The following is a 57,671-nucleotide window of genomic DNA, read 5'->3' on the forward strand; positions in this document are numbered from 1 at the left end:
AGATTTTTGGTCCAACAATTGGGGTGCAGTACAATCTATATTTTTAGACAGCCTCTTCTCATACATTTTATACCATGATAAAATGAATAATCTACTAATCTTCAATGTATATATTCACTTTACTAATGACACTCTATCACGTTTACAGCATCCAAACACTGCTCTATAATATTCTTATCACTTATACCTATTGCTGTTACTTTACTAGCTCCATTTAATATACTCTTATCACTTTTATTTGAAACTAAATCCACAGGAACATTTTTTGCAAGTGGTGATGCAACTAAAGCATAAACTAAATCATCTCCACTTGTTACATAGAACTCTTTTGCTCCATTATAGAACTTTTCAATAACATTTTTATTAGTTTGATATCTATCAGCACCACCAATTCTAGTTGCTCTATATCTACTCACTATGTAATTACTTAATGTAGACTCTCCTCCAATAGCATATACTGGAACAGGAGAAACTCCAAACCATGGGTCTAAATCCGTATCTTCTTCTGCTGAGGCTATGTCTTTTGTCAATATAATAGGAGCTCCATCTCTATACGCAACAGATGCAACACTTACTGCATCAGCTTCATCTTTAAATCCATTTACTAAAAACATTTTATCACTGCTTTTAATTTTTTCTATTTCAGCTGCAATTTTATAACTTGTATCTACTCTATCTACTCCATCAATTCTTATAACTTGCATTCTTCTCATAAGCAACATTTTTTCTACGTCTTTACTTATAGAATTTTCTCCGCCTATTACATATATCTTAGTAACCCTATTAAGTCTTTGAAGTGTTGCTTCTGGTATATCATCCTTATTAGTTAATAAAATAGCTGCGTTGTTTACTCCTGCAAGACCACTAGCAGCAATACCATCTACCATTGTAGAATCAGAGTTGATAAGAACTGCTGTTGTAAAATCTTGCTTGTCTGAAATAAGCCCAGCTGTCTCATATTTATCTACCCCTTGAATATTTTCAATCTTATCTAGTGCGTTTATTGATGTTGGAAAACTAATACTTAACAATAGTGCTGAAATACCTAATGCTAATATCTTTTTACTAAGCCTCATGATTACCTCCCTAAAAACAAATATATTTATTACTAGTATAATATAAAATCACTTAAAAATAGTATAAAAATAGTTACACTTTTTATATTTTAAATAATTCTAAATTAAGCATAATTCATCGATTAAAATAACTTCATTCATTCTATATGCTAGCCCATCCCACGTTTTTTTTGACATATCTATAGACGTCTTCTTCTTTGATTTATTCAGTAAAGATTGTATTTTAGAATCTATTGAATTATACAAATTGTTTTCAAAAACATATAACTCTTCATCTTTTGGAATACCTTCTTTCTCCATAAAAGGTAGAGGAACATACTCTATCTTCCCAGAATCATTAATCTCACTACCAATCCATTCTTTAACACCAAGAATATCAGTACTAATTACATCTGTACCACAAGATAAAGCTTCTAAAACCACAACTGGTAATCCCTCATATAATGATGGTAACACAAATATTTGTGACCTGTTGAATAATTCAGCTAATTCTCTCTGTTCTAATTTACCTAGAAAATTCATCTTAAATGGAGATTTACTTGCTAGTTTGAATATCTCATTATATGATTCAATATCACTTCCAGTACCTGCAAAATTGACTTCTATTAAATCTTTACGATACTTTAATTTAGATATCGCTTTTATAAATGGAATAAGTCCCTTTGATTTGCATATCTTACCTGCAAATACTATTTTTATTTTATCATCTTTTACTTTGTAATTTTTATTATAAAAAATATCATCATTATAACCACTACCAATTACAACTACTTTATTTTCACTGACTCCAAAAGTCTTTATAATATCATATTTTTGATTTTCATGAAGGGCAAATATTAAATCCAACTTTCTTATATTTGATATTATGTATTCTTTCTCTAAATCAATAGTATTTAATTGTCTTAAACAAGTTCCATGACATATAGACATGACCTTTATATCTTTTACAATCTCTCTAACAAATGCAGTTAAAAGATATAAATGATGACATATTATAAGTTCTGGTTTAAAGTCATTCATAGCCTTATCTATATTTACTTTAAATTGATGTTTTAATCTATTTATCATGTCTATATTTAAATCTTTATATCTTGTACTTTCATATGGCATAGAATCACTCATGCCTACAACAGGAAAATTTAACTCTCCATAATTATACTTTACTGGATAAAAACTTACATCACTTGGAAAACAATTTACATCATCATTCACATCTATTCCTGCAATTACAGCTTGCTTATGACCTATCTTTTCAAACCCTTTTATCATGCCAGACAAGTATATACCACTACCTGTACTATTTGGTTTTTGTGTTATTATATGAAGAATTTTCACTTTTCGCTTACCTCCCTTCTAAAATTAAATAGTTTTATAAAGTCTAATCATTATATATATCTAAATATAAACAAGATGAATCATCTTTTACTTTAAATCTTGGTACTTTAATTGCTTTATAGTCATTATCTTCAAAATCTCTTACTTTGTTGTGTATATATCCTATACCAAATTTTTCTGCTATACGTATCAATTCTTCCTCTTTTATTAGATTATATCTATCGCATGCACTTGTAAAACCATCGCTCGTTAGCATCAATTGAAAATCTTTTTTTATTTCAATGTATCCATATATAGAATTTTCCACAGCTTCCTCATCAAAATCCAATATCCAATATCCATCTTTCGTATTTTTCTTCAACCTATTGCTTACTATTGTATCCATAACACTAGCTCTAATCTCATCAAATGTCATTTCTTCTAAGTTAGAAAGTTTGCTCATTTCATCAAATACAATATCATCAAATTTACAAATACTTCTATCTTTTATAACTTTAGAATCTCCATTTTTAATAAACAAAGCACAATCTCCTAATAAAAAATACTCTACTTTATTTTCATGAAATTTTACAACAGCTATAGAACTCGATGGTAAATCTAACTTTTTAACCTTAATCCCATTTAATCTTAATTCATACTCTTTTTTTACTTCTATTATTCCAGTATTAATAATACTCTTTAATGATTCTTCTTTATTTATATTTTTATATAGATACCTACTCCACCACTGAACATACCACCTTGCATCACTTTCATTTGATACTAAATTTTTTCCATTAAGTCCTGTAGCACCATCTAAAACCCATGCGCCAAATGGATTTATACCGACTACATCTTCATTGAATTTAGCTGTCCCTTGATTACATAATAGGCTATAGTTTCTTATATTTAAAGCCATATCAACCTCCAAATTGAATATCTAAAAATAAAGTTCTATTTAAAATTATACAGCAAATAAAAAAATCTACAACAAAACTTGTTGTAGATTTTTATTTAATCTATAATGTCTTTATATTTTCCATATTTTAATGATAGAATAATCTATTTTTAGTAAACGCCATAACTATATTGTACTTATTACAAGTCAATATAACATTGTCATCACGAATAGAACCACCTGGTTGTGCTATAAAGCTTACTCCACTTCTTTTTGCACGTTCTATATTATCTCCAAACGGGAAAAATGCATCTGAACCAAGTGCTACTCCTGTTAAAGTTTTAAGCCATTCCCTTTTTCCTTCTCCAGTTAAAGGCTCTGGTTTTTCTTCAAATAAGTTTTGCCATATACCATCAGCAAGTACATTCATATAATCATCAGAAAGGTATACATCAATAGTATTATCTCTATCTGGACGACCTATGTCTTTTTTAAATTTTAGGTTTAATACTTTAGGATGTTGACGAAGATACCAAATATCAGCTTTGTTACCTGCAAGTCTAGTACAATGAATACGTGATTGTTGACCTGCACCTACTCCTATTACTTGTCCATCTTTAGCATAACAAACTGAATTTGATTGTGTGTATTTTAATGTAATAAGGGCTATAATTAAATCACGCTTTGCATTATCTGTAAAAATTTTATTATCAGTTGGAATGTCTTTTAATATGTCTTCATTTATTAATATTTCATTTCTACCTTGTTCAAAAGTAATTCCATAAACATCCTTTGTTTCAATAGGTTCAGGAGTATAATTTTCATCTATTTTTACAATATTATAGTTTCCGTTACGCTTTCCTTTTAATATTTCAAGAGCTTCATCTGTATATCCTGGAGCTATTATACCATCAGAAACTTCTCTTGCTATAATAGTTGCAGTCTCTTTGTCACATACATCTGAAAGTGCTATAAAGTCACCATAAGAAGACATTCTATCTACTCCTCTTGCCATTGCATAAGCACAAGCTAATGGAGAAAGCTCTAAATCATCAACAAAATATATTTGCTTTAAAGTATCTGATAAAGGTACTCCTACTGCTGCTCCTGCTGGACTTACATGTTTAAATGAAGTTGCTGCTGGAAGACCTGTAGCTTCTTTTAATTCTTTTACAAGTTGCCAACTATTAAATGCGTCTAAAAAATTTATATATCCAGGTTTCCCATTTAATACTTCTATAGGAAGTTCTCCATTTTTTATATAAATCTTTGATGGTTTTTGGTTTGGATTACAGCCATACTTTAATTCTAGTTCTTTTGCCATATACTCATCCCTCTCTATAATAAATTAATCATAAGTTTGATTAATCCTATATTAATTAAATTATTCGTACTAATAAAATTATATGGTATATTTATCCATTAATCAACTATATTTTTTAAAACTCCTATTCCTTCGACTTTACATTCAACTATATCGCCATGTTTTAAATATACTTGAGGATTCATTCCCATAGCAACACCTGCTGGAGTTCCAGTTGAAATTATATCTCCTGGCTTTAGAGTCATCCCTCTTGATAAATCACTTATTACAGTAGGTATATCAAATATAAAGTATTCTGTATTAGAATTCTGTCTTACTTCTCCATTTACCACACTACTTATATCTAATTTTAAAGGATGTTCAAATTCTTCTTTATGTACTATGCAAGGTCCCATAGATGTATGTGTATCTAAGCTTTTTCCTCTAAACCATTGAACATGTTTATCTTGAAGTGCTCTTTCACTTATATCATTTACTATTGTATATCCAAATATATATTCATAAGCATCTTCTTTTGATATATTTATACCTTCTTTACCTATGATTACTGCAAGTTCTGATTCATAGTCCAACTTCTCTACCAAATCTCCATGTAAACTTATCTTATCATATACTCCGATTATTTTGTCTGCTCTCTTAGAAAAATAAATTGGATAATCTGGCATAACTACATTTTTTATAACTCCATCTGGGATTTCATTGACATGGTCTTTATAGTTTAGACCTAAACATATAATATCTTTTTTAGGTCTTACAATTGGGGAACATAATTTAACTTCTTCTAACTTATAACACCTTGCGTTTTCAAATGAATTGTTTTTTATTTTTTCTAAATCTCCTGTAGATACATTTTCAATAAAATCATTCATATCAGTATATAATTTACTTAATCCTAAACTATTAATTTCATATATACTATTTGTTTCTGAGTTAAATACACCTATATTTTCTTCATTGCTACTACAAAAAGTCACAAATTTCATTTTTATTCCTCCATTCAATAAGTTGATTAATATTATTTAATTTTTATTAGTTTATATAAATTGTAATTCATAATATTTATATGTCAATACATATTTGCAAATAGAGTTCTAAAAAGCGCAATAATCATAAATATTAGAATTTATAAAAAATAGTAAATTTTTGTGTCATTCCTAACATGTTCTATGCAATCGCTGAAACGCCGGAAAGCCGAATGATTGCTGGGTTTGTTGGCGTTTCCGGCCCCTCATTTTGAGCGAAAATTTCTTTGAAAATCGGTGAAATGGTGCCCTAAATGGTGCCCACATTCCACGAGGCCCTATAAAAAGCAGCGGGGAGTAGTAAAGGCTTGTGTCGTTTACAGCTCTAAACCGCTACTTTTTCTCTTGGGTTCCTGTCTGCTCTTTTCTTTGCCTGGCGTGTCCTGCCGGGGCTGCTTGGGTTTGGGGTGAATGGCTGCATGGTAGGCGTCCAGCACTTCCTGTTTGCGTTCCAGCCGCACATCGACATACCGGGCCGTGACAGCCTCAAAGTTCATCGACATGCCCAGCGACGCGCCGATACCGGCGAGAGTGTGGCCCAGCACTTCGCCCACCGTGTAAAAGTCGCCAGTGAGTTGGTGCATATTTGTGGCCGCGCTATGCCTCAAATCGTGATAGCGTATATGCGGCATATCCAGCTCGGCCAGCAGCTTTCCAAATCCTGTTGAAATCCAGTTGGCCGCTTGCGGCGCTCCGTTCTCCTTTGCTACAACAAGATTGTTGTCATAGAACGGCGTGCCTGCTTTTTCGGCGGCGGCCTTTCGTGATTCCACAAGTGCCAGCTGCTTTTCAAAGTAGGGCCGGGCAACGTCCGTGATGGGGAGCCGCCACCCGTAACAAGGGCAACTTTATTTTTAAATTTCATGCAAATACCTCCAATATTTTTGATTTCATTATACACTGGGTCACTTTTGATGTATAATAGTTAAAAATGATATATTCAATCATGATAAATGATAAGGTGGGGAAAATGGAAAGTTTGGACCTTAGAATTTTTCGGGAAGTTGCCACCGAAAAATCTATTTCAAAAGCTGCTGAAAATCTTAATTATGTTCAGTCAAATGTTACTGCACATATAAAGCGTTTGGAAGAAGAATTGAATACGGTTTTGTTTATTAGGCATGGAAAAGGCGTTACAATCACTGATGATGGGAAAAAGTTATTATATTACGCCAATGCGATTTTAGATATGCTTGATAATGCTGCCGCCGAGTTTCATACAGAGAGCACCGGCCTACGGATTGGAGCTTCACAAACACTTTCTGTTTCCCGACTTCCAGCTTGGCTGTCAATGTATAAAAGCAAATATCCAAATGTCGCGCTTTCCGTAAAAACAGATAACCAAAATTCACTTTTAGACGCTTTGGAAAAGTCCGAGTTGGATTGTGTTTTTGTTCAGCCCATATATTTATCAGAGCATTACAAGACAATATTTCATTTTGAGGAAGAGTTGCGCATAGTGGCACCTTTTGGTTGCAAAGAATCTGATATAAATAAAATGCCTATTGTTGTGAACAATCTAAATACATGCCCATATAGAAAAATGTTGATGGACTGGTATTTTAAGAAATTTGTTTATCTGCCTAAAATTGTGGAGCTTGATACAGTTGAAGCAATTATTCATTCTGTGGCCTTGGGTATGGGCATATCACTACTCCCAGTTTGTGTGATTGAAAGGCTGAATTATAGAATGTAATAGGATGATGTGATATGCAAAAGGAACGAGAAACAGAAAACTTTGTGCGCCTTGGTGCTGATTTGAAAGAGGCTCGCAAGGTGTTGGGTTTGTCCCGCCGCGCCCTTGCTGAAATGGTGAACATCGACCCGCGCTATCTTGCAAACATTGAGAACAGCGGCAGCCTGCCCAGCCTCCCGGTTTTTTACCAGCTGGTGAAGATATGTAAGCTCCCAGTGGAACGATACTTTTTCCCGGCAGACAGTGAGCAGGACGGCAAGGAGAGAGAACGGGTGGCGCTCAAATTAGAGCTATGTCCTAAAGAGTATTTATCCATCATAGAAGCGGCCATAGACGGGGCAATCAACCTGAAAGAAACGAGGAAGCGTAAAGGTTAAAGCTGATAAGGAAGTATGTAAAGCAAACTTATCAAAACGGCTGACAAACAGAGTGTGAATAGAATGGGCGTATCGTCATAACAGGCGGTGCGCCCGTTTTGTTGTTCTGTCACGCAGTAGAACCGTGTTTTGGGAGGTGGGAATATAAAACCCTTACTGCTCTATTTATTTGCAAATACCGTATCCAACCAATTTACGATTAAATTTGTTGCTATTATATGATTTCCAATTTGACAATGTTGCTCACCTCCCTCTGCTTCTGTGAACAAATGGGATGTTAGGGATTTAGCAGATTGAATACGATTTCTCAGCCGATAAAACTGCTTGACCGGAATATAGTGGTCTTTTTCCCCGCCTAATAGCAAAATTTCCTGTGTGAGTTTAGGCGTAATGTCTTTCAATGTGTGCTTTGAAAGACTTTGATAAAAGTCATACACGGTCTTTGTTCCCGTAATATACATACCTTGCGATAATGCCCAATCCGCTAAAACACTTTTTTTGCGAAGCCGCTTAGCAATCGCATTGATAATGCTCCTCCAATGCTTTCGATAAGAAACCCGCAAAATCTGACAAATTGGAGCGGGAAATATGTGGGTCATGACTTCCAGCCCATTATCCATCACATCATAAGCAACCGCCGCAATAATCCTTTTCTCATATGCGGCGCTGCGAAGTGCAAAATATCCTCCCCATGAAATGCCAACCATTGCACAGCAATTTAGGTGATAAAAGTCAATAACAGCAGAAGTCGGTTTTTCAAAATCATAGCGGAAGAACAGGTTTTCACGTATGCAATCGCCTTGCCCCGGACCGTCAAATAAAATTACGGTATAGCCTTTTGAGGCTAATGGGCTAACTTGTAAAACAAATTCCTCAATGAATGAGTCGTATCCACCACAGATAAGAATTGTTCCTTTTGAGTGAGCTGCCGATATTTTTATACAATTTAGTGTTCCTTGTTCAAAGGGCACATTTTGTTTGCAATATTCCAGATGGAGTTCCTTTTCAAAGCCTTGATAAAAATTTGAAATGCACTTTTTGTATATCAAAGATTTCTGCTCATCATCTGCTTTTAGGAAAAATTCAACCATGCGGTAATAATAAGCGGCATGAAGCCAACGCTTTTCCCGTTCAGCTTTTTCAGCAAGGGTAAGCCACGCTTTGTTCCATTCCGAAAAAGTTTGAATATGAGCCATTGCTTTTATGACCTCTTGCCGATTGCACGCCAATTCTCCATAAGTTAAAACTCGGTTGATTTGAAAATTAAATTGCTGAATGGGATTGATATAATCAAATGACATAGTAAGTTTCCTTTCTGTGTTAAGCTACTTAACAGAGGTTGTAAAAAATTTACTCTCAATTTTGAGAGAGTAAGTTCCACATTTTCTGAACATCAACTGCTAATTTGGCTAATGTGTCCGTTGTTTCCGAGGGATATTTAGAAAATATATCCGACAGTTGTTTGCGCAGCCATTGGTGCTGTTGTTCATGCTCCATGCAGACAGATTTTCCGCTCTCTGTCAGCCTTAATACTACTTCATTATCTGTTTCCGGGGACGGCTCTTTTGTGATAAATCCTTTTTTTACCAACTTGCTTACCATTTGTGAAACGGCACTTTTTGAAATACCTTGCTTCTTTGCAAGAACCGTTATATTTTGGTTATCTTGCCTGTTGATTGCAATTATTGTGTGAATTTCAGACAAACGTAACTCGGAGCCAATGCCACGTAAATGTATCTGCTTTTCTAACTGATTATATTGGTTCATTGTTTGAAGAAACAAATCACAAAGCTGGTCTGTTGTAATATGGTTACTCAACTCGATGTCCTCCGTCTGTTAATCTACTTAACAGATTACACCATGTTTAACGATTAGTCAAGCACTACAAATAAATTTTCCCACCATCTTACGATATCTTTCGAGTGCCGCCGTAAATATTTTGCGACGGTTTTTGTAGTTTCTTTGGCATTTTTCTCTTTCGGATTGTTGTAGGAAATGAAAGGGGGGGAAAGCCAATGCAAAACAGAAAACGGGATATTCAAATCATTGTTCGTGTTACCGAACAGGAGTGGCAGCTTATAGCTGAGAAAATGGCGCAGATACCCACTGATAATCTTGCCGCATACGCGCGCAAAATGCTAATAGACGGTTACATTATTTTACTGGATACAGCAGAGATATATCAAAGAATTAACGCCGACTATCATCAATGAGTTTGTGAAGCGGATAATTGTCCACGCTCCCGACAAGAGCAGCGGAAAGCGTGTGCAGAAAGTGGATATCGTTTGGAACTTTATCGGTATAGTGGATTTTCCGAATGAGCCGCAAACCGAAACAACGACAAAGGAAAAGACGGCATAGCCCTTTGAGGAGCTATACCGTCTTGATTAAAATACTTCCTTATGGGTGCTTGACTAAAAACGCAACCTCCGTTTTTTCATGGAAATGTACCAGCTGGGTACGGGGCGTTTCCGCTTTCTGCCAGAAGTCGTCCCCACCCTTGACCTCGCCCTTGGTGTTGGCAATCAGCACGTTTACCAGCTTCAAAATGTCCTTTTCCGAATGGATATACGCGAACGGGTTATAGTGGAAGCTCTTTTTGAAATTGATGGTGTTGAATACCCGTATCTTGTACTTAGCCCGTTTCAGGGCATTTCCACATTCGACTAAGACGCTGCCTTTTGGGTCACCACGCAATAACTGGAATGAAGCTGTAAAAGGTTTGGTTTGAGCCAGAACCGGGTTTTGCCACTGCCGAAACCGCCCATGATAAGACAATTTTTATTTCTTGCTGTCGCCGGATTCTTGGGGCGTCCATTCATGGTAAGGCTTTCGGTGGCGGTCAGAATCACGTTGTTTTCCGGCTTGGGGTCTACAAAAGGTTTTATATCGTCCGGCGTCCCCCAACGCGCCGAACCGTATTCAATATTTTTGCGCCACTTCTTGCCGTTCTTTTTCTTGACGTACACCACCAGCCAGATAGCGGTGACCCCGGCCAGCCCACAAAGCAGGTCGCGGAGGTTGAGGCTGGGCAGCGGGTCGCGGCCCAACAGGGCAAGGCCGTTTACCGCGTCCATGAGCTTTTTCCCGATGTTGGCCCCGGTGGAGAGCCGGAACGATTGCCCCAGCTTGTCGGCCAGCCAGAAAATGAACAGATACGGGAGGTTAGGGAGGACGTATTTTTTCAGCTTATCGCTCATAACGCACGTTCCCCCTTGTCATGGTGCCGCTCCTTGCTGATGGTGCCTTTCACCAGCTCCTTAAACTTGGAGAGCCGGGCCAGAACGGACGGCCTGTTTCTGCCGGACGGCGCGCTGCTGCTCTTTCATAGCCGCCAGAGCCTTTTCAACCGCCCGCATAACTAGCCGGGCCATGAGCTTGTTTGCTTGGATAACCAGCGTTACCGTGCGGTTATTTATATCTTCCTGCATGAATCAGCCTCCTTTCTTATAGGCTGGAAAAGGGAACAAGTTCCCTCGAAAATTCAGGTTACAGTTCCGGGCCGTGCTGTTTCTGCCTGGGCTGTTTTCCCTTGGCGGTGGCCTCCTTTCCCTGCTGCCCGGCCATGTAGTCGCCCATAATGTCGTCATAGTCCAGCAGGAATGAAAAAAGGAAGTAGCTCCTTGCCTCCGGGTGTCCGGCCAGCAGTTCCACATCATCGGGGAACGCAAGGCCCAACACACCATAGAGGACGCGCAGCACTTCCAGCAGTTCGGTTTCCCGGCCATCTTGATACAGGCCGGTAAGCAGGGTATACACGCGGTCGGTGGTGTCCGTGTCGCCGCCCGTGACCGTCCAGAGCATTTGGGCGAACGGCTGGGTATGCGCCCCGGAAATCAGGTTGATTTTATCCTTGACGACCTCCCTGGACGGGCGCAGTATGCCCCTGTCAATTAGTGTTTGATTCATTGTCAGTCTCCTTTTTTCGTGGTGCTTGTGGTGCCCAAATGGTGCCCGACTGCTTTCAAACACGAAATAAAGAGAAACAACACGATTTTAGGAGATATGCGGAAAGCCTGATTCTATGCGGCTTTGTGGGGTATCTTATAAAACAAGACAAGAGCTTTTAAGCCGTTTTTTCGGTTTCAGGCAATAAAAAATAGTCTACTTAATTGTGAATAGTTCTAATAAACTTTATTTATGCAGATATACTTTTATAAAAGAAGATATAAAATTACTTACATATAAACTTTCATTACATCTTCACCAGCACGAATATTCCCTATTTTTAAAGTTTCAATTCTATCTATATCATAAGAATTTGTTATAACTACAGGAGTTATAATAGATTTAGCATTCTCTTTAATTTTTTTCAAATCAAAATTTATAAGTTTTTGCCCACAAACAACTTTGTCTCCTTTATTTGCTAATAATTCAAATCCCTCTCCATTCATATTTATAGTATCTATTCCTATATGTATTAATATTTCCAATCCATATTCATCCTTTAAACATATAGCATGTTTAGATGGTAAAAATATTTGACTTATCTCTCCATCAACAGGGGAATAAACAGCTCCTTCTTGTGGTTCTATAGCAATCCCATCACCTAATACTTTTTCAGCAAAAGCATCATCGGGAACATCGGCTATACTTAACACTTTTCCTGAAATTGGTGATTGTAATATTCCTTTTATATAATTATTTTTCACTTCTTCTTTTTTGTTTTTTGAGAATAATTTTTTTAACATCTTAAATCTCCTTATATTAATAATTTAAAATAAACATCCAATATCTATATGCTTTAGTTGATAAAGTACAGCACCTGAAATATGCTGTATATATTTATTCCAGTAATAACTATAGTCATATATGAAAACATATACTTAACTTTCCTATCATCCACCATTTTGCTGATAAAAGAACCCATAAATCCTCCCAAAACTGCTCCTATTATCATAAAAGGTAATCCAGATAAATCATATGCCCCAAATCCAGTATTTATCAAAACTGTCATTAACTTTGAAATATTAGAAAATAAAATAGTTATAATAGAATTAAAAGCAGCTTCTTTAGCTGATAATCCAAATAACAATGTGAACACAACCACATTTATAGGTCCTCCTCCTATTCCCAAAACTGAAGATATAACCCCTAAAAAAATACCAATACTAAAATAAGTAATATTAGTATTGAATTTTATATTTAAACTTTTATCTCTATATAAATAAACCATTATTAACAAAATAGTCATTATAACATTTTGAATTACTTTTATTATAGATGAGCTATTTACATATGAAATTGATAAATCTAATAAACTTTGACCTATAATACCACCTAATATCGAAGCTCCACCAATTAAAATAAGTCTCAAACTTATTTTAAAAATTTTTAACTTAATTTGTTTATATGTAGAAACAACAGCCATTGATAATACAGTAAATGATGACAATATACTGATTGTAGCCACATCAAATACTCCAATCAAGTCTAATATTGGTTTTATTATTACACCTCCACCAATACCTGTTATTGCTCCTATAGTTGTTGCAAATATAGATATTGCGAATAAAATTATATTCATTAAAAATCATCCTAACTAAATTTATTATATTTTAAATCCTTTAATCGTACATAATTTTCAATAACTTAAGCTAGAATTCTCAACACTAAAATTATTTAGGTATTTGATTTTTATATACTAACTCTGCTATTCTTTTTAAATCATTAAAGTTACACATTAGAAAATCTTTATATCCACAATAATTACTATTAGAATCAATATACATAAAATTTTTCATTCTTTTACACCCACCACCGCATATTCTATAGAAATTACAATTTATACAAATACTTTCTTTTTGTATATTTTCATGTAAAAATTTATACATTGTAGGCTTTCTCAAAATATTCAATAGAGTATTATCCTTTATATTACCTAAATTATAGTTATCTAGAACATAAAAATCACATGGATATACACTTCCATCAGCCTCTATTACAAACTGTGGTTGACATTTTCCAATTATTCCACAGATGCTTGGTATTCCTGTAATTAAGAGAGATATAATATTATCAAACAAATTAATACTTATGTAATTTCCATTATCCAGTTCATTTTTCCAAAGTTTAAATACTATTTTATAAAAATTTGCAAAATATTTAGGTTCCAAAGAGTACTCTGATTTATCCTCACAATATAAATCATCTAAACAAGGAATAAACTGAATATATTTTATATCAGTTTCTTTTATAACATTAAAAACTTTATTTGGATTACATGCAATCTGATTTGTCAAAACACATAATATGTTAAATTCTATTTTATGTTTTTCTAATAGTTTTTTTGTATTTATTACATCTTCATAGCTTCCCTTATTACTTAAATATACACGATTTTTGTCATGTATGTCTTTTAGCAAATCTAATGATAATCCTACTAAAAAATTGTTTTTCTTTAGAAATTCACACCATTCTTTATCTATAAGTGTTCCATTAGTTTGAATAGAGTAATTTACTATTATATTTTTTTTAGTTTTATTAACATATTTAATAAAATACTGATAAAATTTTACACCTGCCAAAGTAGGTTCTCCACCTTGAAAAGCAAACACAACTCTATCTCCATTATCCAAAACTTCAAATGTATTATCTATTATGTTTTTTATGGTATCTTCTTGCATAATACCATATGACTTAATTGCTCTTAAATTACTTATATTAGCATAAAAGCAATATCTACATCTTAAATTACATAATGATGATACAGGTTTAATTAAAACTGATATACTTCTCATTATAAAAACCTTCTTTTTTAATATTTTTTACTTATCAGATAGAAGTCTATAATACTCATCTCTTCCTGGATAAGCTCTACCTTCTTCTATTTCTGTTTTCCATCTACTTGAACCTACTCCTTTTATAGGACCTTTTAAAAGGGGGTCTTTTGTTTCTAACATCCAATTATCAACTTTCTTTCTCAATTCATTTGCTATATCTTGATAATCTGAATCATTTATTAGATTATTTTCTTCTAGTGGGTCTTTTCTTAAATCGTAAAGTTCTTCTTTCTCATTAGGAACATAGAATTTATCTCTTACAGCTTTACCAGATAAGCTTAAATGTGAATCAACTGTAATATATATTTTAGGTCCATCTTCAAAGTTTCTAACATAGCTATATTCATTAGTTCTTATACCTCTCATTGGTCTATACTGGTCATGCCATGTCATTTCTGTAAAAAATGAATCTCTTCCTATATCTTCACTTGTCTTTAATAACTTAACAAAACTTTCTCCATCTATATTTTTAGGGATTTCAGCTTCAATTAAATCTAGTATGGTCGGAAGTAAATCAATATTACATAATAATGCTTCTTTTTTCACGTTTTTTTGAGAGGATTCAGGTAATACAATTATAAGAGCTGTCTCTAATCCTGCTTCTTTTAACATTCCTTTAGCTCCTGGAAAAGCAACACCATGGTCTGTTGTAAAGATAACAATTGTATTTTTATCTAATCCTGTTTCTTCTAATTTATTATATATTTTGCCTATTGCATCATCCAATACTTTTGCTGAACCATTGTATAGAGCTATATCTCTCCTTACATCCTCTGTATCAGGTAAAAACTTAAATACCTCTACTTCATCTAATCCATCTGCATATGGTTCATATTCATCAAAATCTCTATGAGTCTCAAAAAATCCAACATTTAAATAAAATGGTTTTTCTTGATTTTTTTTATATGTTTCCAAAAATTTAATCACTTCTTCAGCAACTCTCGGAGCTCTATCACCTGGAACTGATATAAAGTTATCATATCCTAAGTCATAAGTTGAAGAAAATACTCTATCTTCTATTGGTGGAGCTTCATTTATAGTTTCATGACTTAATCCTATTAATGTTGTCTCATATCCATTTTTTTGTAACTCCATAGGAAGTGTTGTATGTTTAGCATCTATACAAAAACCTAGATGTGCAAGTCCAATTAATCCATTATTATGAGGATACAATCCAGTTAAGATACTACCTCTACTAGGGCTACATTGAGGTGCAACACAAAAATAGTTATCAAATTGAATTCCTTTTTTAGCTAGTTTATTTACATAAGGAGTTTCTACATTATATCCATAGCTATTAAATTTTCTTCCACTATCATGAGAAATCATAAGTAAAATATTTGGTTTCATTAATATTACCTCTTTCTATTATTGTCTATTTATTTACTGTAAAATGATACTGTTTCATAAGGTTTTAATCTTAACTTAGGTTCTAAATCTCTCTTTGTATAATTTCCTATTAAATATGTAAATGGTTTTTGTAAAAATTCTTCACTAATATCTACTTCAACTTCATAATCATAGAAATTATTAAATACTATTAACTGTTCATTTTCTAAGCTTCTTAAATAAGCATAAACCTTATCATTATCTAACAAAATCCCTTTGTAACTACCTTCAGATATAATGTCCAATTCTTTTCTTAAAGATATTAGACTTTTATAGAAGTTAAAAATTGACCCTTCTTTAAGCTCCCTTTCAACATTTATCTCTTTATAATTTTCAGCTATTTTAATCCATGGTATCCCATTTGTAAATCCAGCATTTAACTTACTTGACCATTGCATAGGCGTACGACTATTATCCCTAGACTTAAATTTTACAATATTCATTATTTCTTCTTTCTCAACTTCATTTCTCAACAGCTCATTGTATGCGTTATGAGTTTCAACATCCAAATAGTCATTGATTTCTTCAAAGCTTGGATTTATCATACCGATTTCTTCACCTTGATATATATGGTGTTCCTCTTAGTAAATGTATTGTTGCAGCTAACATTTTTGATGCTTCTACCCTATATTCTTCCTTGCAAAATAGACTAATTGCTCTTGGTTGGTCATGATTATTCCAAAATAAGGCACTCCATCCGCCACCTTTTTCGATTTGTTCTTGCCATTCATTTAAAATCTTTTTTAACAGTATAAAATCAAAGGGTCTGTTACTCCACTTTTCTCCATTTTCATAATCTACTTTTAAATGATGAAAATTAAATGTCATTGAAAGCTCTTTTTCTTTAGGATTGGAATATAATATACAATTTTTAATAGTTGTTGAAGACATTTCTCCAACAGTCGTTATACTTTCAAGCTTTCCAAAAGTTTCTTTGTTCATTTCTTTGATAAACTCATGAACAATAGGCTTGTCTGTATACATTTCTTTGCCTACATTATTTGTAGAATCCTTCAAATCTTCGTCTTTACCAATTACGTTTATTACATCAAATCTAAACCCTTTAACCCCTTTATCCAACCAAAAATTTATAACTTTATATAGTTCTTTTCTGACTTCAGGATTAGGCCAATTTAGGTCAGCTTGTGTAATATCATATAAGTGTAAGTAATATTTATCTGTATCTCCAAACTTAGCCCAAGCACTTCCCCCAAATTTAGATTTCCAACTTGTTGGTGGTCTATTATCTTTTTTTCCATCTCTGATAAAATAGAAATCTTGATATTTTTTATATATAATCAGCAATATCATATCCATTATCTTTTTGTGGTGACACAAAAAATGGGTTAATCCAAATTATATCCACCCCTAATTTATATAAATAAGGTAATTTATCTATAATTCCTTTTAAATCTCCTATTCCATCATCATTAGAATCATTAAATGACTTTGGATATATCTGATAAATAGCTTTTTTTTGAAATCCATGTATAAAACTTCCTTTCTTTTTGTCTAGACAAATTTTATATATTTATGATAAACCTTTTCGTTATCAAAATCAATATTTAATCTAAATAAAAAATATAATCTCAATCTTTTTTTATTAATCACATAGTATTCCTGTTTTTCCAAAGCTATACAATATATTTTATGACAATCAATATAAAAAACAACTAGGATAACGTTGACATAGGAAATTGTCTATGGTATATTAATTTCAAGATTTGTCTATACAACATTACATTTTAGGGGGAGGTAATTTTATGAGTATACAAAAAGAAAATGCGCACCATAAAGAACAGGTTGAACAAATTCTTGAAGCAATTGGTGGAATAGACAATATAATATCTGCAACACACTGTATTACTAGATTAAGATTTGCTCTACATTCAGAAAATAAAGTTAATGTAAAACAGTTAGAGCAAATAAATATAGTAAAGGGAAGTTTTACTTCAAATGGTCAATTTCAAGTTATTATAGGTCCAGGACTTGTAAACAAAGTTTATTCTATATTGTTAGAAATTACTGGACTCAAAGAAGCGACAAAGGCTGAGGTTAAGGAGATTTCTACTAAAAAATTAAACCCACTTCAAAGAGCTATAAAGGTGCTAGCAGATATATTTATTCCTATACTACCTGCTATAGTTGCCTCTGGTTTATTAATGGGTATAAACAATCTACTTGCAAATCCAGGAATTTTCTATGAACAACCTTTTTTAGAGGTTCATAGCAACTGGGCTGGCATATCTAATATGATTAATCTTATTGCAAATACTTCATTTGCATTCTTACCAGCACTAATAGGTTGGTCAGCTGTCAAGAAGTTTGGAGGAAATCCTGTACTTGGTATTGTATTAGGTCTTATTTTAATTAATCCAGATTTAATGCCTGGTGCACAATACTCTAAAACACCTGAAGCTGTTACTTATTGGAATATATTTGGGTTTAATATTGCTAAAATAGGTTATCAAGGCCAAGTAATTCCTGTTCTATGTTCTTCTTATCTTTTAGCAACAATCGAAAAGTTTCTGACTAAAAAAATCCCTGAGATGGTTCAACTTATTTTTGTTGCTCCTCTTACATTATTAATAACAGGTTTTCTAACTTTTTCTGTTATAGGACCTGTAACAATGTCATTTGCTAACTTAATCACAAATGGAATCCTTGGATTATTTGAAATTAATGCAATACTTGCAGGTGCATTGTTTGGATTTATATTATCTCCATTAGTTATAACAGGAATGCATCACTTATTCTTAGGTATAAACTTACAAATGATAGGTACTTTAGGATTTGCAACATTATGGCCAATACAAGTTATGGCTAGTCTTGGGCAAGGTGCAGCAGCTTTAACTATGTTTTTCATATTAAAAAACAAGAAAATCAAAGGAGTTGCATTAACAGCTGCAATTTCAGCTTGGCTAGGTATTACTGAACCAGCAATATTTGGTATAAACTTACGTTATCGTTTTCCTTTTATGGCCTCTATGATAGGTGCAGGTATCGCTGGAGGAGTTGTATCTTACTTTAATGTTAAAGCGGGTTCTATAGGAATATCCGGTATTCCAGCATTCTTATCTATATTTACAGAACAATGGGGTGTTTATTTCTTGGCAATGGGTCTTTCTATAACGATTACTTGTATACTTACATACCTATTCTCAAAGAGTAAATATTTTAATAAAGAATTTATAGAAAATTAAAGAAACACATAAATCAACTGTACTGCACTCCAATTTTTGAACCAAAAATCTAACGATTGGAATGCAGTACATTAGACGCTCTTTTTTAGTACTAAAGATTTCTTCGTCTTGCAAAATCCACAAATCTAAATGTGTCAACTCTATGTCTGGATTCATGATACTGAAATAACCTTGTATCTTCTAAATATACTTCACTTCTTATCACTACAACATGTGTATCTGTTCTAATATCTAGCAACAGCTTATCCTCTTCTGTAACAGGATTTACTGTTACCTCTCTATTTGCATAACCTATTTTTAATTCTAGATTTTTCTCTATATAATTAAATATTGAACTTTGAACTGCCCTTAATGGTATTTCTGGTATTATTTCAAATATAAAATAATCTTTATCTAAAATAACAGCTTCTCCATTAATTTTTCTAAGTCTTTCAACTGATATGACCTTAGTTTTTGTATCTATATCTAACTTCTTACAAATTTCTAAAGGCATAATCTCTTTTTTATTTTTGAGTACATTTATTTCCGTATCTAAGTTTTTATTTCTTTGTAACTCGTCGAAACTAATTAGCCCTGCTCCTTCTATCTCAAACTTATTTATATCTAAAACAATAGCACCTTTACCCTGTTTTTTTTGTATAAAGCCCTTCTCTAATAAAAGAGCCTGTGCTTTTCTAATAGTTTCTCTTGATACTTGATATTTTTGAGCAAGCTTTACTTCCGTTGGCAGAAGTTCTCCTATTTCATACACATTATTTCTTATGTCTTTTTCTAAATCTAAATATATTTCATAAAATTTTTTCAAGTAAATCACTCTCATTCATAATTAATATTCATACTTATCCCATTTTATATAAATATCATATTATAGACTAAACTGTCAAATATTATTAAATTTAAAAAAATCACTTCAACAATATAATTAATTATTTACTATGCAATACCTCCAAACAGCTAACAATTATTGTTGGTCTCCATACAACAAATGAAGAAGAGTACCTAACAGAGATTTAGATACCTCTATTGAATATTCTTAAATGATTTTGCTTTTTTGAATGTCCATATTCCCAGTAATAACAAAGCAATACTAGGTAATATAAATGGGAAATCCAAGTTAATACTACTTAATGGTGCGAATATCATCATCCCTAATGGCGTTGCTAATGTGCTAAATAAATCAACATAAGAAAACATTCTCCCTATATAAGTAGGGTCACTATATTCTTGTACCATGGTAATAATTGGTGTGTAATACAATGGACTTCCAATCCCCATAATGAGCATAAATAATGCGAATAACCAAATTGAGTTTGCATAAATTAGTAACCCCATTGATAACCCAAAAATACAAATGGAATAGCCCACGAGTTTCATATGTGAAATGGTTATTTTTTTATACCCTAAATAAAGACTTCCTAGCAAGGCTCCAATTGAAAATGCCATTTCGACACACGTCAAAACCCAGACATCATCATCCAAGCGAGTAGAAGCTAATAATGGTGTTAATTGTGACGCTGGAACAACAAGGATATTGAATAGTGTATAAAGGCTTATGATAGTTCTAAGTTTAGTTGATTTTGTTAAGTATTGAACCCCTTGTTTAAGCTCTAACCATCCATTTTCAGAAGAGTGTCTTTCTTTGTTTTTGATTGGGATAATTAGTAGCAGTAAAATACCAATAACAGCAGTGATAACATCTATCATTAAAACAACGCTAAGAGAGAAAAAACTCAATGCAATACCAGCAAATGCAGGTGAAATAAGTTGAATAATACTCCAAGTGGTTGTTGAGTAACTATTTGCCCTCATTAATTCTTCTTGTGGAATAAATGAGGGCAAGATGCTTTTTGTTGCTGGCATTTGGATACCACTTCCAATAGAACGCAGACTATTAAAAACATATATCCATAGAATAGAGTTGTTTCCACTTGCATAAATAACAGCTAAACACAATGTAGAAAGAGCAATGAAGCTATCAGAAAGCATAATAATCTTCTTCAAAGGGAAGCGGTCAGCAATTACTCCACCCACAAGCATAATAAGTGCCTGTGGTAGAAAAGTCGTAATTGTAATACCCGTAATTGCTATACCTGAATTTGTTTGTAGAGTTACATACCAGATTAGCGATAAAGAGACAATAGAAGACCCTAGCATGGAAACAGTTTGACTAGTCATAAAAATAAGTAACTTTCTTTGCCAACTTAATTTCATAAATACCTCCCAATAATTCTTTTTAAATTTTCTTTTATTTGTATTTCATCAAAAATATTTGTATAAGTAGCTATAGAAGATTGTATAGATTTCTCGACAGATAATTATTCCACTATTTATTCCAGCCCCAAGTCCAACATCAATAATTTAATCTGCTGAAAGCCATGAATTAAATTTGAACACATGAAACAAGCTTTGGAATACCAATTGGTAAACTCGCATAATCCATAAAAAATTCTTTTGGCTCAGTAATAACACTCTGTTTCAAAAAATTAATTTCTTGCATATAAATCATCTCCTGTCATAATCATGTTAGGTCATGACACAGTGTTAGGTGCAAGAGGAAATTTTAAAATAAAACACATATAATAAAAGAACCAATAACAAAGTCTTTATTCCTTGTTATTGGCTGCTACTTTTTTAAAGAGGTACATAGTCGATGAATTATTCTATAATCTTCCAAATTGTCTTGTTTTTCCAAGATCAATTCATATTGTGAAATTTGTGTTGTTTTTATTTGCTGTTATAAATATTCCACACCAACAATTGCCGTAGTTTGATTATATTCTTGCAGATAGATTGGCTTCACTAGCTTTACAATCTGATGTCCTATACTGAATGTAATCGTTGATGTATCGTTTAGAAGCTTGTAAGAATTAATATTCTGTTGACTCAAAGCCCTGACTTTGTTTCCATAATATTCAAAGCGTAGTTTGACATTTGATAGTAGTTTGACATTTGATAATGGTTTATCAGTATCTTCATTAATCTTCTGGACTTTCACATTTCCTAATTTGATGATGTTGACTTTATAACTCGTTTGTTTAGAGCTTTCTAAGTGAAATTCCAACATAGCTTGCTCATTTAATTTTTTATAAGCAATCTAAGCACCTACTTCATTTTATGGAACTTTATGATAAGTAACATTTCCATTATTGGAGTTAGCACTTGGTGTAATCGTAATAATGTTACCCTCTTGTTTTAAATTGGCGTTTGTTAAGTTGGATTTTAACATCATATTGATTAATCAAAAAAAGACGCTCATTTTTTATGAACGCCTTCCTGTAAATTATCAGCTATATATACAAATATTTTTATTATCTACCTAATAAATATAGCAAATAAGCTCCTCAATAGTATACAAAGCCCTACATCTCTAAACCTTGATTTAACTAATCCAAGCACAATACCAAAAACAGTACCTATCATAACTTTTGAAATAATAACTTCAAAGGTGTAGCTTGAATTGTTATACAAATTTATGTAATTTCGTACAACATCTATATATCCTATATTATAAATTCCAGATAATATAGATGTTATACAGATAATTTTACTCTTTGACTTTATAAAATTACTTAGATAGTTCCATATATATTCTCTAAAAAATAACTCTTCAAATATTGGAACTATCAATACAGACAAAGTCATCATAGTTACATTAAAAAATATATATCCCTTAGTGCAATAAGTTGCAATTATTGCTAAAGATAAGACCACTATAAAAAGTATCAGCTTACACTTTTCAATAAGTATATTGTTTTTATTTTCTTCAAAAGCCTCTGTGATTTTTCTATTTCTCACCTTGTTATACAAAGAATTATCTTTTAAAAATAAAATTAATGATAAACCAACTAATGTAAAAGAAATTAAGTTTATAATATTAAAATTTTCAAGAGTAAATTCAAATTGACTTAGAAGTACATAATTCAAAATCATCCTTAATATTTGAACTATAAACATCAATAAAATAGAATCTATTATGCATTTTTTGTAACTATACTTCATCCCAATTTAAATCACCCCATGTATATGCTAATCGTAAAGTCCATTTAATACCCTACTTACAGTTGCTTTGCTCCAACTTGTTTGATTTGAAATTTCTTTATAGCTTAAGCCATCTCTTCTTAAACTCTTTATATTATTTATATCATCATCAGTAATTTGTTTTTCTTTTGGCTTAAGGCTATTTTTATAGCTTCTTAGTCTATCCAATTCTGATTTCAAACTATCTACCTCAAACTGTTTTTTTTGAAGTTTACTCTCATAAGAATCTCTCATCTCATTAAACTCTTTAATGTAGTTTACTTTCCAGTCCTCATCCATTTTTGTTTTAAATATACCCATATTTTAACCTCCTTAAATTTTGTTACTCAAGTTATGTATCGATTATAAACATTAATTTCTATATTTATCTTTAAAATCCTTGTACATAACCCCTAGATAAGTTAGTAAAATTCAGATATATTTTTACAATTTTAAGTATATATTAACAATATCAAAAAATATAATGTCTTAATACAACATATTATATATTAAAAGCTATTAAAGTGAACCTTTTCATAGTCCAAATCAGAGTCACAGTATGCTCTCTTCTCTTCATCAGGATATCCTATAGAAATTATACACTCCACACTGTACTTATCAGGTATTTTTAACTCATCTCTAACATATTTATCAGCTTCTATATTATCATCATGTATCCTATTTCTTACTTGTATCCAACAAGAACCTAATCCTAGTTCATGAGCTTGAAGTTGTATATATGAAGCAGCTATACTTGCATCCTCTACCCAAACATCATTTTTTTCCTTATCTGCAATAATTACAATAGCTAAAGGTGCATTTTTTAAGAAAAATCCACCACCTTTAACTCTACATTGAGATAAATTAATTAACTTTTCTTTGTCATCTACCACTATAAATTCCCATGTTCTAAGCCCCTTTGATGATGGAGCTAAAAGAGCAGCTTTTAATATTTTATCTAATTTTTCTTTTTCTACTTCAATATCCTTGTATTTTCTAATACTTCTTCTTTTCTTTAGAAATTCAATCATCTAAATCATCCCTTTCATAATAGTATACACTAGGTTATATTATGCTCTTACTAATACTGAAAATCTATTATTTACCCCTTGTATTATAAATGCTTTTTATAATATTTTATCATAACAGTAGAAAGATTTCTCCTTTCCTAAAAAACTCATTTCTCCAATTTTGATAAAACCACACTTTGTAAGTAGTGAATTCATTTTTGAATTTATTGAATATGTGTCGCTCTTTAAGTAGTATACACTGTTTTCTCCAGCTAATTTTTCAGCAAAATCAACTAATTTAGATGCTATTCCTTTCTTTCTAAAATTTGGATTTACAGCCATTCTATGTATTACTATTGCTTTTATATTAGATGACCAATTTAAGCCTAAATATTCTTCTGGCTCTTCATAATTAAGACATATAAACCCTGCTACTTCTCCATCCACTTCATAAATATATAAATCTTGTTTCTTAATATCTGAAACAAAGTCTTTTTCTAATGGGTAATTTTCATCCCATTGTGTATTATTATAAGTCTTCATTTCTTCCACTGTAGATTTTATAATTTTCATAATGCTTTCTAAATCATTCATGTTCGCTTTTCTAATCATAAAAATATCTCCTTAAGTTAATGTATTTATTTACTATCTCTTTACTTTAAACCATTCATTTTCTACGTTTTTGCTCATTTTTTCTAATAATTTAGTTGCCACTTGTTTTTCTTCATCTGTAAAGTTCTCAAAACATATCTCTATACTTCTATTCTCTTCTTCAATTATCAACTCATAAACTTCCAAAGATTTATCAGTTGGAGTTAAATTATATCCTCTTTTATCAAACTTATCCTGCTTTTTATCTACATATCCTGCCTTTATTAATTTTTGTATAGCCTTGGTTGTTGTAGCCTTGTCTACCTTTAACATATTTGATAATTCCACAAGATTTATACCAGGGTTTTCACAGATTCTTGTCAAAAATGTAAATTGTCCTTTTTGTAACTTTAATTCCTTGTACTTAATATCATTTATTGAATTTACTGCTCTAGATAAAGTACCTACTTCTCTTAATATATTACTATATAAAGTCTTAATCAAACACACCTCCACTGAACCTCCCACAACTAAAGTCACAGGTTTTCTGCTTCATAGAATTTCGCATAATCAATATATTCATTTTTAGTTGAAAGTTCAACTTTATTTGAATTTTACCATATATTGGTTGAAAGTTCAATTAAAAACAATAAATTTATTTAATCTTTCTTTGTCTATTAATCAATTAATTTTAAAATTAAAATGGGTATCCCAAAATGAACTTTTTCGTTTATGAGGAACTCTCTTTTGTATAAAATAAATACATTTTTATCATTTCAACAATGAAAAAAGGCTTATCTCTATTTTGAGACAGCCTCTTTCTTTTAATCTATATTCTACTTTTTCCATAAATAAAATCTATATAATGTATTTACACACTTCATCCGCAAACTCTGTAGTTGAAGCTGAACCACCTAAATCTACAGTCAATTTACTTCCTTCAAGAAACACTTTTTCTAAAGCTGTTTCTATTTTTTGTGCATTTTCATATTCACCTAAATATCTAAGCATCATTACTGATGATTGAATGAGTGCTGTTGGGTTAGCTTTATTTTGACCAGCTATTTGTGGAGCACTTCCATGGACAGCTTCAAATATCGCACAGTCTTTACCAATATTTGCACTTGGAATTATACCTAGACCTCCAACAAGCCCAGCACCTAAATCAGATAGTATATCTCCATAAAGATTTGGCATTACCATTACATCGTAATTTTCTGGATTTAAAACTAAGTTCATAGCTGCTGCATCCACAATCAAATCATCATACTCTACACCATGCTTTGATGCTACTTCTCTAAATACATCTAAAAACAATCCATCAGACATTTTCATTATATTTGCCTTATGTATAGCTGTAACTTTTTTTCTCTTATTGTCTTTAACATAGTTACATGCGAAATCGACAATTCTCTCACTTGCACCTCTTGTTATTATCTTTATACTTTCAGCTGCATAATCACCTATTTTATGCTCTATTCCAGCATATAAATCTTCTGTATTTTCTCTTACTACTACTAAATCAACATCTTCATATCTTGATTTTATACCTTTAAAACTTTTAATAGGTCTTAAATTAACATATAAATCTAATGCCTGTCTTAGAGTTACATTTACACTTCTAAATCCTTTACCTACAGGAGTAGTAATTGGACCTTTTATAGCTATTTTATTCTTCTTTATACTATCTATAATATATTCAGGAAGTGGAGTACCATACTCTTCAATAACTGCCTCTCCTGCATTAACTTCTTCCCATTCTATTTTTACCCCCGTAGCTTCTACTACCTTTTTCATAGCTTTCGCAACTTCTGGTCCTATTCCATCGCCTGGTATAAGTGTCACTTTATACATTCAATATTCCCTCTTTTCATATTAATTAGCTTGATTTTTAGTGTAATTTAATTTTCCACCAGCTTTTAATACATCCACTTCTTTTGCTGATAATTCTACTTTAACCTTAAAAGAAGTTCCTTTAGTTGTGTTCTTAACTTCCAAAATTCCATTAGCTAAATTATCTAAAATATTTGGTATCTCCAGACTATCTAAAAGAGATAGGTTTTCATAATCTTTCTCATCACAAAACTCCATTGGAATTATACCACTATTTATCAAGTTAGCCTTGTGAATTCTTGCAAAACTCTTCACTATTACCCCTTTAACACCTAAGTATAATGGTGCTAAAGCTGCATGCTCTCTACTTGAACCTTGACCATAATTATCTCCACCAACTATAAATCCTCCACCATTGTCTTTTGCTCTTTGAGGAAACGCTGTATCTACAGTGTTAAAACAATAGTTTGCAAGATATGGTATATTACTTCTAAAAGGAAGTAACTTAGCATTTGATGGCATTATATGGTCAGTAGTTATATTATCTTCTGTCTTTAGTATAATTTTTCCATCTATAGACTGACTTAGCTCTGTATTAAGAGGGAAAGGTTTTATATTAGGTCCTCTAACTACTTCTACATCACTTCCTACATCAGCAGGTTTTATTATCATGCTATCATCTATCAAAAATTCATTTACATCTAAGTTTGTAAATTTAATATCAAATTCTCTTGGGTCTGTAAGCACTCCCTTGATTGCACTTACTGCTGCTACTTCTGGGCTCACTAAGTATACTTGTGCTGATAAAGTTCCACTTCTTCCATAGAAATTTCTATTGAAAGTTCTTAAAGACACAGAGTCAGTACCTGGAGATTGACCCATACCTATACATGGACCACAAGAATTTTCTAGTATTCTAGCTCCAGCACTTATTATATCTGCTAAAGCTCCATTTCTAGCAATCATCTCCATAACTTGTCTTGAGCCTGGTGCTATTACTAAACTCACATCCTTATGTACCTTATTTCCTTTTAGGATTTGAGCTACTTTCATTAAGTCTTCATAAGAAGAATTTGTACAACTTCCTATTGCAACTTGGTCTATTTTAATTTTTCCTATATTTTCAACTTCATCTACATTATCTGGACTATGAGGTTTTGCAGCTAATGGTTTTAATTCATCCAAGTTTATAGTAATTTCTTCATCATAAACTGCATCTGCATCTGGTTTTAACTCTATCCATGTATCTTCTCTTCCTTGACTCTTAAAGAATTCTAATGTTTTTTCATCACTTGGGAAGATTGAAGTAGTTGCTCCAAGTTCAGCTCCCATGTTTGTTATTGTAGCTCTTTGTGGAACAGATAAACTTTTAACACCTTCTCCACCATATTCATAAACTTTACCTACTCCACCTTTTACAGTTTGTTTTCTTAACACTTCTAGTATTATATCCTTTGATGATACCATATTATTTAATTTCCCAACTAGGTTGACCTTACAGACTTTTGGTGCTTTTATATAGTATGCTCCTCCTGCCATAGCTAATGCAACATCTAATCCACCAGCTCCAATAGCCATCATACCCACACCTCCAGCAGTAGGTGTGTGGCTATCAGACCCTAAAAGTGTATCTCCTGGTGTTGAAAATCTTTCTAAAAATACTTGATGGCAAATACCGTTGCCTGGCTTAGAGAAATAAACTCCATATTTATCAGCCACTGTTTGTATATACTTATGGTCATCTGCATTTTCAAATCCTTGTTGTAACATATTATGGTCTACAAATGCCACACTTCTTTTAGTCTTTACTTTATCTATTCCCATAGCTTCTAGTTGAAGATATGTCATTGTTCCAGTAGAATCTTGTGTTAAAGTCTGGTCTATTTTTATACCAATTGAGTTACCAGCAATAGCTTCTCCATCTACTATATGTTTTTTAATTATTTTATAAACTATATTATCTCCCATACTTTCCTCCTAAACAATTATATCTTAAATATATGAACCTCTAACTGCTTCTTCTTCTGTTGTACCTTTTTCATGTGCTAGTATATCACAATATAATTGAAGAATCTCTTTATCCATCAAACTTCTTTTTAATCTTATAGATGTAGCTCTTATAGCATTTAATAGTTTGGTAGCGTTTTCTGGAGAAATATACATTTCATATTCACTCAATTTGTTTATAACTGCAGCTCTTCCTGAATGTTTACCTATTACTATTTTTCTTTCAAGATTTACTTCACTTGGGTCAAATGGTTCATAGTTATGTGGGTCTTTTAAAGCTCCATCTGCATGTATACCAGATTCATGTATAAACATATTATCCCCAACTACTGCTTTCCATGTAGGAAGAATTCTTCCTGATGCCTGTGCTACATACTCACATATTCCTCTAAATTTTCTAGTATCTATATTATTTAAATCACATTTATAGACGCACTTAAGTGCCATTAAAACCTCTTCTAATGCTGCATTTCCTGCTCTTTCTCCTAATCCATTTACTGTAACACCAACATAATTTGCTCCTGCTGCTATTCCTGCAAGTGCATTTGCAGTTGCCATCCCAAAGTCATTATGTGTATGCATTTCTATGTCAAAATTAGTTCTTTCATGAAGAGTTTCTATTGCATTCTTTGTAGAAAAAGGATTCATAACTCCTACTGTATCACAGTATCTAAATCTATCTGCCCCTGCTTGTTTTCCAACATTTATAAATTCAGTTAAGAAGTCTATATCTGCTCTTGAAGCATCTTCTCCATTTACTGAAACATATAGTCCATTTTTCTTTGCAAATTCAACTGTTTTGGCCATGTTTTCTAAAACCCAACCTCTAGAAGTTCTCAATTTATTTTCTATATGAATGTCAGATACTGATATTGATATAGCTACTGCATCAACACCACAAGAAATAGATTCTTCAACATCTTTTATTACTGCTCTATTCCAAGCCATTATATCTGATTTTAAATTTCTACTACATATGTGCTTTATTACATTTTTTTCATCTCCACCCATAGTAGGTATACCAACTTCAATTTGGTCAACACCTAGGTCACTTAACATTTCAGCAATCATTATTTTTTCTCTATTTGCAAATACAACCCCAGCTGTTTGCTCTCCATCTCTTAAAGTAGTATCTACTATTTTTATTTCCTTTGCTCTATCTTTTGATATAATGCACATATTAATGCCCCCCTTAGTATACTTTTAATTTTAAAAACATTAGGTCTTATTTTTCATTGACATCTCTAACTTATGATTATTTTTTTATTTTTTATTCATTTTAATTTCATTTGCAATTTATTTTTTTGACTTTTCATATCTTGTAATCTATTATATTACTTTGTATCATTTATTGCACTATATTTTTTCTTTTTTGTGAAAACTTCTTAAAAATGAAAGTTATTATGTTTTTCTTGCATTTTAATTTAATTTTTAAATAGATTTATTTTCAAAAAACCTTTAAAAATAAACCTCTAAAATTCCTACTAAAATTTAATTTAAGCTACATTCCATTTTAAAGTATCTGCATATATTTCTAAACAATATAAATAATAATCAAAAAAATTACTAAAAATACTTACAAATATGATATTATTAATTGATTAATAAAAAAGAAAATTTTTCATGAAAGGTAAGATAATAATGGATTTTAAGAACTTAGGGATTAGTGAAAATACAATAAATATTCTAAGAAAATCAGGAATAACAACACCTACACCTATACAAAAAGAAAGTATTCAATTGATAAAAGAAGGAAAAGATATCATAGCAGAAGCTCAAACTGGAACAGGAAAAACACTTGCTTTTTTACTTCCGATATTTGAAAATATATCATTAGATATAAATGATATACAAGTACTTATACTTTCTCCTACAAGAGAGCTAGCTATACAAATAACAGAAGAAGCTATGAAACTTAAAGAATATAAAGATGTAAGTATTCTAGCAGCCTATGGAGGAAAGGATATTGGTTCTCAAATAAATAAACTAAAAGGAAATATTCATATGATTATAGCTACACCAGGTAGACTTTTAGACCATCTAAATAGAAAAACTATTGACCTTAGCAAGTTAAAAACTTTTGTTTTAGATGAAGCGGACCAAATGTTACTTATGGGATTCAAAAATGAAGTTGAGGCTATTTTAAAAGAAACTTCAAATAAAAAGCAAACACTATGTTTTTCTGCAACTATGAATTCTCAAGTAAAAAAATTGGCTTATAGATATACAAAAAATCCTGTTGTAGTTTCTATCCAAAAAGAAGAAATTACTCTTAACAATATAAAACAAGAAGTAGTGGAAACTACAGATAGAAAAAAATTGGATGCCTTATGTAAGGTTCTAGATGAAGATAATCCTTTTATGGCAATAATATTTTGTAGGACTAAAAGAAGAGTTGATAATCTCGAAGAGGCTCTTGCTATAAGAGGATACAATTGTCAAAAACTTCATAGTGATATTGCTCAATCAAAACGAGAAAGAATAATGAAATCATTTAGAAATTTAGATATACAATACTTAATAGCTACAGATGTAGCTTCTCGTGGTCTTGATATATCTGGAGTAAGTCATATATATAATTACGATTTGCCAGAAACACCAGAAGACTATATCCATCGTATTGGTAGAACTGGTAGGGCTGGTGAAGAAGGCTATACATGTGCTTTTATTGACCCTAAAAATGAACGAATGTTGAGTGAAATAGAGACAGCTATAGAATCTAAAATTACTAGAAGAATTATAGAATTGTAATCTATAAACTAATTAAAATGCCAATAGTATATAAACACTATAATATACAGAAAGCAGGTATCAACTTTTTCTTTATTATAATACTATTTTATATTGCATAAAAAAGCTGTAACCTTTATGATTACAGCTTTTGCTATTTCATCTACTTCTGCTTCACATTCCCATTTAGTTGGATTTTCAGCGATTATCTTAACAAATAGAACTATAGGTTCAAGGTTTTTATCTACAAACAGTGGCAAAAGACATGAAATTATCCAATATTTCCAATCATCATCTTCTTCTGCAAGAACATCTATTATTAATGGAGTAATTAACTCTTGATGTAGAGCTAAAACAGGTAAAATTTCTTTTGCAACAGGCCAGTTATAATCTTGCATCCATTCCAATAATCTATAACAAATCGGCCTTATATCTTCATCAGATAATAATTTTAATTTTTCGATATTACTATTATAAATTTTCAATATTTTCGTTTAATTCGGCTGGCCATTTAACTTCTGGATGTTCCTTTGCGAACTTCTTATTCTTATAATGACCTAATGTAAGGAAAGGAATTACTATAGTGAATAGACCCAAATAACCACAATATCCATATCCGTATTTAACTATATTACTTAATCCTGTAAGAGATATAAGCATTGACACTACCATTATTGCACAAGCTGTAAATACCCTTCTTTTCATTTTTGAAGAAAGGAAAGAAAGTGCTTTATGGTCTTCAAATCTATTTACAAGACCAAATATAGTAGTTACTCCTGTAGACATTAAGCAAAGGAATAACGCAACATTATAAATTATGTATATAGTATGATTTCCAGATTGACCTGCAACATACATAGTAGGAAGTGTTGTTTGCCCAGCAGCAATAATTTCTCTATACCATCCCATTAACATAGTTACAGCAAGCCCTAGTGCAATTGCATTCATAACAAATGAAAGTACCATTGCCTTAGTAGCTTCTTTTGAATTCTTAAGAAGTGGTCTTGAACATCCTGCAAGTGTAGGTATAACAACCGATTGAAAACCTGCATAAATGAAGGTATTAAGTATTGGCTTGATATAGCCAGGTGTGAAACTCGTTCTATTTGATAATATTTCAGTTATTTCTGGTACTTTAGCTTTTATACCAACTATAAAAATAGTAAGAGTACATACTAGAATAGCTATTGTCATTGCTGTAGCTGCTTTAGATACAAGCATAGCTCCAAATATAGTAAAGACAAGAAGTACAATTCCAATGATAAATACAGCTATAAAGTAATTTACCCCTATACTTTGAAACACTGCTGCTGCACCTGCTATAACAGCACTTACAGCTATTAAAACCATCAGATAATAATATATTTCCCATATTATTTCAAGTTTTGGATATGGACTCCAAAGCTCACAAAATAAATCCTTATAATTCCTACAATCATTATTATTATACATTATGATAACTTCTCTCATGGTAGCAGTAAGTATAATCATTGCTAAAATTGCCATAAGTGGTGCTGTCCATCCATACTGCACATAGTACTGAGTTTCTTGATTCCCTGTAGCAAACCCTCCTCCTGCATGTGAACTAAAAAGAACGCTTGCAACTCCAAAAATAGCTAAAATAGAGCCTGTTACTTTTGCTTTCTTTACATTTTTTTGCATGAAATCATCCTCCCTAGAAATGATATTAAAAGTTTATATTTTAACACTTTATTGATAAAACAATAACATTTTTGTTCATTAAATTCAACCATATTTTTCCAATAAATTTACATTTATATCTGATTTTCACCTATATGTTAAATATTTTTTACATATTTATTTTATTTTAATCTTGTTTTCAAATCTTTTTCGTTTTTTAATTTCATGAAATTTCTTTTTTAGTGTTAAATTTTACACAAAATATCTTTTATTATATTATAATTATTACTTAATAATAATATAATAATAATTACATTACATAAAATCTCCTATATTATCATATTCATTGGAATTATTGAGTCTGAAAAAAATAATCAATGTAATTTAAAAAAAGGGATAGATGAATATAAATAACTTTAATTTATTTACATTTATTCTATCATTATTAATACATGATAAAATTGTTTATTAATGAAAATATATTCTTATTAAAAATAAATTTTTTTACAATATTTCATATAAAAATACATAGCTTTATTTTAAAATAAATATAATAAAAAAGATACTTTCTATAGAAAATATCTTTTTAACCTTCAACTCAAACCTTTTAATATCTTTAATTTTCATAATAAAAGTGGTCTGTCTCAAAATAGAGAGATAAGCCTCTTTTTCATTGCTAAAATGATGAAAATATGTTTGACTTCATACAAAAAAGAGTATCTCATGAACTAAAAAGTTCATTTTGAGACACTCCCTTTTATGAAATATATTTCTTATTTACTTTTATAACTATCTACAAGCTAATAGTTCCAAACTTCAACCTATACATGTTGTATATTTGTATAATTTGATATTTCAGAATTAACTGTATATAAATCACCAACACTTAAATCATGTACATCTTTATGACCAGATATTCTAGCAAAAGTCTTAAGCTCTTCTAAACTTACATTTAAAAAGTTTGCCACTCTATCAGCACTATTTTCTATATGTAATCTTTTTCTCAATTCCTCATCTTGAGTAGCTACTCCTACAGGGCACTTACCAGAACCACATATACGATATTGTTGACACGCTGCTGCCATAAGAGCAGAACTTGCAATGGCAACTGCATCAGCTCCCATAGCTATTGCTTTAGCAAAATCAGTAGATATACGAAGTCCACCTGTTATAACTAAATCTATATCTAATCCATGTGTATCTATATATTTTCTAGCACGGTAAAGAGCAAATATTGTTGGGATTGAAGTTGCATCTTTAAGCAATTTTGGGCTTGCTCCAGTAGCTCCACCACGACCATCAATAGTCACAAAATCAGGTTTAGCATAAGCTATAAATTCCATATCTTTTTCAATATGACCTGCTGAAATTTTAACACCTATTGGACGCCCTTCTGAAATATCTCTAAGTTCATCTACAAGTTTCTTTAAATCTTCTTTGGATTGTATTTCTTCAAAACAAGATGGGCTTATTACATCTTGACCTACAGGCTTATTTCTTATCTTTGCTATTTCTTCAGTCACTTTTTCACCAGGAAGGTGACCTCCCATACCAGGTTTTGTACCTTGACCAATTTTTATCTCTATAGCATCAGAATTTTTAAGATTTTCTTCAGTGACACTGTACTTATTTGGCACGTATTCAAAAATATACTTGTATGAAGCTTCCTTCTCTTCTGGTAATATACCACCTTCACCACTACACATAGCTGTCTTATTTTTAGCTGCACCCTTTGCTAAAGCTATCTTTAATTCTTTAGATAAAGCTCCAAATGACATGTGAGAAATATAAACTGGATTTTCTATAATCATAGGTTTTTTTGCTTTTTTACCTATTATTGTTGTTGTATTTACTTCATCATGTTCATTTAGAGGCATTGGATTTAATTGAGCACCCATAAGCAAAATATCATCCCAAGAAATTACTGGTAGTTTAGTTCTCATAGGTTCTATTATAGATTTTCCTGTAACAGCCATTTCATGAATTATATCCATATGTTTTTCAACTTCATCATCTCTTCTTAAATATGTACTTAAGTAATTTAAATCTCCCGCTTTTTCACTATTTAATTTAGATTCATCTTCAACTATATCTTCTATTTCCTTTTCATCTTCTTCATAGTAAACAGTACTTATCTTTCCAAAATAACTACGACCTTTTGTACATACAGGACACTCCCAGTCTTCACTTAATTCGTCCCATGTTTTATCATTCTTAGATTCATCATAAATATATCCACAAACACTACATTTATAAATTGACATATTATTTTCTCCTCATGTTATATTGACATTAAATAAAATTAAAACTTGAATTTATATAAATTTATAGGAGGCTATTTGTATGAAAATACGTTTATAGCCTCCTTTTTGACTCACTTTATTCAAATATTACAGTTCAGCCTTCCATAATCCATGTAAATTACAGTAAGCATATGCAGAAATAACTTTCTCATCATCATTCAAAGCAAACTTAACTACAGGTTCTCCATCTACTGCTAGACATTTACGTTGACCACCTTGTTCAGTCATAAGATACACCCATGCTATGTGATGTTCTTTAGTCATTGGATGAGCAACACTACTTATTTTAACAGTAACATTATTTCCCTCTACTTCAATTACAGGTACATGCTTTTCAACTGCTGCATCTGTTGTATTAGGAACAAGTTCCTTCATAGGTTTTCCACAACAGAAAATAGGTACACCGCCATTTTGTATCATTCCTACAAGGTTTCCACAAGTCTCACATATAAAAAATTTTTGTTCACTACACATAAACTCACCTCATTAATTATTTTTAGAATTTGAAAACTAACCTACTTGATTACACTTTCTACAATTATTACAAATCCCTTTAAAACTTATGTTATAAGATGTTATTTTTATGTCTGTTTCCTCTGCTATTGACTCTTTTAAATTATTCAGAACTTCAGATTCTAAATCGTATACCTCTCCACATACTTCACATATGATATGATAGTGATTATCCATTCTACCATCAAATCTATCTGGATTTCCTGGAATACTAACCTTCCTTATAAAGCCATGTTCCGTTAACTGAGCTAAATTTCTATACACAGTTCCTAAGCTTAAATTTGGATTATCTTTTTTTAAGTTTTCATATAGGTAATCCGCAGTAGGATGAACCGGATTATTTAATATTTCATTTAAAATCAGTTCTCTTTGTTTAGAAAATTTCATAGTTAACATTCCTTTTAATTATAATAATTTTTAATAGTTTTCAGCTTTTATATTAAAGTATGCTTTTGGATGGTCACATACTGGGCATTTTTCTGGTGCTTCAGTACCTACATACACATGTCCACAGTTTTGGCATTGCCAAACAACTTCTTCATCTCTTTTAAATATTTTTCCTTCATTTAAGTTTTCTAAAAGTTTTAAGTATCTTTCTTCATGCTCTTTCTCTATTTTTCCAACAGCTTCAAATAAATAAGCTATTTTGTCAAATCCTTCTTCTCTAGCTTCTTTAGCAAATTTTGCATACATGTCAGTCCATTCATAGTTTTCACCTGCTGCTGCATCTTTTAAATTTTCCTCTGTTGAAGGCATACCATCATGTAAAAGTTTAAACCATAATTTAGCATGTTCCTTTTCATTGTTAGCAGTCTCTTCAAATATAGCAGCTATTTGATTATAACCTTCTTTTTTAGCTTTTGAAGCATAGTATGTATATTTATTTCTTGCTTCTGACTCTCCTGCAAATCCTGCCATTAGATTCTTTTCTGTTTTAGTTCCTTTTAAGTTCATAATTAATTCCTCCTTTTTAATAATAGTAATGATTACTATTTCTATATTTATATAATATATTAATTTCCACTTTTTGTCAACTATATATAATATTATTTTTTTTATTTAAATATTCTTATTTTCAAATATTTTATTTAAAAGCTGTATTTGACTACAAAATATTTTTAAATCTCAATACTTAATCATCTTCTCATACAAATTATTTCAGAAATTTTGTTAGATATATTTTATAAACTATTTATTTTATATATTTTTATATAAAAATTAAGAGATAGTGACTAGTCACTATCTCTTAAAGTAATTCTTTTATTCAACTTTACTGAATTGCTTCTTATTTTTTATAATATTACTAACATATTGAGATACTCTAACTATTTTCATCTAATTCTCCTAAAATCTTATGAATATGAATCATCAAATATAACTCTTCTTGTCTTGGTAATTCTCTAGAGTATTCCTTATATATATAAGCCCTTACCTTTTTCACACATTCATATTCTTCCTTACAATTTTTTTGAACTTGCTCATATATAAAATCTATCTTTTCTTTTGATGATTTGTTAGCCAGAAATCTTTGTGAAAAGGCCTTTAGATGCATTACAAATCTCCTATAATAAAATGATTCTTTATTATATACAATAGAAAAGTGATAATGAACTATTTGCAAAATAGCATTTACAATTTTAGCACTTCTCTTATTTCTATCACTATAAGGATTATCTTGTTGTGCATTTATAAAATGGCCTGCTATATTACCAATCTCTTCTTCTGGTAGGTCTAAACCAAGAACCTCCTTAAAAACAGTAATTGCATATTTTCCTATATCATATTCTTTTGGATTAAACTCCTTGATTTCAAACAAATAGTGGTTTTCAATCATTATACCTTCTTTAAAGCGTCTCACTGCAAAGGCGATGTGGTCAGTTAAGGCTAAATATATATGGTTCATAAGTTTTAAGTTATATTTTTCTATTCCATATGCAATTATCATTTGAGCTATACCAAAGTATTCTGCATCTATTTCTGATGCTAGTTGTATAATACTCTTTTTTATATTTTCATCATGAAGAACAAAAGTTTTTTCTATATCTTTTTTATTTAACTCAGAACCAGCTTTATAATTATGACCAATCCCTTTCCCCATCAATATTATTTCTTCATCATTATCATCCTTTGCAAGTAGCAACGAATTATTTAATACCTTTGTAATGTACATACTAAAACCCTCAATATATATTTATGTTTATTTTACTATTTTATTGTTCTCTATAACTTCTTTGTACCAGTAAAAACTATCTTTCTTGATTCTTTTTAAATCTAAAACTTCATGGTCAGTTCTATTTATATAAACGAGTCCATAACGTTTATTAAAACCTTGAGAAGAACTTAAAAGGTCTGTAAATGACCATGGACAATATCCAATCATCTCTACACCATCTTCAATAGCTAGTTTACATGCATTTATATGACTTCTTAAATAATCTATACGATAGTCATCATGAATTTTTCCATCTTCTAATGTATCTTTAGCTCCAAGCCCATTTTCTGTTATTATAACAGGTAAGTGATATCTTTGCCAATATTCATTTAAGGCAAATCTAAGACCTGATGGGTCTATTGCTGCTCCATACTCAGAAGCCTCTAGGTTAGGATTCATTGACATTTTAAATAATCCATACATACTAAAATCAACAGTTCCTTCTCTTAACCCAAATGGATGTTGTAAGTCCTCAGGTAAAGCTTCTGCACAATTTGTTCTATAGTAGTTTACAGCTATAAAATCCATTTTAGACTTTTTAAGTATTTCTTTATCCCCCTCTTCCATATGAGGAACTATATTTCTTTTTTCAAGATAGTTCATGTAATACCCTGGATATTCTCCATAATGATGCATATCAAGCATATAGTACACTTTAAAATTATCATTCATTCTAGCTGCATATACATCTTCTGGTTTAGAAGTAAGAGGATATGTTACAGATGATGATACTGCTGCTCCAATTTTACTTCCTTCTATCATCTCATGGCATGCATTGACTGCTAATGCATGTGCCAAACAAAGATTATAATCCATCTGAGCACGCATTTTATCTATCTTCCATGAATCTGTTTCATCATATATATTAATTCTCTCTTCTACTCTTACAATTAAATTCTGTTCATTATGAGGTTGCCAATACTTTACTCTATCTCCAAAATGCTTAAAGCATATTTTAGCAAATCTTTCAAAAGCATAAACAGTCGCTCGACTTTCCCAACCATTATATTTCTCTACTAGTGTAAATGGAAGGTCAAAGTGATATAAAGTTACGAATGGCTCAATATCGCACTCTATTAGTTTATCTATTATCTTATTATAAAAATCTATACCTTTTTGATTTATTTCTCCTTCACCATCTGGAATTATTCTTGCCCATGAAATTGAAAAACGATAAGTTTTCATCCCTAATTCTTTCATCAATTCAATATCTTCTTCATAGTTATGGTAAAAGTCTGATGCAACTTTAGTATCTGCTTGTAAATGAGACTTTTTAAAAGAATTGTAGTCAGCTACGGTTTTTCCTTTATTATCGTCATCCCAAGCCCCTTCCACTTGAAATGCAGAAGATGATGCTCCCCATAAAAAATCTTTTGGAAATCCTGTATTCATAAATATTTCTCCTTTTTATATTGATTATTTTCTTTGTTGATTCATTTCAATAAGTTCACTTTATATTAACTATTTTCTTTGTTGATTTATTTCAATAAGTTCACTTTATATTAACTATTTTCTTTGTTGATTTATTTCAATAAGTTCACTCTGTATTAACTATTTTCTTTGTTAATTCATTTCAATAAACTTACTTTTAGATATATTTAATTATTAACTTAATTATCTCTAGTCAAATTAGCTTAATTACTAGCTAATACTAATGAAATTATATTATCATTTGTTGAAACATAACTAGATTTACAAGAAACTACTTGTCCAAAATCAAAGGTATTGTTTACTATAACTGGTGTAGTTACATCGTAACCAGCTTTTTTTATTTTATCTATATCAAAAGATATAAGTTTATCACCTTTCTTCACTAAATCCCCTTGATTAACATGTTTTGTAAAGTATTTACCATTTAACTCCACTGTGTTAATTCCAACATGTATTAACATTTCTGCTCTATTATCTAATTTTAATCCTATTGCATGTAATGTTGGAAATAAAGAAACTACTTCACAATCAGTAGGAGCTGTTATTACACCTTTTGTAGGTAATACAGCTATGCCTTCTCCCATAGCTTTTGATGCAAACACATCATCCTTTACTTCTGATAATTCTATACATTCTCCTTCTACAGGCGAAGTTATATCAATAACACCATCTTTCGTTTCTACTTTTATAGATGAATTTTCTTTATTAGAAGATTCTTCTAAATCTTCAAACCCAACTAGATAAGTTGAAATAGCTGAACCAAAAAACGCTATAGCACAACCACCTAGATAACTTAAGAAACCTAATGCACCTGCTTCAGCATATACAGGTATAGTTAAAACACCTTGGTTTGCAAATGCGTTACCATAAGCTCCACCCATTCCCATTATGGCACCTCCAACTGCACCACATATTACAGCACATACCATAGGTTTTTTTAATCTAAGATTGGCACCATATATTGCAGGTTCAGTTATACCAAATAAAGCTGTTATAGTTGCAGACATAGAAATTGTTTTTAATCCTTGATTTTTAGTTTTAAAGAACACTCCTAGTGCAGCTCCTGCTTGTGAAAAGTTTGCAGCTCCTGCAAATGCCAATAAATTTTGTCTTCCTGTTTGAGCAACATCACTTATACCTATTGGTAACAATGCTCTATGTGCACCAAATATAACCAACACACACCATAACCCACCTACAAATGCTCCACACAATGCTGGGCTTAGTTCATAAATATACTTATAAGAAAAGTTTATGGCATTTCCTATATAGATTCCAATTGGTCCAAATAAAAATAATGTTGCAGGTAACATTATAACCAATGATAAAGTTGGAACCATTATTATTTTAATTACTTCAGGTATATACTTTTCTAATACTTTTTCAACATATGAAAGAGCCCATATGGCAATAATTATTGGAATAACAGATGATGTATACATAGCTTTTGTTACTGACAAACCTAAAAATCTAACAGCCTCTTCACCTGCCATCAAAGCAGTAAAAGTTGGATAACAAAGTGTAGCCCCTAATACCATAGATATTATTTTATTTGCATTAAATACTTTCGCCGCAGTATATCCTAGTATAATAGGCATAAAATAGAATATAGAATCAGCCATAGCATTTAAAATAATATAGCTTTGAGTTTCTTTTATATCTACTCCATTTTTATTCATATAATACATAGCAAGAACTGATAAAATACCTTTAATCATACCAACTCCTGCTATAGCAGGTATTGTAGGTGTAAATATACCAGCTACTGCTGATAATATAGAATTCATTATACCTTGTTTTTCTTCATTTTCATTTTTCTTACCTGCATCATTTGATTGAGGTACAATTTTTATAACCTCATCATATACTTTTTTTACTTTATTGCCAATTACAACTTGTATTTGACCCATACTCTCAACAACAGTTATTACTCCTTCAGTTTTAGATAACTTATCTTTATTCACTTTAGAAGCACTTTTGACTTTAAATCTAAGTCTTGTCATACAATGAGTCACTTCATTTATATTCTCTTTTCCTCCTACATTTAGTAGAATTTCTTGAGCTATATTTTTATAATCCATAAAAAATCCTCCATTTTCAATTATCGGCTTTTTGTTTTATGGCCATTTAAACAAAAAAATCGAACCAAATAAATAGATTATACCCATAGTACTCTATAGATAATCTATAAAAATTGATTCGATCTTGCCTGCATTACCAGTAACACGTCTACTGTTATATATTCAAATTTGTTAATTTTATAGTATCATAAGCGTTTTCTTAATTCAACTATAAATTATAATTTTTTAGTAAATAATAATTATATATTTAAATTTTTTTTAATACAGAAAGTACTTGATAAAAAAATCTAAATGGTATATTATTTGCATTATAAATATACCATCTGGAGGATAACATGAAAAAAATATCTAATCAAAAATTACTTTTACTTGCTATTGTTGTGTTTTTCTGGTTTTCACAATATGTATATATACCTTTCCAAAGTCCATATTTAAGTGCATGCAATGTATCTACAAACATGATTGGTATAATAATAGGTGCATATGGAATCTCACAGTGTTTACTAAGGCTTCCTGTTGGAGTATTTGCCGACTCCATAAATAAACATAAAATATTTATACTATCTGGAATTTTCTTTGCTGGTTTAGCATCTCTTATAAGAGTCTTTTCTCCTGAGGGCAATGGTTTTCTTATAGCTAATATTTTGTCTGGAATATCATCATCAACTTGGATTTCTTACATGGTTCACTACACCAACTTTTTTTCTACAGAACATCAACAAAAAGCTACAAGTACGATAATATTGGTAAACAATCTAGGAATGTTGATTGGATTTGTTATGAGTACTTTATTTTATGAAAAATTAGGAATGACAGCCTTATGTATCATGAGTGTATTGTCTTCATTCATTGGAACAATTCTAGCTTTAAATATAAAAAATCATAATTCAAAAAAAACACATGAAAAAACATCAGTTAAAAGCTATTTATCTATCTGTAAGGATAAAAGACTTATATTTTTTTCTTTCATGGCATTGATTCAACAAGGTATTCAAATGTCCACAACAATGTCATTTACTACTCAAATTCTTAAAAACTTAGGTTCTAGCTCTACCCTTATAGGCTTATCTTCTATATTTTATATGTTATGTGCTGTTGCCTCTTCTGGCTTTGCTTCTACTAAGTTTTGTACTAAATACGGACCAAAATTTTGGATTCCTTTGGTGTTTATTTTAATTTCGGCTTACTGCTTTTTAGTTCCAACAATAAGACGTGTTAATATAATATTTGTACTACAATTGCTACCAGGTATATCTACAGGAATACTTCTTTCTTACCTCACTAGTGAGTCCATGAAAAACGTCCCAAAACACCAGAAATCTACAGCAATGGGCTTTTTTCAAGCAATCTATGCTATAGGAATGTCTGTATTTCCAATGATAGTTGGTAAAATATCAGATTATACTTCAATACAGTATGGATACTTTGTCTTGGCTATTATATCTATAGTAGCTTCTATCTTGTCTTATACATATTATAAAAAAGTAGACTTAACTCTTAACTATGATATAATACAATCATAAAAAAATTATATGTTTAGGAGTTTTTATGAAAAGCTTAAATGCCACTGAGAAAATTATTGATTATATTAAATTGAACATTCTAAATGGAACTTTTAAAATTAATAGTAAATTACCAAGTGAGAGAAAGATTGCTGACCTGTTCAACATAAGTAGAATACCTGTAAGAAATGCCATAAATATACTCTGTAAGGAAGGAATACTTAGAGCTATACCTCACTCAAGCCCTATAGTTGAAGGATTTAAAAAAGTCGACCTGTTTAATGATAATGAAGTCTATAAAAACCATAACATACAAGAATTTTATGTTGAATCTTTAAGGGCAAGGCAACTTATCGAAAGTGAAGCTACTAGATTAGCAATTTTAAACGCTACATCCAAAGAACTTCAAAAAATAAAACATACTTACATAAAGTCAATCGAGGAACTGTATAAGGTTTCTCAGGGTTTAATAGAAGAATGTTATGATGCTGACTTGCAATTTCACAAAGAAATAATTTTAGCTTCTCATAACCCAATTTTTATAAAGTATTATGAGCTAATACCTAAAACAGTTTCTTCTAACCAATACTTCGGTTTTAAATATAGAAATTCTCTCAAAGATATGATTAGCCACCATAATGAGATAATGATGGCATTCGATAGTAAAGACTCTGACTTAGGTTATACATCAATGTACAATCATTTAGAAGATGTAATTCAGTTATTTCAACATGATTAAACTTCTATTTTACCTTAAATACAACTAGCATATAAAAATGGAGTGTATCAAAGTGAACTTTTTAGTTCAGGAGGCACTCTTTTTTGTATGAAATCAAATATATCTTCATCATTTCAACAATGAAAAAGAGTCTTCTCTCTATTTTGAGACAGTCTCTTTATTTCTTGTGTAAAATATGTAAAAAGGCGTCGCTCTATTCTTAGTGCGACACCCATGATTAATTTAAGTCTATTAAAATTTCACTTACTATAGATTTTGCATCTTCTATTATATACTTTGGATCGACTTCATAAAATTCTCTATCTACAAATCTATCAATCTTCTCTATACTTTCTATAGAATCGCTTGTAACAAATAATACTATAGATGCATCTTCTATGTCATAAATAGAAAGTTCATTTTTTATATTATCATTATCTTGAATTTCATAAACTAAATCAAATCCTAAATCATTTGCAGCTTCTTTAAGAGAATTTAAACTTCTTTCACTTTCACAAACTGCTACTATCTTTTTATTCATATTTCAAATACCTCTCTAATTCTACTCTGGTACAATCATTACTATACATTTTGCTTGTTTAACTACACTTGCTGTTACTGAACCTATCATTCTAGTAAGACCTTTTTTAGTAGATTTTGTCATAACTATAAAATCTACATTATCTTCTTTCGCTTTTCTAATTATCTCATCTCCTGGATACCCAAAAGTAAAGTGTACTTTAACATCATACTCTCCCATTATCTCTGCTGCTTTATCCAGGATTCTTCTTCCTAAGTTCTCAGAATTCTTTATCTCTTCAGCTAGGGATATGCCATCAATAAATACTAGTTCTTTTACATTCATTATTTCTACTTCGACTTCATCTTTTTTGAATATTCCTTGTATAAATTCCAAAGAATGCATACTTCTTTCTGTCCCATCAATTGGCACTAATATTTTCTTTTTATTCATGTCACATCTTCCTTTCTCACTTTAGAATATTTAAGTAAAATATATATTCTAAGTTATAAAAATATATAATAAATCTTTACTTCAGGAATTAATATTAATAATTATTGTGTTAATTTTATAATATATAGCTGGCAGTGTCAATAAACAAAATTGTAATTAAAAAAATAAATGGTATTAACTTGTAAAAGTATTTTCTTTCAACAAATTTTTAAAAGCTTCTTCTGAAACTGGTTTAGAAAAATAATATCCTTGAAGATATTCACAGTTCATAGCTATTAAATCTTCAGCACACTTAATGGTTTCAACTCCCTCTGCTACAGCCTTCATATTCAATTTATTTATAAGCGCTATAATCGTTTCAACTGTAAGTCTATGTCTACTGTCTTCATCTATAGACCAAATCAAACTCTTATCTAACTTAACTGATGAGAATGGTAAAGAAAGCATATTAGTAACTCCAGAATAAGCAATTCCAAAATCATCAAGTACAAACTTAACACCTAAATCAATTAATCTTTCCATTGTTTCTTTAATTATATCAAAAGAGCCCAAGGCTACAGTCTCTGTAATTTCAAGTTTAAATTTAGTCGGTGATACTTTGTATTTATCCATCAGATAAAGTAAATCATCTGCTAAGTTTTTTTGCATACATTGTACTACAGAAAGATTCACAGCTATATTATCTAATTTTAAACCTTCAAAATCATCACTATCTATAAATTTACATACCTTCTCAAAGACTACTAGTCCAATTGCGTTAATCAACCCAGTTTGTTCTGCAACTATAATAAATTCATCAGGAGGTATAAAACCTAAGTCTTTATGTTTCAACCTAAGTAGTGCCTCAGCTGAAGTAAACCTACCTATGCTATTAGAAAATATAGGTTGATAATACACTTCAAATCCATCATGTTCTAATGCTTCTTTTAAACAATTTTTAATCATGTGTTTCTTTTTTATCTTTTCACTTATAGATGCATCTGCATAAATAACACGCCTTGACTCAGAACGTTTTGCTTCATGTATAGAGAAATCTATAGAAACAATAATATCTTCTGTTGTTTCAGCATTTTCTGGATAATAAACAACAGCTATGCTAGTTGCCAAATTAAAACTTATCTCTTCCACCAACCAAGGTTTTTTGAATCTTTCTTCTATCTTTTTAATAATATCCTCTGGTTCTATACATAATTGACTATTGACAACAATAGAAAATATATCTCCTCCTATTCTATATACATGATTTACATCATGAATATTAATCAAATATTTTCCAACTTCTTTTAATGCAATATCTCCATTTTTAGTTCCAAAAGTTTCATTCATAAACTTAAAGTCATCAAGTGCAATTGTAACAATAAATCCTGACTGTTCAGTATTGATATTCAAATCCAACTCTTGAATAAAAGACTGTCTATTGAGTACACCAGTAAGGTCATCAATAATAAGACCTCGATTCTGCATAGAAAGATATGTCAAAAGTAAACTACATGCACATGCAGCTCCTGTAAGAAGATACTGTAAAAAAATTGCCTGTAAGATAATTGCCACAATTGAAACTATAAGAAAACCTCTAATAGCCCATATTTTTGATTCGTGCATTGCTTTTCTATATTTAAAAGATAAAAATGCTGAATATATTGCATAAAAGAAAAAAGATGAAAAAGTTGCAACATATCCATAACCTCGTATATAACCTGTTTCTTTTGACAATCCAAATAGAATATGTGTAAAAGGATTTGTAATAGATAAGATTATACAAACTATGAGTGGTATAGATAAAAATAATAATTTTTTTTTCATATATCTTATATCTTGATAAATAATAGCCATAACATAAAATGATATAAATGCTGCTGGTATTGGCAATAACAATAAGTATGCTTGATTCAACAAAAAAGTAATAAAAGTTGGAATTTTATCTATATTATTAAGACAAAATGAACCTAAAATATTTGAAATTATAAATAAAAATGAGAATATTAAAAGTGCACAATATATTTTGTTTTGTAAAGTAGGTATAAATTTACTTCTAAAAAAGTATACCATTAAAAAAATAACTATAATTGCAGAAAAAATCTCATATTCTATATGCCATACCATAAATTTCCCTCACTATTGCCATTTAATTTATAATTATATTATTCTTCTTGAGTAATTTTATGGAAAAGTTTTTACCTTATAACTTTTACTTCAAATCTCCATTAAAACCCTAAATTTATTCTAATCATTGTTGTGCATATAGAAATTAAGCAAATAGTTCTTTTGCCTTAGTAGCAATTCTTTCACCAAATATTATAGCCTTCTCGTCTTGTACTTCTGGACCTTCAACTGAATGTACATGTCCCAAATGTATAAATGGCTTTCCTAAAGACCCACCTCCAGAGTACACAAGCATTCCTTTAACCATCAAGTGACCTACTATAGTAAGTATTGCAACATCTGGACCTCCACATATATAATCACATGTAGCAAAAACAGCCCCTAATTTTCCAGCTAAGTTTATTTTTTTTGAATCTTCATCAAACCATTTTTTTACTTCCCAAGTTGTATTTGCTAAATAAGTTGGTGTTCCAAATATTACTGCTTTACTTTCACTTAAACACTCTGAATCAATATTATCAAATCTCATAAGTTTAACATCTATTCCATCCACTCTTTTAGCTCCATCTTCTATAAGCTTAGCTACTCTTTCTGTATTTCCACTTCTTGTTTGATATAATATTGTAATCTTCAACTTTAACTCCCCCTTATTTAATAAAAATAATTCATTATATGTCAAATTATAGCACTAATTTTGCTATACTACAAAGGCTAGTCGATTATTTTTTTATTAATATTTATCTTAAAAAATACCTAAATTTATTACTTTAAAAAATACCTAAACTTACTTTCAACTTGCTTATTTCAATTTCAACTATATCTGATATATCTTCAAAAGACATTCCTCTATCATAAAGTTTTCCTGCAATCTTTATTTTTGCATTTTCTTCTCCCTTTTTAATTAATGCTCTGTTTTCTTTTTCTATTACATTTCTAACATATCGTTTTGCAAATGGCTCGTTATTATCACATAAAGTCTTGTATTTTTCCTTATCTCCTTTTACAAAGCTAAGTGCCCTTTTATCTTGTTTTATAGCTTCTGTACAAATTTCTTCTGTTTGTTCTTTTACAAATTTTAGTGCCATTCCATATTGTCTTACTGCTTTTAAGCATATACCAACAGTTTGTTCCTTCACAAATTCTAGTGCCATTCCATTTTGTCTTACTGCCCTTAAACAGATTGTTTCCGTTTGATTTTTTACAAATTTCAAATCAAGCCCATTCTGTCTCACTGCTTCCATACATATTTCCTCTGTTTGATTTTCTACCCATTTTAGATTATAGCTACAATGTTTAACTGCTTCCATGCATATTTTTTCTGTTTGATTTTTCACCCTTGCCAGTCCAAATTCGCTATTTCTAACTGCTTCTATACATATTTCTTCTGTTTGTTCTTTTACATATTCCAAAGCAGCTCCATTTTTTTCAACGGCTCTTAAGCATAACTCCTCTGTCTGATTTTCGATGTATTTTAATGCTGTTCCATCTTGGTTGATAGCCAACATATAGATTTCTTCCGTTGGCTCTTCCACAAATTCTAACATTTTCCAATCTTGTTTAACTGCTTCTATACATATTTTTTCTGTTTGATTCTGGACACATTTTATTGCATTACAATTTTGTCTAACAGCTTCTAGACATATCTCTTCTGTTTGATTCTTTATGTATATTAAATTCAATCCATTTTTTCTTACTATTTCTAAATATTCATCTTCAGTCTTATTATCAAAATCCTTATTATCTATTGATTCAAATATATCATTTTTATCCTCTTGCATATCTTAAACTCACCCCTTATAAATTTTATAAAATTCAATAAATTTACTCTCAATTTTATTCTATCAAAGAATATAAAAATTTTTGAGTCTTGTTTTTTTTTACAGAATCATTTGTATGTTAAAAAATAAATTAATTACTCTAATTACAGTATACAATACTCAAAATATGTGGTATATTTTAACTATAATATATTTTTATATATTATTGTCAGAATATTTAAAGTTAAATTTATATGAAACATCTTTATTTATATATCACTTATATTTGGATATATTTTTCTTTTTTAGTTTTCGGGTTAGTAAGGGGTTAGTAATTTAGGTTTTCATAGGATATTATTTTTATAATTGGTTTTATTTTTGTGTAATTTACATGTCTTGTAATTAATAAAACTAATTATCATTTAAATAATTCCTTGATATAAATTTAATAAAACTTAGAATCCTTATCTAAGCTTAAAATACTAAAACTATTGGGAGGATATAAATAATGGACCAAATTAAACGCTTACATGAATTACAACAAAAATCATACTTGACTAAAGAAGAATTTGAAGAATTAAAAAACAACACATATATTGAAAAATTTGAATTAAGAGATGAATGTGATAACTCTTATATTTACACATTTTACACTAATGACAAATGCAATGATATAAAATTTATAAAATCACAATTTATTGTTACACTTATAAAAATCGGTTTCTTATGCGAGTGTGGCGGTGTATTTAGACAAAAGAAAATAGTTGATGAATATGATTACGGATATAATGCTATATATAAATGTGATTCTTGTGGAAAAGAACTTGATAAAGAAGTAGAAAATTATGATTAAATAACAAAAGAGCTATTCAAAGTGTTTTTTATGAATGCTAGATAAAAATTCACTCTAAATTTAAACTGAACTATCTCCCTCTTAGAGGGCAGTTAAAATATGTAAAACTGTCCTCTAAGAGGGTTTTGTTATATCCAAAATTAAGTATAATAATTTTAGACATCAAAAGAGACTGAAATATAGATAGTAATTATAAATGTAATAAAAAAAGTACTAATGATTGACACTAGTACTTCATAACTACTTTTACACGTTTTAACTGTATAAAACAGTTTGTACAGCTCACCTTGGATAATGGTAATTTTTTGTGCATTAATCTTAATTCAAGTCATCTTAATTGTTTAATTCAATTTCATACTTTTTTATTTTCTTATATAAAAGACTTTTGTGTATTCCCATAACCTCTGCTGCCTTAGAACATTTCCAATTGTACTTCCTTAGCACATCAATAATTAAACTCTTCTCATAATTCTCAACCATTTCATGAATTGAGCAGTTACTATCCACATTACATTGAGCTACTCTGCTGATATTATCATCCATCTTAGATGGAAGGTCACACATCATAATGACCATATCATCACTTACAGCATAGGCGCTTTTTATTACATTTTGTAGTTCTCTTATATTTCCTGTGCCTGTTTCACCTGTTAAAAGTACTGGGAAGTTTGTTTTAGAAGCTTTCACACCTGTTTTCTTAAGTTCTATGAAATCTCTATTTTCACCTATGAGCTTGTCAAAACCACCACCTAATGCATATCCATTAACTGCTGCTATTACTGTTTTCTCAAGAGCTTCAATTTTATCAAAAATTCCCTGAGCATAACCTGCATATTTTCTGCCTTCCTCACTTTTATAGTTTTGCATCTGACGTATGTCAGCTCCAGCTACAAAAACTTTACCTTCTCCAGTAATAATAACTCCTAATATTGCCTCATTTTCTGATACTGCATCAATAACTTGAGATAGTTCTCTAAGGGTGTCATTATTAAGAGCATTTAAAGCCTTAGGTCTATTTATAGTAATAACACAGACTTTATCCTTAACTTCCACCTTAAGATTGTTCAAATTTTCCATTACAGATTCCATCATATTCCCCTATTATACATTGTTATTTTTTCTACATTTCTTGTTAATATATAGTAGCAAGTTCTACGCCAACTCACATTTAATTTCTTTATTTTTATTAAAAAATTATTTTTTTTGGTAAAATAAACAAAATATATATAAATTTCACTGAATTTTTAATAATCTTTAACTTTAAAATCGATTAAATTGTAATTCACTAAAGAATTTTTCTTCAATAAAACCCATAAAACAATATTTTTATCTCAATTTGGAGAAAATGCTTAAAAAATGCAGTCTCATTTTTGATATTTCCATTAAAATAATTTAAGTGACATCTCTATAAATTTACTTTCACCATAATAGATGAGTCTTTATTCAACATATAGGTAGTTTATTTTCTATTAATTTAAATTGTTAATACTTTAGTTCAGTACATATATATCTCTGTTCTATTTGTTGTCATCAACTTAACTGAATTTACATTTATAGACAATCAAGTCTTGCTCAAAATTTACTTTAAATTTCTTAATTTATAAATACAAAAACACCTCTAACTTATGTTTACATATTATTTGCAAACATAGTTCAGAGGTGTATATATTCATTTCAATAATTACTTATTTTATAAAATTTATAATATATTAAAATTGATGTAATAATTACAAGTTTCAATATGTTATAATATCTATTCTACTTCCCAGTTATGATATATATCTTGAACATCATCATCTTCTTCAAGCATATCAACCAATTTGTTCATCATTTTTAAATGAGATTCTTCAGTTAATACAGTCGTAGTTTGAGGTATCATCTTCACATCAGCTGATATAAACTCATATCCTTTAGCTTTCAACTCATCACGAACACTAGAAAAATCTTCTGGTGTAGTTATTATTTCATAACCATCTTCTTCTGTTATAAAATCTTCAGCTCCTGCTTCTAATGCAACATCCATCAATTCTTCTTCTGAAACTCCATCTCCCAAACCAACCAATATTTGTCCTTTTTTATCAAACATAAAAGACACACATCCACTAGTTCCTAAGTTTCCTCCGTTTTTATCAAAGTAATATCTTACATTACCAGCAGTTCTGTTTTTGTTATCTGTTAAAGTTTCTACTATAACCGCAACTCCACCAGGTCCATAGCCTTCATAAACTATAGTTTCATAGTCTTCTCCAGCACCTGCTCCAGCACCTTTAGCGATAGCTCTATCTATATTATCATTTGGCATATTGTCTGCCTTAGCTTTTTCTATAGCTGTTTTTAACGCTGCATTGTACTCTGGGTCTGCTCCACCATCTTTAGCTGCAACTGCTATTGCTCTAGCATGTTTAGTAAATATCTTTGCTCTTTGAGCATCTTGTTTACCTTTTCTATTAATTATATTACCTATACGTCCCATATTTCCACTCCTTAATACGTACAATTAATTATTCTAATTTTCATCACTTGTAAATTTTATCACAAATCTTATAAATAGTAAATTAGAACTTAGGAGGTTGTGCAGGCGTTTTTCTTTTGTGTTCACTTAATCTATGAAGCCTTTCTATTATCTCTTGGTCTCTTTGAGGAACTTCATCCAATCTACCTTCTAACACAGCATCTATCATATTGTAAGTAGTCCCCATTTCATTTTCATCTGTTTGTCCTTCCCAAAGACCTGCTGAAGGAGCTTTATTTATTAAATCTTCATGAACACCAAGTTCTTTTGCCCATTCATACACTTCTCCTTTAGTCAAATTTGCAATTGGTAAAATATCAACTCCACCATCACCAAATTTAGTAAAATATCCTGTGTGTATTTCTGCAGCATTGTCTGTACCAACAACTAGATATCCTAGATTGTTAGCAATTGTATAAATAGTACTCATTCTTACTCTTGCTCTTAAATTTGCATCTGTCATTTTTAAATATTCTTCTCTATATAAATGTTTATCTTTTAAATTTCCTACTACCATGTCTAATATAGCACTTTGTGGTTCTATAAGGTCTAAATCAAGGTATTCTATATCACATCCCTCTATAACCTTAAGTGCATCTTCTCTATCTTGAGGATTACTTTTTATGCTCATTATAACTCCCATAGAGTTTTCTGGAAATGCCTTTTTAATTAAATTAGCAACTACTGCTGAATCAATTCCTCCAGATACACCAACAATTAATCCTTTTGCATTTGCCTCATTAACCTTATTTATAAGCCATTCTACAGTTTTGTCTATTTGTATTTTTATATTTGACATTGTTATCTCCTCTCAAATTTGCTACTTTGTTTTAATATATTATACCATATATTAATATGTTGTTTTAATATGTTTTTTTTTATTCAAAATTAAACAAAGATGAAAGATTATATTTAATCTTATTTTATATAAATATAATTTGCCTGTTTTGGTAAAACTATTTCAGAAGGTGATTTTTATGAAAAAAACTGATGATTTAAAGAAAAAATATTTTGATTTTAACTTAAAAAATACGATAATTGGAGTTTTTACAGGATTTATAAATGGAGTGTTTGGTTCTGGAGGAGGTACTCTTTTAGTTCCAATATTAAATGATATCGTTAAGGTAGAAGAGCATAAATCTCATGCAACTGCTCTTTCTATAATAATTTTCTTAACGACAGCAAGTTCTGTTTTATATGTATCTAAAGGTACTTACGACATTAATTTGACAATTAAGGTTGCAGTTGGAAGTATTCTTGGTGGTATTATAGGAGCTAAATTACTAAATAAAGTTACTGGAAAGTTTCTTAGAATTTCTTTTGGAATAATCATGATAATTGCAGCATTAAGGATGGTGTTTTAATGTTATTTGCTCTAATTGGATTTTTTGCAGGAATTATTGGAGGAATGGGAATGGGTGGAGGAACGATTCTTATACCTGCACTCGTTTTACTTGCTAGTATAGATACCAAAATAGCACAAAGTGTAAATCTACTTTCATCTATACCTATGACACTTATAGCGCTGGCTATACATATAAAAAATAAAAATGTAGTTTTTAAATTGGTCATACCTATAGCTGTGTTTGGAGTTTTAGGAGCTGTATTTGGTTCACTATTAGCTAATTATCTGTCTTCAGATATATTAAAAAAAATATTTGGGGTATTTTTACTTTTAGTTGGTTTATTTGAAGTAAAAAAAGGATTCTGTGCAAAATCTGATAAAAAGCCATTAAATTGATTTAGATTAAAGCAATTTAATGGCTTTTCATTTAAAAATACTAATTGGTTATTTAAGAGTATTAACTATTCTAATACTTTTTAGATTACAGTAAAATTTCTCCATTTTGTTCAGACAAATAAAATTCTTCTCCCAAAACTATTTTTCCTGTTCCACTTGTTATATCAATCATTTTTTCTGACAATTTTTCTACATCCTCTAACTTTGAATATACTATTATCTCAACATTATCTTCATATACAGTATCTTTTATAAAATACCCCAAATTCATTAACTCATTTTGTACTTTTCCAAGTTGAGTATAGTCTATCTTAACCTTAACTTCTTGATACATTACCCTATAAATTATCTTACCTGCTTCAAGTCCAAGTTTAGCACCTTTTGTATAAGCTCTAACTAAACCACCTGCACCTAATTTTGTTCCTCCAAAATACCTAGTAACAACAACTGCTACATCTCTCAAATCTTCTTTTTTTATAACCTCTAGTGTAGGTATACCTGCCGTTCCTTGTGGCTCTCCATCATCACTATATCTTTGTATATTCATATTTTGTCCTACTGTATAAGCCCATACATTATGAGTTGCATCTTTATGTTTTTTCTTTATTTCATTTATAAATTCTAATGCTTCCTCCTCACTCTTTATAGGCTTAGCATATCCAATAAAAACAGATTTTTCAATCGTTATTTCATCTGTTCCAAATTCATGTAAAGTCCTGTAATTGCTCATTATAATTCCTCCAATTTTAATCATTTGCTAATATACACATCAAATATATATTTATTTATAAAATTATTCTATAAAAAAATATATAGACTTTTAACAGTTCTTTAATCAACATCATAAGACAATTATATACTAAAATTGTATACTTTTTAATTTTTATTTTAAATATAACTTACTGATTTTAAATATAAATTGCTAAAGTTCTAAATTGATAAATCATAATTTAAACAGACTACATAATTTACGTTTAAAACTGCTTTAATTAAAAAAGGAAGGGGCTATCCCTTCCTCAGAATTCTCTAAATTCACAATTAATTTGCTGGAACATCATCGCCCTCTGAAACTAATTTCTTTAATTCCTTAAACTTTTTATAAGATACTTCTACTAAAGCTTGCTCTTTATGATGTGACAACATTTCTAAAGCATCCTTTACTTTGTAAAATCCACCTTCTTGGAATTCAGGAGCAAGTACACAGTCAGTGTTACAAGCTTCCATAACATACCACATTATTGCATTACAAACTTCTTGTTGTCTACTTCTTGAGAAAAATTCATACATAGTATCGCCAGCCACATCTATCATTTTAGCATCTATGCCAGTTTCTACTTTAACTCTTTGAACAGCACTCTCATATGGAAGTCCTCCTCCAAGTATCTTTCCTTTTGGAAGTGTCCATTCACCTCTATCATTTTTTACAATAAGTACTTTATTAGCATAAAACACTACTCCACCTGCACAACGTCTTACTATCATTTGAAACCCCTCCCATTAATTTATTTATTACCTTGTTAAACTCTAGAAATACATCATTAAGTAAACAAATTACTTTAATAAAAAATTACTTTTTCAAATTTTTTGCATTTTCCAATGCTTTAATGGCTTCGTCATAAGCTCTAAGCACATACTCTTTTTCAAAATTCTTATTCTTGTCTTTTAACTGCTGTAAAATCTTTAGGCTATTTTCATCTCCCAATTTTGAAAGAGCTTTTGCACAATACTGTCTAGTTTGTGCATTTTTATCGTAGAGACCTTTTTGCAAGATTTCTCTACTACTTGGTGATTCAATCTTTCTGATTGCTGAATAAGTTATTCTTCTAATATCTGAGTGTCTGTGGTTTGTGAGCTGATGAAGCAACTTTAAGAATCTATCATCTTTTAGCTCACCTGTCGCCCAAATTAAAACAATTAAATCTTCAGCATTTTTTTCCACAAGGATTCTTTTGAAAACCTTTCTCTTAAAGTATACCATTTTTTCGTCATCTAAGCTATCCATAAAATCAAGTCTCTTAATTTTATCTAATTCTAAAAATTTATCTAAAATATCCTTAGATGCCTCAAAATCAGCTTTTTGCATTTCCTTTATTTTTAATTTTGCTTGTATAAGTTGTTCACTTGCTTCAGTACTTGAGATATTTCTAATTTTACTAATTTGAGATACCGTTTTAGACTCTTTATAAAGAAGATAGGTTATAAAATAATCTTCAAGATTATCTATGTTTTCCCAATTTATATCCATATTCAACCTATTTTTCTAGTATGTACTCTCTATAGATATTAAAATCTTCTTCATCTAAGTTTACATCTAGTGTTATACCATTTTCCCCATACTCAAAATTCTCCACATTATATTTATCTTTTATTCTACTAAATATATCACCTCTCTCATAAGGTAACATCAAGCTTACTGAATAAGTATTTTCCATTAAAGCAATTTCTATCATATTTAATAGCTTATCCATATTTATGCCTTGTTTTGCAGAAATATACACAATATCTTCTTGACTTTTAGGATATATATCCAGTTCTAGCTTATCCACTTTATTATATACAAGTATATGTTTTTTATCGTTTACACCAAGTTCTTTTAATACACCTTCAGTCGTACTTTTTTGCAATTCATAGCTAGTATTTGTGGCATCAATTACATGCAAGATTAAATCTGCATACTGTACTTCTTCCAATGTCGCTTTAAATGCTTCTACTAAATCGTGGGGAAGTTTACTTACAAATCCAACAGTATCTACTACTAAAAATTCTTTTTTATTTGGCAAAAGAGCTTTTCTTAAAGTTACATCTAAAGTTGCAAAAAGCATATCTTTTACAAAAACTTCTTTTTCTTGTTCATAATCCTTGTGTGTCTTTATTAATTCGTTTAGTAGGGTAGATTTTCCTGCATTTGTATACCCAACAAGAGCTACAATTGGTATATTTGATTTTAAACGCTTAACCCTCTGTGTTTCTCTATTCTTTTTTACTTCTTTAAGTTCACGTCTTATGTCTGCTGCTTTATTAAGTATATGTCTTTTGTCTATCTCTAGTTTTTGTTCACCAGGACCCCTAGTACCAATCCCTGCACCGGTTCTACTCATCTCACCACCCATTCCATAAAGTCGTGGTAATCTGTATTTTAATTGTGCTAATTCAACTTGCAATTTACCTTCTTTACTAAGTGCCCTTTGAGCAAATATATCTAAAATCAAAGTAGTTCTATCTATTACTTTCCTTCCAACAACATTCTCTATATTTCTAATTTGAGCACCAGATAATTCATCATTAAAAATTACTAAAGTGGCATCTAATGAGTCACTATATGCTCTTATTTCTTCTACCTTACCTTTTCCTATATAATAAGCTGCATCTACAGAATGTTTATTTTGAATTAAGCTACCCACAACCTCTGCACCAGCAGCTTTTGTTAATTCTTTTAATTCTTCCATGGATTCATTAGTGTCTATATCATCACTTTTTTTCACTATTGTAGTCAAATTCAGACCTACAAGAAGTGCTTTTTCTTGAATTTCTTTCACTTAATCACCTCATTTTTTGTTATAAAGCATATTCTAATTACAAAATACACTTACATTCTTTTTACATTATTTTTCCGTTGACTAATTATACCATTAATACTATGATTAATAATACTATATTATCGACTATTCATAAAATTATTTAGTATAATTATATTATCACCAAAATCTTATATAGTATAAAAGATTTAAATTTTATTTAATTTAGGAGGAAAATATGGGCGAAAATTATAAGTTTTTTAATCACAAAAATTGTGAATTTTTCCCTTGTCATAAAACTAATAAACCAGAGGAATTTAACTGTTTATTTTGCTATTGTCCATTGTATGCTTTAGGAGAAAACTGTGGTGGAAACTTCAAGTATACAGATAAAGGTATCAAGGATTGCAGTAGTTGCATGCTACCTCATAAAAAAGATAATTATAATTATATTATGGGAAAATTTCAAGATTTAGTTAAAATTACTAGTAAAAAATAATTTTTCATTAGAAATAGCTATGCATAAATATTTATTAACTACTTTTAG

59 protein-coding genes and 1 pseudogene are annotated in these 57,671 nt (G+C 30.4%); 12 read left to right on the forward strand and 48 right to left on the reverse strand.

What is annotated here, in order from left to right; all coding sequences use genetic code 11:
* Nucleotides 1-122 precede the first annotated feature (122 nt).
* The 6 genes from KGF39_RS05650 to KGF39_RS05675 all read right to left on the reverse strand — a co-directional run bounded on the left by KGF39_RS05650 (nt 123) and on the right by KGF39_RS05675 (nt 6,407).
* On the reverse strand, nt 123-1,076 hold the full coding sequence (locus tag KGF39_RS05650; RefSeq protein ID WP_227821520.1) for a cell wall-binding protein Cwp25: 954 nt from the start codon (nt 1,074-1,076) through the stop codon (nt 123-125).
* A gap of 99 nt (nt 1,077-1,175) precedes the next feature.
* On the reverse strand, nt 1,176-2,411 hold the full coding sequence (locus KGF39_RS05655) for a glycosyltransferase family 4 protein (protein ID WP_227821521.1): 1,236 nt from the start codon (nt 2,409-2,411) through the stop codon (nt 1,176-1,178).
* 43 nt (nt 2,412-2,454) lie between these two features.
* Nucleotides 2,455-3,309 (reverse strand): hypothetical protein, encoded by an 855-nt coding sequence (locus tag KGF39_RS05660; protein ID WP_227821522.1) that lies wholly within the window; start codon nt 3,307-3,309, stop codon nt 2,455-2,457.
* A 127-nt stretch (nt 3,310-3,436) separates the two neighbouring features.
* Entirely contained in the window at nt 3,437-4,612 is a 1,176-nt protein-coding gene (locus tag KGF39_RS05665; RefSeq protein ID WP_227821523.1) for a phosphoribosylaminoimidazolecarboxamide formyltransferase, read from the reverse strand.
* Nucleotides 4,613-4,710: 98 nt separating this feature from the next.
* Complete coding sequence (locus KGF39_RS05670) at nt 4,711-5,595, reverse strand: fumarylacetoacetate hydrolase family protein (protein WP_227821524.1); 885 nt, start codon at nt 5,593-5,595, stop codon at nt 4,711-4,713.
* A gap of 356 nt (nt 5,596-5,951) precedes the next feature.
* Nucleotides 5,952-6,407, reverse strand: a complete 456-nt coding sequence (locus tag KGF39_RS05675; RefSeq protein ID WP_227821525.1) for a hypothetical protein — start codon at nt 6,405-6,407, stop codon at nt 5,952-5,954.
* A gap of 197 nt (nt 6,408-6,604) precedes the next feature.
* On the opposite strand from KGF39_RS05675, the gene KGF39_RS05680 reads away from it, so the two are divergent.
* Nucleotides 6,605-7,330: a LysR family transcriptional regulator gene (locus tag KGF39_RS05680; protein WP_227821526.1), complete on the forward strand. Its 726-nt coding sequence runs from the start codon at nt 6,605-6,607 to the stop codon at nt 7,328-7,330.
* 14 nt (nt 7,331-7,344) lie between these two features.
* Nucleotides 7,345-7,707: a helix-turn-helix domain-containing protein gene (locus tag KGF39_RS05685; protein ID WP_227821527.1), complete on the forward strand. Its 363-nt coding sequence runs from the start codon at nt 7,345-7,347 to the stop codon at nt 7,705-7,707.
* A 161-nt stretch (nt 7,708-7,868) separates the two neighbouring features.
* On the opposite strand, the gene KGF39_RS05690 is transcribed toward KGF39_RS05685, so the two are convergent.
* Together KGF39_RS05690 and KGF39_RS05695 are read right to left on the reverse strand one after the other, a co-directional pair.
* The gene (locus KGF39_RS05690) at nt 7,869-9,008 is read right to left on the reverse strand and encodes an alpha/beta fold hydrolase (RefSeq protein WP_227821528.1); all 1,140 of its coding nucleotides are present in this window, start codon (nt 9,006-9,008) and stop codon (nt 7,869-7,871) included.
* A 55-nt stretch (nt 9,009-9,063) separates the two neighbouring features.
* Nucleotides 9,064-9,525 carry a MarR family transcriptional regulator gene (locus KGF39_RS05695; protein ID WP_227821529.1) on the reverse strand — a complete coding sequence of 154 codons (462 nt, stop codon included), beginning with the start codon at nt 9,523-9,525 and terminating at the stop codon, nt 9,064-9,066.
* 197 nt (nt 9,526-9,722) lie between these two features.
* Here KGF39_RS05695 and KGF39_RS05700 point away from each other — a divergent pair, with 197 nt between their 5' ends.
* Nucleotides 9,723-9,920, forward strand: coding sequence for a plasmid mobilization protein (locus tag KGF39_RS05700; protein WP_227821530.1), 198 nt, complete (start codon nt 9,723-9,725; stop codon nt 9,918-9,920).
* Nucleotides 9,921-9,924: 4 nt separating this feature from the next.
* A complete protein-coding gene (locus KGF39_RS19850) occupies nt 9,925-10,068 on the forward strand; it encodes a DUF4368 domain-containing protein (RefSeq protein WP_308463831.1) in 144 nt (47 codons plus the stop codon).
* A gap of 105 nt (nt 10,069-10,173) precedes the next feature.
* On the opposite strand, the pseudogene KGF39_RS05710 reads toward KGF39_RS19850, so the two are convergent.
* From KGF39_RS05710 to KGF39_RS20190, 9 genes and pseudogenes are all read right to left on the reverse strand, one after another.
* A pseudogene (locus tag KGF39_RS05710) lies at nt 10,174-10,907 on the reverse strand (type IV secretory system conjugative DNA transfer family protein); the annotation flags it as partial.
* 60 nt (nt 10,908-10,967) lie between these two features.
* Nucleotides 10,968-11,138, reverse strand: coding sequence for a hypothetical protein (locus tag KGF39_RS05715; RefSeq protein WP_227821531.1), 171 nt, complete (start codon nt 11,136-11,138; stop codon nt 10,968-10,970).
* Nucleotides 11,139-11,196: 58 nt separating this feature from the next.
* Nucleotides 11,197-11,616 carry a hypothetical protein gene (locus KGF39_RS05720; protein WP_227821532.1) on the reverse strand — a complete coding sequence of 140 codons (420 nt, stop codon included), beginning with the start codon at nt 11,614-11,616 and terminating at the stop codon, nt 11,197-11,199.
* 269 nt (nt 11,617-11,885) lie between these two features.
* Nucleotides 11,886-12,398: a PTS glucose transporter subunit IIA gene (locus tag KGF39_RS05725; protein ID WP_227821533.1), complete on the reverse strand. Its 513-nt coding sequence runs from the start codon at nt 12,396-12,398 to the stop codon at nt 11,886-11,888.
* Nucleotides 12,399-12,451: 53 nt separating this feature from the next.
* Nucleotides 12,452-13,234, reverse strand: coding sequence for a sulfite exporter TauE/SafE family protein (locus KGF39_RS05730; RefSeq protein WP_227821534.1), 783 nt, complete (start codon nt 13,232-13,234; stop codon nt 12,452-12,454).
* Between the two features lie 91 nt (nt 13,235-13,325).
* On the reverse strand, nt 13,326-14,447 hold the full coding sequence (locus tag KGF39_RS05735; protein ID WP_227821535.1) for a radical SAM/SPASM domain-containing protein: 1,122 nt from the start codon (nt 14,445-14,447) through the stop codon (nt 13,326-13,328).
* Nucleotides 14,448-14,474: 27 nt separating this feature from the next.
* A complete protein-coding gene (locus tag KGF39_RS05740; RefSeq protein WP_227821536.1) occupies nt 14,475-15,839 on the reverse strand; it encodes a sulfatase in 1,365 nt (454 codons plus the stop codon).
* 29 nt (nt 15,840-15,868) lie between these two features.
* The gene (locus KGF39_RS20185) at nt 15,869-16,423 is read right to left on the reverse strand and encodes an alpha-glucosidase C-terminal domain-containing protein (RefSeq protein ID WP_413926972.1); all 555 of its coding nucleotides are present in this window, start codon (nt 16,421-16,423) and stop codon (nt 15,869-15,871) included.
* Nucleotides 16,424-16,433: 10 nt separating this feature from the next.
* Nucleotides 16,434-17,216, reverse strand: coding sequence for an alpha-amylase family glycosyl hydrolase (locus KGF39_RS20190; RefSeq protein WP_413927070.1), 783 nt, complete (start codon nt 17,214-17,216; stop codon nt 16,434-16,436).
* Between the two features lie 425 nt (nt 17,217-17,641).
* On the opposite strand from KGF39_RS20190, the gene treB reads away from it, so the two are divergent.
* Nucleotides 17,642-19,081, forward strand: coding sequence for a PTS trehalose transporter subunit IIBC (gene treB / locus KGF39_RS05750; RefSeq protein WP_227821537.1), 1,440 nt, complete (start codon nt 17,642-17,644; stop codon nt 19,079-19,081).
* A 91-nt stretch (nt 19,082-19,172) separates the two neighbouring features.
* Here the strand turns inward: treB and treR are convergent, their stop codons facing one another.
* From treR to nifV, 10 genes are all read right to left on the reverse strand, one after another.
* Nucleotides 19,173-19,886 carry a trehalose operon repressor gene (treR, locus tag KGF39_RS05755; protein WP_107594407.1) on the reverse strand — a complete coding sequence of 238 codons (714 nt, stop codon included), beginning with the start codon at nt 19,884-19,886 and terminating at the stop codon, nt 19,173-19,175.
* Between the two features lie 215 nt (nt 19,887-20,101).
* Nucleotides 20,102-21,292 (reverse strand): MFS transporter, encoded by a 1,191-nt coding sequence (locus KGF39_RS05760; RefSeq protein ID WP_227821538.1) that lies wholly within the window; start codon nt 21,290-21,292, stop codon nt 20,102-20,104.
* A gap of 1,101 nt (nt 21,293-22,393) precedes the next feature.
* On the reverse strand, nt 22,394-23,080 hold the full coding sequence (locus KGF39_RS05765; protein ID WP_227821539.1) for a CPBP family intramembrane glutamic endopeptidase: 687 nt from the start codon (nt 23,078-23,080) through the stop codon (nt 22,394-22,396).
* A gap of 27 nt (nt 23,081-23,107) precedes the next feature.
* On the reverse strand, nt 23,108-23,419 hold the full coding sequence (locus KGF39_RS05770) for a helix-turn-helix domain-containing protein (RefSeq protein ID WP_004453624.1): 312 nt from the start codon (nt 23,417-23,419) through the stop codon (nt 23,108-23,110).
* 188 nt (nt 23,420-23,607) lie between these two features.
* Nucleotides 23,608-24,129 carry a nitroreductase family protein gene (locus tag KGF39_RS05775; RefSeq protein WP_227821540.1) on the reverse strand — a complete coding sequence of 174 codons (522 nt, stop codon included), beginning with the start codon at nt 24,127-24,129 and terminating at the stop codon, nt 23,608-23,610.
* Nucleotides 24,130-24,225: 96 nt separating this feature from the next.
* Complete coding sequence (locus tag KGF39_RS05780) at nt 24,226-24,720, reverse strand: GNAT family N-acetyltransferase (protein WP_227821541.1); 495 nt, start codon at nt 24,718-24,720, stop codon at nt 24,226-24,228.
* Between the two features lie 33 nt (nt 24,721-24,753).
* Nucleotides 24,754-25,203 (reverse strand): MarR family transcriptional regulator, encoded by a 450-nt coding sequence (locus tag KGF39_RS05785; RefSeq protein WP_227821542.1) that lies wholly within the window; start codon nt 25,201-25,203, stop codon nt 24,754-24,756.
* 354 nt (nt 25,204-25,557) lie between these two features.
* Entirely contained in the window at nt 25,558-26,553 is a 996-nt protein-coding gene (locus KGF39_RS05790; RefSeq protein ID WP_227821543.1) for an isocitrate/isopropylmalate dehydrogenase family protein, read from the reverse strand.
* A gap of 21 nt (nt 26,554-26,574) precedes the next feature.
* Nucleotides 26,575-28,500: an aconitate hydratase gene (locus KGF39_RS05795; protein WP_227821544.1), complete on the reverse strand. Its 1,926-nt coding sequence runs from the start codon at nt 28,498-28,500 to the stop codon at nt 26,575-26,577.
* Nucleotides 28,501-28,524: 24 nt separating this feature from the next.
* Complete coding sequence (gene nifV / locus KGF39_RS05800) at nt 28,525-29,718, reverse strand: homocitrate synthase (RefSeq protein ID WP_227821545.1); 1,194 nt, start codon at nt 29,716-29,718, stop codon at nt 28,525-28,527.
* Nucleotides 29,719-30,162: 444 nt separating this feature from the next.
* Here nifV and KGF39_RS05805 point away from each other — a divergent pair, with 444 nt between their 5' ends.
* Nucleotides 30,163-31,290 carry a DEAD/DEAH box helicase gene (locus KGF39_RS05805; RefSeq protein ID WP_227821546.1) on the forward strand — a complete coding sequence of 376 codons (1,128 nt, stop codon included), beginning with the start codon at nt 30,163-30,165 and terminating at the stop codon, nt 31,288-31,290.
* Nucleotides 31,291-31,373: 83 nt separating this feature from the next.
* Here KGF39_RS05805 and KGF39_RS05810 read toward each other — a convergent pair whose 3' ends face one another.
* The 9 genes from KGF39_RS05810 to KGF39_RS05850 form a co-directional block, all read right to left on the reverse strand.
* A complete protein-coding gene (locus tag KGF39_RS05810) occupies nt 31,374-31,754 on the reverse strand; it encodes a DUF5071 domain-containing protein (RefSeq protein ID WP_227821547.1) in 381 nt (126 codons plus the stop codon).
* Complete coding sequence (locus KGF39_RS05815) at nt 31,741-32,931, reverse strand: hypothetical protein (protein WP_227821548.1); 1,191 nt, start codon at nt 32,929-32,931, stop codon at nt 31,741-31,743. Before KGF39_RS05815 ends, KGF39_RS05810 begins: the two co-directional genes overlap by 14 nt.
* Nucleotides 32,932-33,731: 800 nt before the next feature.
* The gene (locus KGF39_RS05820) at nt 33,732-35,174 is read right to left on the reverse strand and encodes a glutamate synthase-related protein (RefSeq protein ID WP_227821549.1); all 1,443 of its coding nucleotides are present in this window, start codon (nt 35,172-35,174) and stop codon (nt 33,732-33,734) included.
* A 126-nt stretch (nt 35,175-35,300) separates the two neighbouring features.
* Nucleotides 35,301-35,687: a desulfoferrodoxin family protein gene (locus KGF39_RS05825; protein WP_227821550.1), complete on the reverse strand. Its 387-nt coding sequence runs from the start codon at nt 35,685-35,687 to the stop codon at nt 35,301-35,303.
* A 36-nt stretch (nt 35,688-35,723) separates the two neighbouring features.
* The gene (locus tag KGF39_RS05830; protein ID WP_054272784.1) at nt 35,724-36,113 is read right to left on the reverse strand and encodes a Fur family transcriptional regulator; all 390 of its coding nucleotides are present in this window, start codon (nt 36,111-36,113) and stop codon (nt 35,724-35,726) included.
* Nucleotides 36,114-36,143: 30 nt separating this feature from the next.
* The gene (gene rbr, locus KGF39_RS05835) at nt 36,144-36,680 is read right to left on the reverse strand and encodes a rubrerythrin (protein WP_074437961.1); all 537 of its coding nucleotides are present in this window, start codon (nt 36,678-36,680) and stop codon (nt 36,144-36,146) included.
* 367 nt (nt 36,681-37,047) lie between these two features.
* Nucleotides 37,048-37,896: a PRD domain-containing protein gene (locus KGF39_RS05840; RefSeq protein ID WP_227821551.1), complete on the reverse strand. Its 849-nt coding sequence runs from the start codon at nt 37,894-37,896 to the stop codon at nt 37,048-37,050.
* 27 nt (nt 37,897-37,923) lie between these two features.
* Nucleotides 37,924-39,330, reverse strand: coding sequence for a glycoside hydrolase family 1 protein (locus KGF39_RS05845; RefSeq protein WP_227821552.1), 1,407 nt, complete (start codon nt 39,328-39,330; stop codon nt 37,924-37,926).
* Nucleotides 39,331-39,572: 242 nt separating this feature from the next.
* Nucleotides 39,573-41,450, reverse strand: a complete 1,878-nt coding sequence (locus tag KGF39_RS05850) for a beta-glucoside-specific PTS transporter subunit IIABC (protein ID WP_227821553.1) — start codon at nt 41,448-41,450, stop codon at nt 39,573-39,575.
* 335 nt (nt 41,451-41,785) lie between these two features.
* Here KGF39_RS05850 and KGF39_RS05855 point away from each other — a divergent pair, with 335 nt between their 5' ends.
* Complete coding sequence (locus tag KGF39_RS05855; protein WP_227821554.1) at nt 41,786-42,973, forward strand: MFS transporter; 1,188 nt, start codon at nt 41,786-41,788, stop codon at nt 42,971-42,973.
* A gap of 25 nt (nt 42,974-42,998) precedes the next feature.
* Nucleotides 42,999-43,691 (forward strand): FCD domain-containing protein, encoded by a 693-nt coding sequence (locus tag KGF39_RS05860; RefSeq protein WP_227821555.1) that lies wholly within the window; start codon nt 42,999-43,001, stop codon nt 43,689-43,691.
* A 217-nt stretch (nt 43,692-43,908) separates the two neighbouring features.
* Here the strand turns inward: KGF39_RS05860 and KGF39_RS05865 are convergent, their stop codons facing one another.
* The 5 genes from KGF39_RS05865 to KGF39_RS05885 form a co-directional block, all read right to left on the reverse strand.
* Nucleotides 43,909-44,211 (reverse strand): PTS sugar transporter subunit IIBC, encoded by a 303-nt coding sequence (locus KGF39_RS05865; protein ID WP_054272763.1) that lies wholly within the window; start codon nt 44,209-44,211, stop codon nt 43,909-43,911.
* A gap of 21 nt (nt 44,212-44,232) precedes the next feature.
* Nucleotides 44,233-44,643: a universal stress protein gene (locus KGF39_RS05870; protein ID WP_227821556.1), complete on the reverse strand. Its 411-nt coding sequence runs from the start codon at nt 44,641-44,643 to the stop codon at nt 44,233-44,235.
* A 174-nt stretch (nt 44,644-44,817) separates the two neighbouring features.
* A complete protein-coding gene (locus KGF39_RS05875) occupies nt 44,818-46,746 on the reverse strand; it encodes an EAL domain-containing protein (RefSeq protein ID WP_227821557.1) in 1,929 nt (642 codons plus the stop codon).
* 145 nt (nt 46,747-46,891) lie between these two features.
* Nucleotides 46,892-47,380: a flavodoxin domain-containing protein gene (locus KGF39_RS05880; RefSeq protein ID WP_227821558.1), complete on the reverse strand. Its 489-nt coding sequence runs from the start codon at nt 47,378-47,380 to the stop codon at nt 46,892-46,894.
* 133 nt (nt 47,381-47,513) lie between these two features.
* Entirely contained in the window at nt 47,514-48,524 is a 1,011-nt protein-coding gene (locus KGF39_RS05885; protein WP_227821559.1) for a DUF4116 domain-containing protein, read from the reverse strand.
* A gap of 487 nt (nt 48,525-49,011) precedes the next feature.
* On the opposite strand from KGF39_RS05885, the gene KGF39_RS05890 reads away from it, so the two are divergent.
* Nucleotides 49,012-49,356 (forward strand): hypothetical protein, encoded by a 345-nt coding sequence (locus KGF39_RS05890; protein WP_003418478.1) that lies wholly within the window; start codon nt 49,012-49,014, stop codon nt 49,354-49,356.
* A gap of 333 nt (nt 49,357-49,689) precedes the next feature.
* Here KGF39_RS05890 and KGF39_RS05895 read toward each other — a convergent pair whose 3' ends face one another.
* The 3 genes from KGF39_RS05895 to nadE form a co-directional block, all read right to left on the reverse strand.
* The gene (locus KGF39_RS05895; RefSeq protein WP_227821560.1) at nt 49,690-50,445 is read right to left on the reverse strand and encodes an enoyl-CoA hydratase-related protein; all 756 of its coding nucleotides are present in this window, start codon (nt 50,443-50,445) and stop codon (nt 49,690-49,692) included.
* A gap of 664 nt (nt 50,446-51,109) precedes the next feature.
* Nucleotides 51,110-51,829, reverse strand: coding sequence for a YebC/PmpR family DNA-binding transcriptional regulator (locus KGF39_RS05900; protein ID WP_003418467.1), 720 nt, complete (start codon nt 51,827-51,829; stop codon nt 51,110-51,112).
* An 82-nt stretch (nt 51,830-51,911) separates the two neighbouring features.
* Nucleotides 51,912-52,667, reverse strand: a complete 756-nt coding sequence (nadE, locus tag KGF39_RS05905) for an NAD(+) synthase (protein WP_054272730.1) — start codon at nt 52,665-52,667, stop codon at nt 51,912-51,914.
* A 178-nt stretch (nt 52,668-52,845) separates the two neighbouring features.
* Here nadE and KGF39_RS05910 point away from each other — a divergent pair, with 178 nt between their 5' ends.
* Together KGF39_RS05910 and KGF39_RS05915 are read left to right on the forward strand one after the other, a co-directional pair.
* Nucleotides 52,846-53,232 carry a sulfite exporter TauE/SafE family protein gene (locus KGF39_RS05910; protein WP_227821561.1) on the forward strand — a complete coding sequence of 129 codons (387 nt, stop codon included), beginning with the start codon at nt 52,846-52,848 and terminating at the stop codon, nt 53,230-53,232.
* Entirely contained in the window at nt 53,232-53,609 is a 378-nt protein-coding gene (locus KGF39_RS05915; RefSeq protein WP_227821562.1) for a sulfite exporter TauE/SafE family protein, read from the forward strand. Before KGF39_RS05910 ends, KGF39_RS05915 begins: the two co-directional genes overlap by 1 nt.
* A gap of 85 nt (nt 53,610-53,694) precedes the next feature.
* Here the strand turns inward: KGF39_RS05915 and KGF39_RS05920 are convergent, their stop codons facing one another.
* From KGF39_RS05920 to hflX, 4 genes are all read right to left on the reverse strand, one after another.
* The gene (locus KGF39_RS05920; protein ID WP_227821563.1) at nt 53,695-54,339 is read right to left on the reverse strand and encodes a YigZ family protein; all 645 of its coding nucleotides are present in this window, start codon (nt 54,337-54,339) and stop codon (nt 53,695-53,697) included.
* 308 nt (nt 54,340-54,647) lie between these two features.
* The gene (locus tag KGF39_RS05925; protein WP_003437525.1) at nt 54,648-55,091 is read right to left on the reverse strand and encodes an NUDIX domain-containing protein; all 444 of its coding nucleotides are present in this window, start codon (nt 55,089-55,091) and stop codon (nt 54,648-54,650) included.
* A gap of 85 nt (nt 55,092-55,176) precedes the next feature.
* Nucleotides 55,177-55,854: a HEAT repeat domain-containing protein gene (locus KGF39_RS05930; protein WP_227821564.1), complete on the reverse strand. Its 678-nt coding sequence runs from the start codon at nt 55,852-55,854 to the stop codon at nt 55,177-55,179.
* A gap of 7 nt (nt 55,855-55,861) precedes the next feature.
* A complete protein-coding gene (hflX, locus tag KGF39_RS05935; protein WP_227821565.1) occupies nt 55,862-57,145 on the reverse strand; it encodes a GTPase HflX in 1,284 nt (427 codons plus the stop codon).
* A gap of 217 nt (nt 57,146-57,362) precedes the next feature.
* On the opposite strand from hflX, the gene KGF39_RS05940 reads away from it, so the two are divergent.
* Nucleotides 57,363-57,623 carry a cysteine-rich small domain-containing protein gene (locus tag KGF39_RS05940; RefSeq protein WP_227821566.1) on the forward strand — a complete coding sequence of 87 codons (261 nt, stop codon included), beginning with the start codon at nt 57,363-57,365 and terminating at the stop codon, nt 57,621-57,623.
* The last annotated feature ends 48 nt before the right edge of the window (nt 57,624-57,671 follow it).

Origin of the sequence: Clostridioides sp. ZZV14-6345, assembly GCF_020657775.1 — a bacterium.
Classification (GTDB): Bacteria; Bacillota; Clostridia; order Peptostreptococcales; family Peptostreptococcaceae; genus Clostridioides; species Clostridioides difficile_D.

What these genes read in the sequence shown, in the direction of transcription:
- KGF39_RS05855 (WP_227821554.1), top strand. Translation starts at nt 41,786, where the DNA reads ATGAAAAAAATATCTAATCAAAAATTACTTTTACTTGCTATTGTTGTG.
- KGF39_RS05865 (WP_054272763.1), bottom strand. Translation starts at nt 44,211, where the DNA reads ATGAATAAAAAGATAGTAGCAGTTTGTGAAAGTGAAAGAAGTTTAAAT.
- KGF39_RS05875 (WP_227821557.1), bottom strand. Translation starts at nt 46,746, where the DNA reads ATGGTATGGCATATAGAATATGAGATTTTTTCTGCAATTATAGTTATT.
- KGF39_RS05930 (WP_227821564.1), bottom strand. Translation starts at nt 55,854, where the DNA reads ATGGATATAAATTGGGAAAACATAGATAATCTTGAAGATTATTTTATA.
- KGF39_RS05730 (WP_227821534.1), bottom strand. Translation starts at nt 13,234, where the DNA reads ATGAATATAATTTTATTCGCAATATCTATATTTGCAACAACTATAGGA.
- nifV (WP_227821545.1), bottom strand. Translation starts at nt 29,718, where the DNA reads ATGTGCATTATATCAAAAGATAGAGCAAAGGAAATAAAAATAGTAGAT.
- KGF39_RS05885 (WP_227821559.1), bottom strand. Translation starts at nt 48,524, where the DNA reads ATGCAAGAGGATAAAAATGATATATTTGAATCAATAGATAATAAGGAT.
- KGF39_RS05805 (WP_227821546.1), top strand. Translation starts at nt 30,163, where the DNA reads ATGAAAGGTAAGATAATAATGGATTTTAAGAACTTAGGGATTAGTGAA.
- KGF39_RS05700 (WP_227821530.1), top strand. Translation starts at nt 9,723, where the DNA reads ATGCAAAACAGAAAACGGGATATTCAAATCATTGTTCGTGTTACCGAA.
- KGF39_RS05910 (WP_227821561.1), top strand. Translation starts at nt 52,846, where the DNA reads ATGAAAAAAACTGATGATTTAAAGAAAAAATATTTTGATTTTAACTTA.
- KGF39_RS05715 (WP_227821531.1), bottom strand. Translation starts at nt 11,138, where the DNA reads ATGCAGGAAGATATAAATAACCGCACGGTAACGCTGGTTATCCAAGCA.
- KGF39_RS05790 (WP_227821543.1), bottom strand. Translation starts at nt 26,553, where the DNA reads ATGTATAAAGTGACACTTATACCAGGCGATGGAATAGGACCAGAAGTT.
- KGF39_RS05770 (WP_004453624.1), bottom strand. Translation starts at nt 23,419, where the DNA reads ATGGGTATATTTAAAACAAAAATGGATGAGGACTGGAAAGTAAACTAC.
- KGF39_RS05895 (WP_227821560.1), bottom strand. Translation starts at nt 50,445, where the DNA reads ATGGAATCTGTAATGGAAAATTTGAACAATCTTAAGGTGGAAGTTAAG.
- KGF39_RS05690 (WP_227821528.1), bottom strand. Translation starts at nt 9,008, where the DNA reads ATGTCATTTGATTATATCAATCCCATTCAGCAATTTAATTTTCAAATC.
- KGF39_RS05735 (WP_227821535.1), bottom strand. Translation starts at nt 14,447, where the DNA reads ATGAGAAGTATATCAGTTTTAATTAAACCTGTATCATCATTATGTAAT.
- KGF39_RS05830 (WP_054272784.1), bottom strand. Translation starts at nt 36,113, where the DNA reads ATGAAATTTTCTAAACAAAGAGAACTGATTTTAAATGAAATATTAAAT.
- KGF39_RS05685 (WP_227821527.1), top strand. Translation starts at nt 7,345, where the DNA reads ATGCAAAAGGAACGAGAAACAGAAAACTTTGTGCGCCTTGGTGCTGAT.
- KGF39_RS05820 (WP_227821549.1), bottom strand. Translation starts at nt 35,174, where the DNA reads ATGTCAATTTATAAATGTAGTGTTTGTGGATATATTTATGATGAATCT.
- KGF39_RS05650 (WP_227821520.1), bottom strand. Translation starts at nt 1,076, where the DNA reads ATGAGGCTTAGTAAAAAGATATTAGCATTAGGTATTTCAGCACTATTG.
- KGF39_RS05825 (WP_227821550.1), bottom strand. Translation starts at nt 35,687, where the DNA reads ATGTGTAGTGAACAAAAATTTTTTATATGTGAGACTTGTGGAAACCTT.
- rbr (WP_074437961.1), bottom strand. Translation starts at nt 36,680, where the DNA reads ATGAACTTAAAAGGAACTAAAACAGAAAAGAATCTAATGGCAGGATTT.
- KGF39_RS05850 (WP_227821553.1), bottom strand. Translation starts at nt 41,450, where the DNA reads ATGGATTATAAAAATATAGCTCAAGAAATTCTACTAAATGTAGGAGGA.
- KGF39_RS05775 (WP_227821540.1), bottom strand. Translation starts at nt 24,129, where the DNA reads ATGATTGAATTTCTAAAGAAAAGAAGAAGTATTAGAAAATACAAGGAT.
- KGF39_RS20185 (WP_413926972.1), bottom strand. Translation starts at nt 16,423, where the DNA reads ATGATAAATCCAAGCTTTGAAGAAATCAATGACTATTTGGATGTTGAA.
- KGF39_RS05740 (WP_227821536.1), bottom strand. Translation starts at nt 15,839, where the DNA reads ATGAAACCAAATATTTTACTTATGATTTCTCATGATAGTGGAAGAAAA.
- KGF39_RS05840 (WP_227821551.1), bottom strand. Translation starts at nt 37,896, where the DNA reads ATGTACATTACAAAGGTATTAAATAATTCGTTGCTACTTGCAAAGGAT.
- KGF39_RS05900 (WP_003418467.1), bottom strand. Translation starts at nt 51,829, where the DNA reads ATGGGACGTATAGGTAATATAATTAATAGAAAAGGTAAACAAGATGCT.
- treB (WP_227821537.1), top strand. Translation starts at nt 17,642, where the DNA reads ATGAGTATACAAAAAGAAAATGCGCACCATAAAGAACAGGTTGAACAA.
- KGF39_RS05845 (WP_227821552.1), bottom strand. Translation starts at nt 39,330, where the DNA reads ATGAATACAGGATTTCCAAAAGATTTTTTATGGGGAGCATCATCTTCT.
- nadE (WP_054272730.1), bottom strand. Translation starts at nt 52,667, where the DNA reads ATGTCAAATATAAAAATACAAATAGACAAAACTGTAGAATGGCTTATA.
- KGF39_RS05920 (WP_227821563.1), bottom strand. Translation starts at nt 54,339, where the DNA reads ATGAGCAATTACAGGACTTTACATGAATTTGGAACAGATGAAATAACG.
- KGF39_RS05795 (WP_227821544.1), bottom strand. Translation starts at nt 28,500, where the DNA reads ATGGGAGATAATATAGTTTATAAAATAATTAAAAAACATATAGTAGAT.
- KGF39_RS05940 (WP_227821566.1), top strand. Translation starts at nt 57,363, where the DNA reads ATGGGCGAAAATTATAAGTTTTTTAATCACAAAAATTGTGAATTTTTC.
- KGF39_RS05665 (WP_227821523.1), bottom strand. Translation starts at nt 4,612, where the DNA reads ATGGCAAAAGAACTAGAATTAAAGTATGGCTGTAATCCAAACCAAAAA.
- KGF39_RS05680 (WP_227821526.1), top strand. Translation starts at nt 6,605, where the DNA reads ATGGAAAGTTTGGACCTTAGAATTTTTCGGGAAGTTGCCACCGAAAAA.
- KGF39_RS05660 (WP_227821522.1), bottom strand. Translation starts at nt 3,309, where the DNA reads ATGGCTTTAAATATAAGAAACTATAGCCTATTATGTAATCAAGGGACA.
- KGF39_RS05725 (WP_227821533.1), bottom strand. Translation starts at nt 12,398, where the DNA reads ATGTTAAAAAAATTATTCTCAAAAAACAAAAAAGAAGAAGTGAAAAAT.
- KGF39_RS05670 (WP_227821524.1), bottom strand. Translation starts at nt 5,595, where the DNA reads ATGAAATTTGTGACTTTTTGTAGTAGCAATGAAGAAAATATAGGTGTA.
- KGF39_RS05780 (WP_227821541.1), bottom strand. Translation starts at nt 24,720, where the DNA reads ATGATTAGAAAAGCGAACATGAATGATTTAGAAAGCATTATGAAAATT.
- KGF39_RS05925 (WP_003437525.1), bottom strand. Translation starts at nt 55,091, where the DNA reads ATGATAGTAAGACGTTGTGCAGGTGGAGTAGTGTTTTATGCTAATAAA.
- KGF39_RS05860 (WP_227821555.1), top strand. Translation starts at nt 42,999, where the DNA reads ATGAAAAGCTTAAATGCCACTGAGAAAATTATTGATTATATTAAATTG.
- KGF39_RS05890 (WP_003418478.1), top strand. Translation starts at nt 49,012, where the DNA reads ATGGACCAAATTAAACGCTTACATGAATTACAACAAAAATCATACTTG.
- KGF39_RS05815 (WP_227821548.1), bottom strand. Translation starts at nt 32,931, where the DNA reads ATGCAAAAAAATGTAAAGAAAGCAAAAGTAACAGGCTCTATTTTAGCT.
- KGF39_RS05720 (WP_227821532.1), bottom strand. Translation starts at nt 11,616, where the DNA reads ATGAATCAAACACTAATTGACAGGGGCATACTGCGCCCGTCCAGGGAG.
- KGF39_RS05915 (WP_227821562.1), top strand. Translation starts at nt 53,232, where the DNA reads ATGTTATTTGCTCTAATTGGATTTTTTGCAGGAATTATTGGAGGAATG.
- KGF39_RS05760 (WP_227821538.1), bottom strand. Translation starts at nt 21,292, where the DNA reads ATGAAATTAAGTTGGCAAAGAAAGTTACTTATTTTTATGACTAGTCAA.
- KGF39_RS05765 (WP_227821539.1), bottom strand. Translation starts at nt 23,080, where the DNA reads ATGAAGTATAGTTACAAAAAATGCATAATAGATTCTATTTTATTGATG.
- KGF39_RS05870 (WP_227821556.1), bottom strand. Translation starts at nt 44,643, where the DNA reads ATGAATAAAAAGAAAATATTAGTGCCAATTGATGGGACAGAAAGAAGT.